This window comes from Parageobacillus caldoxylosilyticus NBRC 107762 (genome assembly GCF_000632715.1).
Classification (GTDB): Bacteria; Bacillota; Bacilli; order Bacillales; family Anoxybacillaceae; genus Saccharococcus; species Saccharococcus caldoxylosilyticus.
The window spans coordinates 1-56212 of record NZ_BAWO01000031.1 but is presented as its reverse complement, the minus strand read 5'-3'; the positions used below and the strand labels follow the sequence as shown (position 1 = coordinate 56212).

The window sequence follows — 56212 nt, the reverse complement described above, 5'->3', positions numbered from 1 at the left end:
GGTGGAAACAGTGAAAGAAGCGGGCATTTCTCCATGTTCGGGCGTCATTATCGGCATGAAAGAAACAAAACAAGATGTGGTGAATATGGCGCGGAGCTTGCGTCTTCTTGATGCCGATTCGATCCCGGTCAACTTTTTGCATGCGGTTGATGGGACGCCTCTTGAAGGAACGAATGAATTGGATCCGCGTTACTGCCTGAAAGTGCTGGCCTTGTTCCGCTACATGAACCCGGCGAAAGAAATCCGCATCGCCGGCGGGCGCGAAGTCAATTTGCGTTCGCTGCAGCCGCTCGGCTTATATGCGGCCAATTCGATTTTTGTCGGCGATTATTTGACAACGGCCGGTCAAGAGAAATCGGCTGATTACCAAATGCTTGAAGATCTCGGCTTTGAAATTGATTTTTCTGCAGAAGAGCAAACGATTTGCTCCTAAGTTTACCGATGCTGCCTCCTGTTTGGAGACAGCGTTTTTTTATGCATGAATAGGAATAAGCAGCAGACAATAAAAGATAAAAACGATAATCGGGAGTGAAACAACATGTATGAATGCATTATTATCGGGGGCGGAATTGCCGGATTGCAGGCGGCGATCCAGCTTGGCCGCTACCATCACCGCGTTTTGGTGATTGATGCCAATAACGGTCGTTCCACCCTTTGCCGCGCGTACCATAACGTGCTCGGCTGGCCGGACGGGGTAAGCGGGGAAAAGCTGCGAGCGATTGGAAGAAAACAAGCGGAACAATTCGGGGTGCATTTTGCCGACGATGAGGTGATTGCCGCCGAGAAAAAAGGCAACGTATTTGTTCTGTTTGGCAAAAGCGGGAATACGTATGAAAGTGAGCGCCTGCTGTTTGCAACAGGGGTAAAAGACCGGATTCCGCCCATTCCAAATCTAATTCCATGTTTAGGGACAAGCATTTACGTATGCCCGGACTGCGACGGATATGAAGTCACCAATAAAAAAGTGATCGTGCTTGGCGCGGGCACTGCCGGGGCCAATATGGCCATAACGCTGTTATATTGGACAAACGACATTATTTATATTAATCATGACGGCGAAGAACTATCAGCAACGTGGCAGAAACAGCTACAAGCGAAAGGCATTCGTTACTTTCGCGAGCCGATTGCGTCCGTGCTCATTAAGGAAGGACCGGAGTTTTCCGGCGTCCGTCTGCAAAATGGCAACGAAATTTTCGCGGAACGCGGCTTTATTGCCTTTGGCCATAACAAAGTTAATACGGATTTAGCGAAACAGCTTGGCGTAGAGCGATTAGAAAATAAACACATTCCGACTAATCCGCGCACGAAACAAACCAATGTCCCCAATATTTGGGCGGCAGGCGACATCGGCGTTCATTCCGAGCAAGTAACGATCGCCATGGGAGAAGGCGCACAGGCGGCAATATGGATTCATAAAAGTATTGTAGAACAGCGGTGATGGTAAAAAGGCGATGAAAACGCCTTCTTTTTTGATAATTTTTTTCATGAAACTGCTTTCTAGTGCGTACTATTTCAATACAAAGAAGAGCCAGAAGCGGAAAGGAGTGGCATCCTAATTTTTTCTAGACAAAATGCTTCACAAAATGAAAAAAAATCATTAAAATGGCAACAAAGAAAACGGAAGAGGATGGTGAAAGATGGCAAAATCATTTTATCGCTATTTATTGAAATTCCGTGACGGCAAAAGTGAAGACCCGTTTGTGCGATTTGCCAACGGAGCATATTATGATCATAGTTTTCCGAAATCATCGGCAGATTATAATGAAATTAGCCAGTATTTGGAGCTAAACGGTGATTATTTAGACAGCATGATCGTATTTGATGAGCTTTGGGAACAATTTTTACAGGAGGCATAATTGGGCATTGCTTCCGCTCCCCTTTTTCGAAAGCGCTATCAATATGTTTTTCCACGGTCGCGGAGGTGTCCACTCATTGGTATATGCATATAATATACTATCACAGCTTTAGGTGGGGGGGGGATATGAATGAGTGGCCCAAAGCGCCCAAAATTTTCGGTCGGAGATATTGTTGTAAACACGCTGTATGGAACAGTTGGCACGATCACGGATATTCAACAAAGCGATGATACATTTTTATATGAAATTAACCATAGCCGCAGCTTATTTATGGAACATATGCTGGTATTGCTATCTGACTTTACCGGCGATTTATGGATTACCGAAGAAATAGAAGTGGAGCTGCCGTTTTTCCTGGGAGAAATTGTCCGCGTTCGCGACTACGGAGACCATTTATTTAAAGTGGTTGGAGTGCGCACAGAAATTTACCGCTATCATGGGGAGGGATGGGAAGAAACGATTTATGAATTAAAACGGTTAATTGACGGCTGGGAAATTGAGGTCCATATGGATGATATGATCCCGCTAGCAGATGATGAAGAAACATCTATTATTCTCATACAAAATATTGTCCAATCCGCACCAATGAAAGCATATGCTCTCCTTTCTCCTGCGGAAGGGGAGGCGAAGTTGCCATCGATTGATGAGCTGCTTGATATGTATAACGATTACAAATTCCTATACGAATGGTTTCGCGATGAACGGTATAAACAGATGATGGAAACAGTTGTAGAACGTTTACAAATGATGGCTAATTACCATAATAGAAATTGAAATAAAATAAACAGAAAGTAAGGAATTCCGGCAACCATCACGATGACTGCCAAACTGTTTACAACTGTTTCCATTATTTTATCTGCTACTGACTGCTTGTCCATATTCCATTCCCCCGTGATCGTTTTTGTTACTACATATATGGCCAAATCGGGAGAAATAGTACATCAATGAGGAAATTCTTTTGACATAAAACGGTATAATGATACATACAACATTACAAAGGGGGCGAGATGTCGTGAAGGAAATCGAAGTGGTCATTGATACGGAGGAAATTGCTGAATTTTTTTTTCATGAATTGATCCGCCGCGGTTTTGTGCCGACGAAGACGGAATTGGAGGAGCTGGCCGATATTACGTTTGATTATTTGCTGGAAAAATGCATTATTGACGAGGAGCTGGACATAGAAGACGACGAGTAATGCCACTCGTCGTTTTTTATTGGACAGTGATCGCTGCTGTTCGCAGCATCTTCACGTTATGCATATAATCAGCGGTTATATCTTTATGTTTGACGACAGGAATGGTTTCCATCATTTGAATAATTGCTTCTTTATCGGTAAACCAGTCGTGGTGGTCGGAAAACGGATGGCAAATATCCGGCCAAACCTCTTCTAAACGCGGGCTGTAAATGCGGGACGAATCCGTTGCTTGTGCGGAAAACCATTGCGGCCAAAAGTCGGCCCGCGAGCCGGTATGGGCCATTTCGCGGGCAAATTGATATGCCCGCTGTGTGAGCCGTTTTTCGAAAAACAATATACTGTAAAGCGTTTTACCGATGTGAATGCGGTGATGGACATCGGCAAAATCGCGAACAGTTGTGCCGGCAAGACGAATGCGGCGTCCCGCTTTATACGGAATAAGCACATCGTTAAAACCAAGCCATTGCTCGACAATAAACGGCATAGTTGAAAGCACGTGCGTCTGGAAAAATGGATTTTCGATGACTCGCTTTTGAATATAATGCTGTTCATTAATAATTAATGCTACGGTGATGACCGGTGCATCTTTTGTTTCCCAAAAATATTCCCAAAACGGCTTCATAAACGATGATACAGCAAAACAAGGAAGCAAATGGAATAGCGGTTTTTTCTTTTGCTTGCTTTGTTCATACAGCAAAAGCTGCGGATAGGCATCATGAAAAATAAGCGCATTTGCTCTTTCATAAAATAAAAAGAGTGGGTTGATCAGATTTTCGGGAAGAAGGCGGGGAATGACGTTTCCACGCAAATCGGTCATATTCCATCCGCCATTTCGCGAAACGATATGTGCCAAAAATGCCCAATGCACTTCAGGATGAGCCTGAAAAAAATCAAAATAGGCCGCCGTCCGCGTAATATTATTGCGATTATATTTTGCTGTTTTTTGGCGAATGGCACTGACGATTTGCTGCTCTTCATCGGTTAGACTTATCGAAGGAGTCGGATTTTCCCAGCAGCGGGCAAGGTCGAGTAAAAGATGTGAAGAGACGATCGGGATATGATGGCGGTATAAGAAAGAACGATAGATGTATTGAATTGGATGGATCATTTGCAGGAACGTGCGAATTTGGATAATACGGTCCCCCTCCTTTGCTAGTACATCTTGTATTTTCATTTTTTCCGTTTGATAGTCGTTTATTCGGGAGATGGCCAATTCCATGCCTCTAGCAAATCGCAGGGGTAACTGCTATTTAACTGGACATATCGGCTTTTTGATGTAACAGTAAAATAATGGATAATGAACATTCATGATGCTATTCGACAAAACAACAGCAATTTTGATAAAGGAATCGACATGGCTAATCACAAATATTATGGAATAAATACTAACATTTGCCAGACAAAAGGAGAGAGGGACTATGGTACGTTTATTGATGAAAAAAATGCTTCATGTCCATCACACTTATGATGTCACCATATTTCAGACGCCGCATTTTGGCCAGAAAAAAGGATATCGGCAAGTATATAGGATGACGGTGAAAGCATCGAGCCATCGTGAAGCATTATCCTACCTTTATCGCATGTTTAACGTAGCAGATTTAATACCAAAAGATTATCACGCCCGTTTTATGAGTACGGGAGATATTGTACTCATTGATGAAGGAATAAAGGGACAGGTGTATTACAGACTATGTCCGGAAGGGTGGAAAAAAATCAATCGCCTTCATCTTCATTAATAAAAAATTCGAAAGATTCTGTGTAAAGAGGGATAGATATGGTATAATGAAGAAAAAAGTCGAATAGTTTGTGCGGATTTTGGAAACGGATAATAAACGAAAGGGGGGCGATCATTTGGAACGCAACAAGAAGGAGCACGACTTACCAACCATAGCGCCGGGAATTGATGATGACGAGGAACTGAACGAAAAAGCGACGAAAGAAGAAATTGCCCGCGGGGAGTATACAAAAGTGGTGACACTGTCTTTTGATGAAGTGGATCCATCAACATGAAAACCCTTGTTATTACACAAGGGTTTCCATTTATGATTTTAGCATGATGAAGCCTTATTATGATTCTGGGTTGTCATGATGCCCTGGCCCGTTTTTCCGTCCCCCTGCGGCAGAGTATTCTTTCGCATGTGCCGCATCCTCTGCGATTAATGCTTCCTTCGGAATATGGTTGTTCTTTTTTTGGCCGTTAATACGATTGCGATGTTTTTTGCCCATAAACAGATCCCTCCTTGTTTACAAAAGTATATAGCTACGAAAGCCCGCAACTTGAGTGATCGGGATGAAGTAGAAATACGGTTTTGAATGGAGCCAACAGGCCGCTAAACACCAGCGAGTTTTTGTTCATGCTCCTTTTCACGGAGCAAGCGTGAGTGCCTGCGCGCAGGTGTAGAAAAAACTCTTTCGTACGTCAGAACCTGCCGGCTTTAGTCATGCAGAGGTTTAGTACTCTCACTGTTAGTTTGTACAGCAAAAAGCGGTTCATTGATGGGAAATCCTTGCAGTAAAGCGTGAGGGGGAAGGGGGAAACGAAGATGGCCGCACTTTTTATTTCCATGCTGTTTTGTGCAAGTTCGATTGCTGTTTTGCTATTGGTAAAGGAACAAATAGAAAGAATGTTTTTTCGCTGGAAAGACGTTCCTTTCCTGCATGTGATCAATGTCCTTGTTGCCGGGTTTATTGTCGCCGTTTCTTATTATAAATTAAGCGATATAGAACTTCATTTGTCTACGATGGCATCTGCCAAGCAGTTTTTGTACGTGTTTATCGGAGCTTTGGAACTTGTCTTTCCCATCTATCTGCTCGGCTGCTGGCTTTTTCGAAAACGGAAGAGGCGGGAAAAAAAGTATACGCGCAGCAAAGATAAAAAAGTATTGTATATTAACGAGAAATATTTAGCGCGCCGCCGCGACAGTCATGATTATCATTCAAAAACGTCCTAAAAAAGGGAGAAAAGCTCTCCCTTTTTAAAACTTTGTTTTTTCTTTTTTCGACGTGGACGGCTGATTGTTGGAGCGGGAAGACGGATTTGTTTTGTTTGCGTATTCGACGGCTTGTTCGAGCTTCTTTTTCATTCGTATGTCCCTCCTTGTTCACATGAAGGTGATCGCTGGTGAAACCAAAATGGGGAAGGCGCATACACAGTATGCCCATCACAATTATTTTTTACGTATAATACTTACTGCCATTTTCAACAAATATGTGGTATGATAAGAAAGGTATAAAACGCGGCGCTGAAAAGACGAATAGGAGGTATATACATTGAGCATACATATTGAGGCAAAACATGGGGAAATTGCCGATAAAATTTTGCTTCCAGGCGACCCGCTTCGCGCGCAATATATCGCGGAAACATTTTTAGAGGGAGCGACATGCTACAACCGTGTGCGCGGCATGCTTGGGTTTACCGGTACATATAAAGGACACCGGATTTCTGTACAAGGGACGGGAATGGGAGTTCCTTCTATTTCCATTTATGTCAATGAGCTGATTCAAAGCTATGATGTACAAACATTGATCCGCGTCGGAACGTGCGGGGCGATTCAAAAAGATGTGAACGTTCGTGATGTCATTTTAGCAATGAGTGCATCTACGGATTCGAATATGAACCGCTTAATTTTCCGTGGACGCGATTATGCGCCGACAGCGAATTTTGCGCTGCTGCGTACGGCGTATGAAGTCGGTGTCGAAAAAGGGCTTGCCTTAAAGGTGGGCAATGTGTTTACCGCCGATATGTTTTATAATGACGAGCCGAATTGGGAGACGTGGGCGCGCTACGGCGTGTTGGCGGTCGAAATGGAAACAGCGGCACTATACACGTTAGCGGCAAAATTCGGCCGTAAAGCGCTCTCGGTATTAACGGTCAGTGACCACATTTTGACAGGGGAAGAAACGACAGCAAAAGAACGACAAACGACATTTAATGAAATGATTGAAGTGGCGCTAGAAACAGCGATTCGCGCCGAAGCGTGAATCGCCTAAAGGTGTCGTCCTTTGCTTATGTGCCGCATCCGCTTTGTCGTTGCGGCAATTTCCTTGCGAAAGGGAAGGACGGCTTTTGCCGCATTAATTATTAGTTAATTATGGAAGAAAAGGTGAAATAATGAAACAGCTATGTCAAGCAATAATCGTTTTGTCACTTGTTTTTTTCAGCGGGTGCAGCCAGCTGAATGGTGCGTCCAGCGAACAGGAAAAAAAATTGCCGAATGCAGGAGAAAATGATGCAGCCCATCCGCAAAGCAAGGATAATAGCAAAAAGGAAACAGCGGAAAACATAGAGGCACCGCAGACGGGCGGAAAAAAAGGCGCGCCGAAGACAGGGGAAACAACCGAACCGGAACTGTGGCTGGAAGCGAAATATTGGAATATTGTTGAAGTGCATAATGGCATGAAAGTCATTATGAATCCAGACAATATACTGGTGCTTGTCAATAAGGAACAGTCGCTTCCCTCTACGTATAAGCCGAATGATTTAGTCGTGCCGCGCGTGCCGTTTTCTTTTGCAGAAAAGAATGTGGATAAACGATATATGCGGGCGGAAGCGGCAGCCGCATTGGAAGCGTTATTTGCCGCGGCCCGTAAAGAGGGAATCGATCTGGTAGCCGCATCCGGATATCGTTCTTATGTGCGGCAACAAGCCATCTTTACGGAAGAAGTCAAAGAAAAAGGAAGAGAAAAAGCCGTTCAAGCTGTTGCGCTGCCGGGACAAAGCGAGCATCAGACCGGATTGGCAATGGATATTACAAGTCCGTCGGTTGACTATGCGTTGACAACAGCGTTTGGAGAAACGAAGGAAGGAAAATGGGTGGCTGAACATGCCCATGAATATGGTTTTATTATCCGCTATCCAAAAGGAAAAGAAGCGGTCACCGGATACCAGTATGAACCTTGGCACCTTCGTTATGTCGGCAAAAAAGCAGCGAAAGTCATATTTGAAAGAAACATAACGTTGGAAGAATATTTCAAAATAGTCAAGAAAATATAAAAGTGGATTGCTTCTTTAGAAGTAATCCACTTTTTTACATATAAGAAAAATTTATCACCAGAACAAACCGATTAAGGCAATGGCAACGATGGCAGCGAGGGCGATTCCAAAGCCCCACCCCCATCCCCATCCCCAGCCTGCGAAGGCGTAGCCAAATCCGCCAAGGTTGCGTGGGCCGACCGGTGCAATATAAACATGGGTTGGGGTGACACGGGTGATCCGTCCTACATGGACGTTTCCAAATTTATCATGGATCCGTACCACTTGACCGCGGTAGCGGCAACAAACATGGTACCAATGCGGCGACATTTATCTCCCTCCTTTGTAAATGCTACAATTGCATTGTACGTGAAGGAAGATGGACACGTCTGTACCAATGACTATTTCTGGCAAGAAAATACACAATAACCTAGTCGATCGCCATATTGTTTTGTCATTTGCTGGTGGGTTTCTATCATTTTTAATATTGGCAAGGACATATTGGCCGTAATGAGAAATGGGGTTTGCGCGGCAGAGGGATGACTAGCCGACGAGTACGTTATGCCAATATGCTGGAAACTTTTTTTCTGCAATTCGTTTTCCCACTCTTGACTGGTAAGCAAATGGCGAAAACCGTAAAATGCGGCGATTTTTTGCTTTTCTTTATCGGTTAATTGCAAATGGCACGCTTCAATGGCGGCGAGGACCCCGTTTTGCTTTAGCACCCGATAAATTTCTGCTAATGCCCGAGGAATAGAAACAAATGCCAAAACGGATTCGCATAATACGATATCAAATTGCCCGTCGGCAAACGGAAGAGCTTCAACGGAAGCGCGGCGAAGGTGGACGGGATGTGTTAGGCTGGAAAAACGGTCTTTCGCTTTTGCCAGCATAATAGGGTGAATGTCAATCGCCGTTACGTCTGCGCCGTATTGTTCAGCAATATAGGCGGCAGTTTGTCCAGTTCCGCAGCCAACATCGAGAAGGGCAGTATGGCAGTCAATTTTTAGTTTACGTAATATATTTTTTGTTAAATCAAATCCGCCGGGGTGGGCGCCGTCGACTCCCATCTCTGCCAACATATCGAGATAAGTTGTCAATCTATATTCTCCTTTCCCACTATTTGTTTGGTTGATTGGTTTATCATACGCAGTTGTGTAGCAATTTGCTTTTATTCAAAAAAGTTATCCAAATGGGAAAAAATTTGCCTGTCTCTATACTCCTTCCGTTAGTCAACTTTTTTGCTGTAGACTCACACGCTTTTTTGCTGGTACACTGATAAATGCAGAAAGGACGACTAGGTTGGTGAAGTGTGTGGAAAGAAAAGGGAAGGCAGAAGCAGGGGCTTTCATTAGCATCGTTGCTTACGTCGCTTTAGCCGCTAGCAAGCTGTTTGTCGGTTATATCGCCCATTCCGATGGGGTAAAAGCGGATGGTTGGAATAATTTGAGCGACGTTATTGCTTCGGTTGCCGTTTATATCGGCATGAAAATTGCAAAAAAACCGCGCGATCACAATCACCCATACGGTCATTCACGAGCGGAAAATATTTCTTCTTTAATTGCAGCGTTTATGATGATGTCCATCGGCATCGATGTCATGGTGGAAGGGGTATCGGCGCTGCTCCGGCCGGAAAAGAGGGGAAATGCGCCGGAATTGTCTGCTGCGTTCGTCGCCGTTGCCTCTGCTTTTGTAATGTTATTTGTCTATTCTTTTAATATGCGGCTGGCGAAGCGAACCAACAGCCAGGCGCTTACCGCCGTTGCAAAAGACAACTTGTCCGATGCGCTTGTCAGCATCGGAACGGTCATCGGCATCGCTGGTGTACAAATCAAGCTTCTATGGCTGGATCCGCTTGTTGCGGTGATCATCGGCGGAATTATTTGCAAAACGGCCTGGGAAGTATTTATGGAAACATCCCATACGTTAACCGATGGGTTTGATGAACAAACGTTAACGGCATACAAGCATGAAATTGCCGCTATTGATGGAGTAAAGGATGTTGCGGATATAAAAGCGAGGATGTTAGGGAATGACATTGTTCTTGAAGTAACGATCCATGTTGATCCGTATTTGACTGTTGTCAAAAGCCATGAAATCGCCGACGAGGTGGAGCGATTAATGAAAAAACGCTATAACATTGAGGCGACACATGTCCATATTGAACCGGAGAAGACCCCTTAACCGCCTTCTTTCCAAGCGGTTAAGGTTTTTTTTATATGAAAATGCAAACACTATAATATGCAAACTTTATGAAAGAAAGGAATTTGACGATGGCATACCATCCTACACAGACACTGGAAATAGAGGGGCAATATCGTCATCATGCCCCTATTGGAAACGGTGCGTGTTGGCTGCATTTTACGAAAGCTTCGAAAATGGATTTAGAGAGGCTGTTAGACGCGCTTTCCGTTCATCCGCTAGCAAAACAGCGGCTGTTGTTCGGAACGGATATTCCCATGGTAGACGAATATGGGCAGCATTTATTTCTGGCGCTTTTTGTCATTCGTCCTGAGCTGCAGACGGCAAAAATTCACTTGCTTGCGACAGAACGGTATGTCATTAGTTATATGGAAGAAGATGATCCGCTGGTAGAAAAAGTAAAGGAACGGCTGCTTCACCACCGTGAACATGCCATACATCCTGGATATGTAATATACCATTTTTTAGATATCACTGCTATCCGTTTTTTGCAAGTCATTGATGATATTGCCGACCGCATTCAGGTATTGGAAAAACAAGTATTTAAAACGCCGTTTGCCAATGAAATCGGGCGTAGTATTTACCGATGGAAAATTCGCATTCATGAGTTGCGTCAAGTGGCTGAAGCCCAAGAAGAGATGATGAAAACGATCCAGCATACAACGCTTCCATATATCAATGCCGAAACGAACCCTTATATGCAAGATGTCGCTGGCCGTTTTGCCCGCATTACGGCGGCATTGGATACGTTTAAAGAGTCGTTGTCTGGCATTTTTGATTTGCAGCTTTCGTTGAAATCCGATCATATGAACGTCATTATGAAAACATTAACGTTAGTGAGCGTGATTTTTATGCCGATGACGTTTATCGCCGGGGTGTACGGCATGAATTTTGAGGTAATGCCGGAACTAAAATGGAAATACGGCTATGGTTTTGCACTTTTATTGATGGCGGCAACGGCTGCTTTGATTGCGCTTTATTTTAAGAAAAAAGGCTGGTGGGGGGAGACCGGTACAAAAGAAAAATAAAGATGGACAGTGTTTCTGCCCATCTTTTTTTCGTGAAATTGGGCGATAGCCCGCCCGAGGGAGTGGGCGGATGCATATAATGGCGGTGAACAGACGAAGGGGGTGCCCGCCGTGAGCGGCATATTCGACAGCGGTTATACGATTATTGTCGTACTGTTTATTTTGTTAATTATTGTTGGTTGTGCATGTATCATTCATTATTGAGGAAAGGGGAGAGGACGATGTGGTACTATGACGGATGCGTGCCGCATTACTATGGCTACGGATACGGAGGACATCGCTATGGCTACGGTTTTTCCTTTGCATTAATCGTCGTGCTGTTTATTTTGCTGATCATCGTGTTAGCGGCAATTAGATAATTAGGAAAAACGCCTGCTCCTTTTACAGGCGTTTTTTCTTGGAAGGAAACAGAAAATGGGGTTATAATGAAACGGAAGCAATAAAAGTAAAAGGAGATAGAGCAAGTGAGCCAATCGCACGAAGAAAAAATTGGAATCATCTATACGGCGTTTTCGTATTTGTTATGGGGCATACTGCCGTTGTATTGGAAGCTGTTGGAAGTCCGCCCGGCGTTGGAAATTTTAGCGCACCGCATCATCTGGTCGTTTCTGTTTATGATTGGACTGCTGTGGGCCACCCGGCAGCTGAAAGCGTGGCGCCATCAGCTGTCTGCCATTTGCAGGCAGCCAAAATTAGTGGGGGGAATCAGCGCGGCTGCCATTTTAATCAGCGCAAACTGGTTTATATACATATGGGCGGTCAATCATGGCCATATTGTCGAGACAAGTTTAGGATATTATATTAACCCGCTCGTGAGTGTTGTATTGGGGATGATCGTGTTAAAAGAGCGGCTTAACGTATGGCAATGGATTTCTTTTGCGCTCGCCTGCCTTGGAGTCTGTATCATGACCTTTCAATACGGTACATTCCCATGGGTTGCGCTGTCGCTTGCCTTTTCGTTCGGATTTTATGGACTGGTAAAAAAACTGGCAAGCTTCGATGCTGCCGTTGGTTTGACGCTCGAGACGATGGCGGTGACACCAATTTCCTTTGTCTATCTTCTGCTTCTGTATAACGATGCCCCTTCTTTGCTGTCATCGGTGACCATTTGGCAGGGGGTATTGCTGCTTGGGGCCGGTCCGGCAACCGCGATCCCGCTTTTATATTTTGCAAAAGGAGCAAGACGAATTTCCATGACCATGCTAGGGTTTTTGCAATATATTGCCCCGACGATCAGCTTGCTGCTTGGCGTGTTTTTGTTTCATGAGGCGTTTACGAAAACGCACATGTATGCGTTTAGCTGCATTTGGGGGGCGCTTATTATTTTTTCTTTCGCTAAAACAAAGCGAATGCAATGGTTGCATGACAAATGGATGAAACGGAATTCCCTTGAAGTGTAAAAACGGATTGGAAGAACCAGTCCGTTTTTTTTGTTTTCCCGGCGGCCCGGCAAATACCTATTTTTATGAAAACATCTAACCATTTACCCGTTAGTTGAATAGTCTACTAGTACAAAAGTGAAGGAGGTGCTTTCAAGTGGGTGCAGCTTACGGTGGCGGATTTGCGTTAGTTGTTGTCTTGTTCATCTTGTTGATTATTGTTGGATGTGCGTGTATTGGTGGCTGGGTGTACTAACAACCAGTGATTTTGTAAAAGGAGGTGAAGAATGATGCCATTTGGCTTATACGGCTTTGGCGGCCCTTGGGGCGGCTTCGGCTGTGGCGGCTATGGCTATGGCGGCTTCGGCTATGGTCGTGGTTCTAGTTTCGTGCTGATCGTTGTCTTGTTCATCTTGCTCATCATTGTCGGAGCAACATGGTGCTAATGACTAACTAGCCACATCACATGGACAAATGGGAAGAGGCTGGGGTACAGCATCTTCCCAATATTTTTTAGAAAGCAGAAAAGTGAAGTTGGAGAAACTTAGGCTTTTTCCGTTTCATGCATTTTTTCAGGAGCGCGAACCGGAAAAAGAAAAATCGATCGCGAAATATTGAAATATATAAAAAACAGTATTAATAAATAATGGAAGGCTGACAGCTTGGATGCATGTCAGCCTTGTTCGTTTCTGCATCCGTAGCGGCGCTGGATAGAAAGAAGGCGGAAAAAGAGAAATATCGCGCCAGCAGCAAGTCCTGAAATCAGCCCAATCCAGTAGCCAAAAGCTCCTAGAGTAGTAAAGTTGGCGAGCGTGTAACCGAGCGGAAGCCCAATGCCCCAGTAGGCGACGAAGGCGGCCCAAAATGTGGCATTCACATCTTTGTAGCCGCGAAGCGCTCCTTGGATGGGAGCGGCGACCGCATCGGAAAACTGGAAGAAAATCGCATACAATAAAAATTGTGCCGTCAGCGCTAAAACATCAGGCTCATTCGTATAAATACGGGCGATATCGGCGCGGAAAAAATAAAGCAAAAGCGATGTTACGACTGCTGTCGCTACCGCCATGCCGATGCCAAGATAGCTGTATTGCTTCGCATCTTGATAGCGATTCGCCCCGACCTCGAAGCCGACGGCAATGGTCAAAGCGGTTGAAATGCTGAGCGGAATCATATATAGCAGCGAAGCAAAATTCATAGCGCTTTGATAGGCGGCGATCGTCGTCGTGCTGAATTCGCTCATCAGCAACGTAACGGCGGCAAAAATGCTCGTTTCAAAGAAAATCGCAAAACCAATCGGCACGCCAATTTTCAAAAGCTCTTTCCACGCAGCGAAAGAGAGAGGATAAAAACGCGTAAACAAGCGGTAGCGGGCAAAACGCTGAAACTTTCGGACAATAATAACGGCGATAAAAAAGCAATACCAGTAGGTAATGGCGGTTGCATAGCCGGTACCGACGCCGCCGAGCTTTGGAAATCCGCATTGGCCGTAAATAAGCAAGTAGTTGAACAAAATATTGATTGGCAGCGCCGTTAAAGTGATAAACATCGTCATTTTTGTCTGTCCGAGCGCATCGATAAAGCAGCGCAAAACATAGTAAAGTAAGAGCGGGATGATGCCAACAGAAAGGGCCATTAAATAGTGAAAAGCGACGCGCTGCACCTTGTTGTCTAGATTCATATGGTTCAGAATCGGATGCAAAAGGATGGCGCCTATGGCAATGATAAAAAGTGCGATCACACCCGCTAAATACATCGCTTGGATAACCGCATGGGGAATTTGTTCATGCCGCTTCGCTCCAAGATGCTGGGAAACGATGGGGGTTAGCGCCAGCAAAATGCCGCTCGTTCCGGTAAACACCGGAACCCATAAGCTGGATCCAATCGCGACTCCCGCCAAATCTTTGGAACTGGCATGACCTGACATAGTGACATCGGCAAAATTCATTGCATATTGGCCGACTTGGGTGATGAATACGGGAAGAAAAATATGTAGCAATTGAACGATTTTCTCTCTATACGTCATCGTTTGCTGCATCGCCAACAGCCTCTTTTCTATAAAAAAGATTGCACTATTAATATAGAATAATAGAAAAGAAAGGAAGAAACAAGAATGAAATCTCTTGCTTTGCAATATGATTTATTACTAAACATTGTTCTAAATACAAAGTATAAAAAAGAAACTACTTTTAAATAAAAGTACAAGCAAAAAAGCTGCCCCGTTTATTATACGGACAGCTTTTTATCGTCAATGGGAAGCTCAATAAAAAAACATGTGCCTTTGTCGCCGCTTTGCACTTTCATCGTTCCTTTGTGAAGTTCGATGATTTTTCGCGATAGCGAAAGCCCAAGGCCGGTGCCTGTTTCTTTTGTCGAGAAAAACGGATCAAAAATATGATCAATCACTGTCGGAGGTATGCCCGGCCCGTCATCGCAAAATTGAATTTGCACCATGTTGTTCGATCGTTTGCTAGAAATAGTGACATTCATCGTCTTTTTTACTTTAGCCTCGACCGAATTGCGGAATAAATTTAAAAACACTTGCAGCAGCTGATTTTTATCACCGTTTATTTCACACCGATCTAGCTGGTCATCTAAATCAAAATAAACATTTACATTATTTAACAAAGCTTCACTCTGCAACAGCATTCCGACGTCTTTGCGAATAAATTGGTTGAGTTTAATTTTTTCCATTTTTATATCCGCAGGCTTTGCGGTGCTTAAGAAGTCAGTAATAATGTTGTTGGCGCGATCCAGCTCGGGAATAAGCAGACGATCGATAAGCGAAATAATTCGATCTGGAAGATCGTTTTTCAAAAATTGCAAATAACCGCGAACAGTCGTCAGTGGATTGCGAATTTCGTGGGCAATCCCAGCGGCGATGCGGCCGGCGACGGCAAGCTTTTCGGTTTCCTTCATCATGTTTAACGATTGGAACATGCTAATGACCCGTTTGATCGAACCGTCGTCATTATAAATAATGCGCGTATTAATGATGCCGTAAAAGCGGTCTAATACTTCCTGATTATAGATCGGTTCCTTTTTTTCAATGGACTGCAGCGTCACAATCAGCTCATCGGGCAGCTGCAATAATTCGCGGATATGTTTTCCAATAATCGCGTCGCGGTCCACCCCGGTATCGTTGGCCGCTTGCAAGTTGCAAAGCGTAATGATGCCGTTGCCATCGACAAACACAATATGATGAGGAACAAGGTCAAGAATCGGCGTTAAAAATGTTTCGATTTTCTCAAACGGTATGTCTCGATAAAAATCGATGTCCCATTGTAATTCTGCCTCTTTTGCCGGAGATGCAGGAATCGGCTTCATGATTGGCGCTGCTTTTTCGCGGCTTTTTTCTAATTTTATTCCTGTTTTGTAATCGGTGAAAACAAATGGAAATGGAATTTTTTTAATAAAATTTTGATAACATTGTATTTGTTGTTCTAATTCTGCTATTCGCTGTTTCAGGTTTTCGTAGGATAAATCATCCATCATCCCAAACTCCTTAATTGAACATCCGTTAGTTATTGTACAAAAATACACTTATTTTGGCTATCATTGAAGGCACAATCTTTTCGTATTGGCGGTGATGACGGAGGCGAACGTTTCGCCTGCTTTTGTTTTCATTCCAGTATCCGATAGCTGGAGGGCAAATCGGTGGAAACCGCTACTACCCCGTAACTTCTGCTTCCCGCCATGTTTTTATATTTCTTCAATATGTCTATACTAGTCAAGATGAAAGTGAGCGTCAATCACAGGCGCTCACCTTTTTGATATCGTCTTGCAATAAACGGAGAAACTTCTGCATCTCTTCTTCGGAAGGAAAAACGGCTTGCGCCTGCCGCTCGTTTCCGCCACCTTTTCCGCTTGATAATGACAGCATTTCTTTGAGCCACTTTCCGATGTGCAGAGAAAGGGAAGGCGCTTTAACGATTACGATGCGCTGCTCTAATGCTGTAGCCAGCACCGCTGTTTTTTCATAGCGGTTGGCAATCATGTTGGCAATGGTTTGTATGTCCTTTAAGGTATATTGTTTATAAACGCGCATGACGACTTGTTCTTGCTTTGCCTGTTGAGCGGCGTTTTCCGCCTCTATGGCAAATAGGATCTCTTTATATTGTTCAAGCTGCTTTTGCAACTCTTTCTTTTCCGCTTCCCATTTGCCGAGAACGTCAAGCAGCATATCCCGATTCGTCCCCAGTTGCTGAGAAACAGCGGTCGCGATGCGATGGGACAGCTGATAATCGGTAAGCGCACGTTTGCCGCAAACAAACGAGAGACGAGTCATTCCACGGTGGCGTTCCGCTTTCAACAGCTTAATCATGCCGATTTCCCCCGTCCGCGATACATGCGTGCCGCAGCAGGCGGAAACATCAATCCCTTTTATTTCGACAACGCGGATATTTCCTTCGATCTTAGGAAGCTTGCGAAACGGAAGCTGGCGTGCTTCTTCTTTTGTGACGTAATAGGTTTCGACAGGGATGTTGGCGTAAATCAATTCATTGGCGCGATTTTCGATGGCCGTAAGCGCCTCTTCCGATAAAGACGGGACATTTAAATCAATCGTTACGACTTCACTGCCCATATGGAATCCGACGGTATGAGCGTCAAACAGTTCGATGCACACGGCAGACAATAAATGCTGGCCGCTATGCTGCTGGGTATGGTCGAGACGGCGCGCCATATCAATCTGACAACGAACAGTTGATGCAGCAGGGAGGGAAGGAAGACGATGATATACTTCTTCATTTTTTTCGAACACTTCAAGCACAGGGATACCGGCGATCACTCCGTTGTCGCACGGCTGCCCGCCGCCTTCGGGATAGAAGGCCGTTTCTGACAATGTGATAATGTATGTATCTCCGTCTTTTTTTGCGCTTGTGATCGTTGTTGTCCATTCGCTAGTTGTTGGGGAAGTGTAATACCATTTTTCCGTCAATCTGTTTCATCCTTTCCCGTATTGTTTGTTTTTATATAAGCAAATTTTGAATAAATCTGACGGTTTTTGCAAGGTTGTGATATGAATTTTTTCCGTCCCTATTCGGTTTAGAGGGGAGGCTTGTGAGTAAATTTAGAAATTAGGTTATGAAAGAGTGAAAAACTACGCCAATCGAAATATTGTGATAAAATTTCAGTTGCGTGTAGTGAAAAAATATTTTATCATTCAACATTATACAAAAATAGTATGAATATTTATAATTTTTATTAAAATATTTTCTAAATAAACAATTTAAAAAGGGGAAAGATTTCCCCTAAGATAATGTACGGCGCATCTCATTTGATTGTTTGGAAAATAGGTAGTAAAGAACGAGTGCGCAAATAGATAAGCCAATGCCAAAAAGATAAGGAAGTTCGATCATTTTCGTAAACATCCAACCGGCAACTACCGGGCCGACAATGCGCCCGAGTGAGTCAAAGGAAGAGAGAAGCCCGGTGGCGCGCCCTTGGCCGCTTGGCGCGTGTTTCGTGACAAGCGCCGATACACAAGGGCGGATGACGCCGTTGCCGACGCCAAATACCGATAAAAAGACGGCAGCGGTCAGAAAATTACGAACAAGTAAAATCAAGGCAAATCCGATGGCAGATACGATAATGCCGCCTTGAATGACGCGGCCTTCACCGAATTTGCGAATCAATTTGCCGATAAGTCCCCCTTGGACAACAGCACTCGCAAGGCCCATAATCATAAAAATGTACCCTAGCTGTGCAGAATATAATCCGGCGCGTTTGGCGGCAAAGTAAGCGAAGGTCGCTTCCAGCCCGGCGAGCGAAAACGTAATGAACCATTGCAGCAAATATAAAAACAAGAGAGGTCCTTTGAGCATATGCCACATTGGTTCTTTCGTTTTTGAACCAGACGATTGTTTTTCTTTTGATAATGATTCTTTTAAAAACAGCAGGACAAAACAGGCGGTGATGGCGGAAAGACAGCCTGAAATAAAGAAAGGGGTATGTAAATTCATTTTTGAAAAAATGCCGCCAATTGCCGGGCCGAAAATAAACCCAAGTCCCGTAGCCGCGCCGATCGCTCCCATCGCTTTTCCGCGTTCCTGCGACGTGGTGACGTCGGCCGCATAAGCCATTGCCGTAGGCATCGTAGCTGCTGACAGTATTCCGCCGATAATGCGGGCGATAAACAGCATGGCAAGCGTTTTAGCGATAGCAAACAAAAAGAAAGAAAGAGATAGACCGGCGATGCCGATGAATAAAATCGGCTTGCGTCCGTAGCGGTCCGACATCTGCCCCCAAAACGGGGCAAACAACAATTGCATTAGGGAGTAAATCGCCATAAGCAGCCCTAACTGTGTCGGAGTCGCCCCGATGTCTTCGGCTAAAAAGGGGAGTACAGGGATGATAATTCCAAATCCTGACATCACTAAAAACATGATAGCAAATAAAAGGGGAAGAAATCGATTCTTTTCCATATTATTCCCTCCGGAAGTTCGTTCCTTTTCTATCATAATGAAGTTCGGAAAGATTTGCAAAATATATATGCACTAGGAGGAAACATATGCGAAACATTCTTTCACTACATCCAATCAGCTTACATATTATCATCGGCACGCTGTTTGCAAAGACAGCGACGTTTATGACGATTCCGTTTTTGTCGATTTATTTAACCAAGGTGAAAGGAATCAGTCCTGTGGAGGCTGGGGCCATTATTGGGATTAGCGCCTTTGTTAGTTTATTTTATACGCTTTTCACTTAATGAAGGGAAAAAAGCGCTATATGCAGTATAGTTTGTAGCACTGCTCATTTTTCTTATATAATGATTAGTGTGATAGCTGAAATGAAAATAGTTAGGTGATGAAAACGATGCTAACGTTAAATGATGTGCTAGAAGCAAGAGAGAAAATGAAAGGAGTTGTTCATCAAACCCCGCTCGAGCATTCGCAAACGTTTAGCAATTTATCCGGCAATAATGTATATATGAAATTGGAAAACTTGCAAAAAACCGGTTCGTTTAAAGTGCGAGGCTCGTTTAATAAAATTATGTCGTTAACAGAAGAAGAACGAAAACGTGGGGTGATTGCCGCATCGGCAGGAAACCATGCCCAAGGGGTCGCCTACTCCAGCGGCATGATCGGCATCCCGTGCACGATTGTCATGCCGAAAGGGGCGCCGTTAAGCAAGGTCGAAGCGACAAAAGGATACGGCGCAGAAGTGATTTTGCATGGCGATGTGTTTGACGAATCGCTTGAGTATGCGCTTGAACTGCAGCGGCAGCGCGGTATGACGTTTGTCCATCCGTTTGACGATTTGGCAGTGATGGCAGGGCAAGGAACGATCGGCTTGGAAATTCTCGAGCAGCTTCCGGATATTGATGTTGTCCTGTGCCCGGTTGGTGGCGGCGGTCTGCTTTCAGGATTGGCGTTTACATTAAAACAGTTAAAACCGTCGATCCAAGTGTATGGCGTCGAATCAGCGGCCTGTCCGGGAATGACGGCGGCCCTTCGCCATAAAAAGCCGGTGGTGATTGCCTCCTCGGATACGATTGCTGATGGGATTGCGGTGAAGAAGCCAGGAAATATCACGTACCAATATATTGAGAAATACGTAGATGGCGTCGTTTGCGTCGAAGAAGCGGAAATTTCGCGGACAATGTTATATTTGCTGGAGCGGAACAAGCTGTTAGTCGAGGGGTCGGCGGCGTGTCCGCTGGCAGCGCTGTTGTATCAAAAGCTTCCATTTACCGGAAAAAAAGTCGTCGTCATATTAAGCGGAGGCAATGTCGATGTTACCCTTATTTCGCGCATTATTGAACGTGGTCTTGTCGAATCCGGAAGGTTTGTCACGTTTACGACCGTCATTTCCGACAAACCGGGCCAGCTCAATAAATTATTGCGCATTATTGCCGAATTAGAAGCAAACGTCATGTCCATTCACCATCAGCGCATTGGGGCAAAAGTATTGCCGGGACAGGCGGAAATTCATTTTTCGCTCGAAACAAAAAATCAAGATCATATTCATCAAATTCACCAAGTGTTGTTAAAAGAAGGATATGACGTCGAGTTTTTTCAATAACACCGCCTCAAGGATGGCGTAGTCACGCCATCCCTTATTGTTTTCAGTGAACGTTCGGCATATCTCGTAGTTTGGTTTGTCCGATTCCATCATGCGCCATTTTCGCTTTTAGGCTTTCGAGAATGTAAAGCCCCATCATCCCCATTAATTCCTCATCGGTCATTTCTTCAATGAGCTGCATCAAATCGTTGCGATCGAGCTCTTCCAAAATCGACATCGTCATCGCTTCCGCATCTTCTTCATCACCTGTGAGTCGGTTTTTATAGTATTCGTATAGCTCGTCGACAAATTTCATTCATTTTTCCTCCATCTGTTTCGTTTATCATCAGTTTACATAAATTTATGTATATGATGTTTGTCTGCTTTTAGTTAAATATAGCTCGAATCCATGAAAGATCGTAAATGCAAGACGAAGGGAAAACATTATGCTTATTTTTACAATAATTCAAAGGCAGGCAGCATTTACAAACATCTTGGTTTTCGCGATATCGGTACATGAACGATGTATCGCTAGAAAAGGGTGGGCCTACTTTGACTTGGGAAGTAGGCCCACCTTTCATGATTATTGCCCGTCCGCTCCGTTTGGCGTGACGCGGCGAATATGTTGGTCGCCTTGTTCTCTCATTGCTTTTGCCTTGCCGTTAACAAGTTGTTTTTGGTCGACCAATGATGATGGAGTTTGTTTTTTGTTTGCCATATTGGTCACCTCATTTGCGAAGATTTTGCACGCTGAATAAACATTTCCGCATCTTCAATGAGCCCGCATGTGCCGCATTGGACGCGGTAGCTTGGGCCGCGATACGGAAGATGGAACGGTTCTAACGCCTCGTTCGTATATTCTTGTTCAATTTCGCCTGTTTGTGGGTTGAGCTTTACTGCTCGCGGATGTTGCTCGATTAAATGGAAACGGGTTCGATTTGTTTTGCAGTTCGGACATAACATCGGTTCCAAAAGAAGCCACCTCCATCTTTATGTTTTGGAAAAACCGTCATGATTATGTATAAAATTGTAGAAACCGCCTATATGTCATAGAGGAATCGCATACAAATATAGCGAACAATAGTATTTATAGAGAAAATCAGGAGGGAGAGGGGCAAGGTGCAAAGAGCGATTACATTGACTCATCGTGGCATGACGCTGCGCGGGATGGAACATATCCCGGAAAAAGCGCTGGATGAAAAGATCCCTGCCGTTATTTTGTTTCACGGATTTACCGGTACGAAGATAGAACCGCACCGTTTGTTTTTAAAAATATCACGTGCACTTGAGAAGAAAGGAATCGCCAGCTTCCGCTTCGACTTTTTAGGCAGCGGGGAAAGCGACGGCGACTTTGAAGAGATGACCGTATCTAAAGAAATAGAGGAAGCGCATGCGATTGTCGACTTTGTCAAACGCGATGCGCGCATTAATCCATCGCGCATTTGTTTGCTCGGCCTCAGCATGGGCGGGCTTGTTGCCAGTGTCGTTGCCGGCGAAAGACCGAACGATGTCGCCAAATTAATTCTTATGGCGCCGGCAGGAAACATGTACGAGCTGATCGCGGAGACGATTCGGCAAGGAAATATCGATGCGACCGCTCCTTATTTTGATCACGGGGGAAACTTAGTTGGACGCGCGTTTTTAGAGGATTTACAAACGATCAACGTATTTGAGCGGGCCAAGCCGTACGACGGCCCTGTGCTGCTTATTCATGGGACGAAGGATGATGTCGTACCGTACCGCGTCAGCCATCTGTATAAGCAGTTATGTTACGGCAGCCGCGCCACTATCCATTTGATTGAAGGAGCCAACCATACGTTTGACGGTCATCGTTGGGAAACAGAAGTGATTGAGACGATTCTCGAGTTTGTTTCATAAGGGGGACGAGACGTTGGGGAAGTTTGGCACGTTCAAGCATGAAAAAGACGTGCCGCGCAGCGAAGCAATTAATAACGTATGAGGGATGAAGAAAAAATTCCTCCGCTGAAAACGGAGGAATTTTTAAAGAGCTTGAAAAAAAGCATTCCAGTATTTCGCTTGACTGATAGCTCGTTTGTCGTGCAAAACGTCTCCAGGAGCGTTTCCTTCTCCGATCACATAGCCGATGTATTCCAGACCGATAAATTGGAAGATGTACTGAAACTGTTGAATGAGCGGAAGACCTTTTATATACGGATCGTCACCGCCGCAAATCACGACAAAGCCTTTTTTCTTTTTCATTTCTTCTTTAAAAGAAAATCGTGTATCCCGTAAACTTTGTGACCAGCGATCGATAAATTGTTTCATATGCCCGCTCATTCCATACCAATAGATGGGAGTCGCAAAAACAAGAACATCATGTTGGCGAACGAGCTCCATCATTTGATCATAATCATCGTCAACTTTCGTAAACCCTGCCGGATCGTGGCGTTTGTCAACAATCGGCTGAATATGAAAGTCTCTAAGATGAACGTGGGTACAAGAGATTCCTTCCAACATCATGTTTGTAAGCTGTTCCGTATTTCCGTTTTCTCTTGAACTGCCATTTAACACTAATATTTTTGCCATCGTATCGTTCCTTTCTTTTTCGTTACATGATTGATGATAAACGATAGTTGACAATTCCGGCAACCATTCCGTATTTTATAATTAAACAAAAAATATTTTATTTTTCAGAAAATAGTGGTAATATAAAAGCAAAGGAGATTTTTCATGGCAGAAAAACCGCTAAAAGACCGAATTATTGACACTGCTCTTCGCCTCTTTGAAAAATATGGGTATCACGGCGTGACCGTTGACCGCATTGTGACGGAAAGCGATACGTCAAAAGGCGGCTTTTACCATAACTTTAAGTCAAAAGACGAGCTGCTTTATCACATTCATGACGTATTTATTACGTATGTCTTGAATAAGGCGCAGGAAGCGTATGAAAACTACAAAACCCCGACAGAGCGCTTATATGCCATTATCCAGTCATTTGTTAAAGTGTTTCATTTATATAAGCCTCATATTACTGTTTTTTATCAGGAAAGCACATATTTAAAGCCGGAATACTCGGAAAAGATCAACCGAAAACGTGATGAATTCAAACAAGTCATTTTTCGCGTCATCCGCGAGGGGATCGAAGCAGGGGAATTCCGTCCCGAACTATCTGTTGAAATTACTGGCATGTCGATTATCGGCATGGTCAACTGGACGTATAAATGGTATAACCCAGAAGGCCCGCTTACGATCGAGCAAATCGCGAAATATTTTGCTGATTTTATTTTGCATGCCGTGCTGAGGGAAGAAATGAAGGAAAAACCGTCCATTTCTCGATTTTTGCTTCCGTCTTTGTTTCATTCGTTTTCGAAGGAGAAATAATGTGTGTGTTTGTAAAGAAACCAACTAGTCGGTCTAAATAGAAACAGAGGCAGTTGTCATCTGTTTCTATTGTTAACGATTAAAACCGACTAGTCGGTTTTAAGATAAATGATAAATCTAATGGGGGAGAGAGAATGAATTTCGAATTAACAAAAGAGCAGCAGATGATTAAAGAGATGGTTCGTGACTTTGCCGAGAAGGAAATTGCGCCATACGCGGCGAAATGGGATGAAGAAGCGTATTTTCCTGTTGAAGTGTTTAAAAAGATGGGCGAATTAGGGCTTTTAGGCATCCCGTTTCCAGAAAAGTATGGCGGTTCGGGCGGAGATACGATTTCCTATGCCATCGCTGTCGAAGAAATCGGCCGTGCTTGCGGCGGCACCGGATTAAGCTATGCTGCTGCCGTTTCCTTAGGCGCAAGCCCGATTTATTATTTCGGCACGGAAGAACAAAAGCAAAAGTGGCTTGTTCCGATGGCGAAAGGAGAAACGTTGGGAGCGTTTGGCTTGACCGAACCAAACGCTGGATCTGATGCAGGCGGCACACGCACTACAGCGGTATTGGATGGAGATGAATATGTGATTAACGGCGAAAAGTGCTGGATTACCAATGCCCAATATTCCAGACAGGTGATTGTCACGGCGGTAACGGGAAAAGATGAACGCGGCAAAAATATTATTTCCGCCATTATCGTTCCAACGGATACGCCAGGGTTTACGATTCGCTCGAACTACGACAAAATGGGCGTCCGCGCTTCCAATACGTGTGAGCTTGTGTTTGAAAACGTCCGCGTGCCGAAAGAAAACGTACTTGGCGATCCGAAAAAAGGGTTTAAACAGTTTTTATACACGCTTGATGGCGGCCGCATTTCCATTGCTGCATTGGCGGTTGGCATTGCCCAAGCGGCATTTGAGAAAGCGCTTCAATACGCAAAAGAGCGTGTCCAATTTGGTCAGACTATTTCAAAATTTCAAGCGATCCAGTTTAAGCTTGCCGATATGGCGATGGAAATTGAACTCGCCCGCAATATGGTGTATAAAGCGGCATGGCTCAAGGATCAAGGCAAACCGTTCACAAAAGAAGCATCGTTCGCGAAACTGTTTGCTTCGGAAATGGGCTTTCGCGTTTGCAACCAGGCGATTCAAATTCACGGCGGCTATGGCTATATGAAAGAGTATGAAGTCGAGCGCCATTTGCGCGACATTAAACTAATGGAAATCGGGGAAGGCACGTCCGAAATTCAACGTCTGGTCATCGCTCGTCAACTTGGATGCTAAATACCGGGAAATGCGCATATAGCTAGAAATGAATCTGGACAAAGGGGAGGAGACGGTTTATGTTGACGGTCACGGTGGGGAAGCTGCTGGAGGAAAAAGCGAGGTTGCATCCGGATCATGAGGCGGTTGTGTATGCAGACCGCGGCCTACGGATGACGTATAGGCAATTTAATGACTATTGCCGTCTAGTGGCGCGCGGGTTGATGCGGCTTGGCATTGAAAAAGGGGAAAATGTGTCGATTTGGGCAACCAATGTGCCGGAATGGATCGCTTGTCAATTTGCGACCGGAAAAATGGGAGCAGTGCTTGTTACTGTCAATACAAACTACCGCGCCGCAGAATTAGAGTATTTATTAAAACAATCCGATTCGACGACGCTCTTTTTAATCGAACAATATCGCGGTTCTTCTTACGTGGATATTGTTTACGAGATTGTTCCGGAGCTGCGCACATGCGAGCCTGGAAAGCTTCAGTCCAAGCGTTTGCCAAAATTGAAAAATGTCGTGTTCATTGGGGAGAAACGCTATCCGGGGATGTTTACATGGAACGACATTCTTGCGATGGCGCATGATGTGCCGGAAGAACAACTTGATGAACGGATGAACTCGCTCGATCCGCATGATGTCATCAACATGCAGTACACTTCGGGAACGACGGGATTCCCGAAAGGCGTGATGCTCACCCACTACAATATTGTCAACAATGCCTATAATGTTGCGCAGTGCATGAAGCTCACCAAAAGTGACCGCCTCTGCATCCCAGTGCCGTTCTTCCATTGCTTCGGCTGCGTGATGAGCACGTTGGCATGCGCTACGGTCGGGGCAACGATGGTGCCGGTGCAGGAATTTAACCCGAAACAAGTGCTGCAAACCGTGCAAGCGGAAAGATGCACGGCCTTGCATGGGGTGCCGACGATGTTTATTGCCGAATTAAACGATCCTGATTTTGAAAAATATGATTTATCAACGCTTCGCAAGGGAATTATGGCCGGCTCTCCTTGCCCGATTGAAGTGATGAAAGCGGTCATCGAGAAAATGGGAATAAAAGAGATTACGATTGCTTATGGTCAGACAGAATCATCGCCGGTGATCACACAGACAAGAACGGATGACCCGATTCACTTGCGCGTGGAAACGGTCGGTCGTGCGCTGCCAAATGTCGAAGTGAAAATCGTCGAGCCTGGGACAAATAAAGAAGTGCCGCCAGGTGTGCAAGGGGAATTATGCACGCGCGGTTACCATGTGATGAAAGGCTATTACAACAATCCAGATGCAACGAAAGAAGTGATTGATGAAGATGGATGGCTGCATACCGGCGATTTAGCGGTGATGGATGAAAACGGATATTGCCGGATCACAGGACGTTTAAAAGACATGATTATTCGCGGCGGCGAAAATATTTACCCGCGTGAAATTGAAGAATTTTTATACAAACATCCAAAAATTTTGGATGTTCAAGTCGTCGGCGTGCCGGATGAAAAATATGGAGAAGAAGTGATGGCGTGGATTATTTTGAAAGAAGGACAGACGGCAACTGCAGAAGAAATTCGCGAGTTTTGCCGCGGGAAAATCTCGCGCCATAAAATCCCGCGCTATATCGAATTCATCGACTCGTATCCGATGACAGCCTCCGGAAAAATACAGAAATTTAAATTGCGCGAAATGGCGAAACAGCGTCTCAGATTGACGAACTAAAACAATTGTCTGGCGAAGCGGCGCGTTATTTCGCCGTCCCGCTTCGCAATAAAACGAAACTAACTAAGGAGACAAAGGGTGATGGGATGTTTGCAAAAATATTGATCGCCAACCGCGGGGAGATTGCGGTAAGGGTGATTCGCACGTGCAAAAAGTTAGGGATTCAAACGGTGGCGATCTATTCGGAAGCGGATGCTGACTCGCTTCACGTCAAGCTGGCGGATGAGGCACATTTGATCGGAAAGCCACGCGTAAGCGAAAGCTATTTAAATATCGAGAAAATTATTGAAGTGGCGAAAGCGACAAAAGCGGAAGCCATCCATCCGGGCTACGGATTGTTATCGGAAAATCCGCAATTCGCCCGCCGCTGCGAAGAAGAAGGCATCGTCTTTATCGGGCCGAAAGCGGATGTGATCGCAAAAATGGGAAGCAAAATTGAAGCGAGAAAAACGATGGAAACGGCCGGAGTGCCGATCGTACCCGGCATCGCCTTTCCGCTTCAAGATGTCGAGGAAGCGGTAAAAACCGCTGAAGCGATCGGCTATCCGATTATGTTAAAGGCTTCGGCGGGAGGCGGCGGCATCGGCATGCAAATCGTGCGCGATGAAGACGAGCTGCGCAAAGCGTTTGCCGGCAATCAAAAGCGGGCCGCTTCATTCTTCGGCGACGGGGCGATGTATTTAGAGAAATATATCGCCAATCCACGTCATATTGAGATTCAGCTTCTCGCCGACAAACATGGGAACTGCATTTATTTGTGGGAGCGGGAATGTTCGATTCAGCGCCGCCACCAAAAAGTCGTCGAAGAGGCACCATCGCCGTTTTTAGATGAAAAAACGCGGCGGAAAATGGGGGAAGCCGCTGTCAAGGCTGCCAAACATATCGGCTATACGAACGCCGGAACGATTGAATTTTTAGTCGATGAACAGAAAAACTTTTATTTTCTTGAAATGAATACGAGACTGCAAGTGGAACACCCGGTTACCGAAGAAATTACCGGACTCGATTTAGTTGAAGAACAGCTGCGCGTCGCCGCCGGTGAGCCGCTTCGCTATCGGCAGGAACATATCCGCCGCGACGGCCATGCGATCGAAGTGCGCATCTATGCGGAAGATCCGAAAACATTTTTACCGTCGCCAGGAAAAATCACGGTCTTCGGGCTGCCGCAAGGGGAATACGTGCGCAATGAAACGGCGGTGCAAAGCGGCATGACGGTCACGCCGTTTTACGATCCCATGATTGCCAAACTCATTACGAAAGGCAACGACCGCCAAGAAGCGATCAAACGCATGCTTGCAGCGCTAGAAAATTATCAAATTGAAGGAATTAAAACAAACATTCCAATGCTAAAAGAGGTGCTTTCCCACCCTGCGTTCCAAGCAGGAGATACAACCACTAACTTCGTCGAAAAACATTTGCAAACCACAACGACAAAATAGAAGAAATGGAGGAAGAAAACGATGAGTCAAGTAGTCGCATCAATGGCAGGAAGTGTGTGGAAAATTGTTGTAGCGGTAGGGGACCAAGTTGAAGAAGGGCAAGATGTGATCATTTTAGAGTCCATGAAAATGGAAATCCCGATTGCGGCGGAGTCTTCGGGAGTTGTCAAACAAATCAATGTACAAGAAGGGGACTTTGTGAACGAGGGCGACGTGCTGCTCGAATTAGAATAAGAGGTGAGAGAAATGGGCAAATGGCCAACACATGTCACCATCAAAGAAGTCGGCCCGCGCGACGGACTGCAGAATGAAAAAGCACAAATCGCCACCGAAGATAAAATTGCCTGGATTAATCAACTGTCGAAAACAGGTTTAACGTATATTGAGATTACTTCTTTTGTCCACCCAAAATGGATTCCGCAGCTTGCCGATGCGTTGGAAGTAGCGACGGGAATTGAACGGGTGCCAGGCGTGACGTACGCCGCGCTCGTTCCGAACCAAAAAGGATTGGAAAAAGCGCTGGCCACGCAGGTAGATGAAGTTGCCGTCTTTATGTCCGCGAGTGAAACGCATAACCGTAAAAACATCAACAAATCGATCGCGGAAACGTTTCCGGTGTTAGAAGAAGTGGTGAAAATGGCCAAACAAGAAGGAAAAGCGGTGCGCGGCTATGTATCGACGGTATTCGGCTGCCCATATGAAGGAAACGTTTCGATCGAACAAGTGATTCGCGTTTCAGAACGATTGTTTGCTATGGGAATTGATGAGCTTTCGTTAGGAGATACGATTGGAATCGCCACGCCGAAGCAAGTGCAAGAAGTGCTGGAAGCTGTCTTGCAACGCTTTCCAAAGGAAAAGCTGGCCATGCATTTTCATGACACGAGGGGGACGGCTTTAGCGAATATTCTCGTTTCGTTGGAAATGGGGATTACAACATTTGACAGTTCGCTTGGCGGATTAGGAGGCTGCCCGTACGCGCCAGGCGCGTCGGGGAATGTGGCGACAGACGATTTAGTCTATATGCTTCATGGCATGGATATTGCTACAGGCATCGATGTCAAACAGCTGACAGAAGCGGCGCTGTTTATTCGCGATAAAATCGGGCGTCCGCTTTCTAGCCGGTACTTACAAACCATTGCTCGGTAATCAAAGGGGGAATACGATGTCATCATTCGTTTCATACGAGTTGCAGGAAAATGGTATTGCAATAGTGACGTTAAATAGACCGGAAGCGGCGAACGCGCTGTCGTCCTCGCTCTTAAACGAGCTGTCCGAGCTTCTTGGCGATCTTGCTTTCCGGAAGGACATTCGCGTTGTCATTGTGACCGGGGCGGGGGAAAAAGTCTTTTGCGCCGGAGCCGATTTAAAAGAACGCGCCGGCATGAATGAAACGGAAGTACGGAAAACGGTCGCTCTCATTCGCGAGACGATCAACCAGGTAGAACAGCTGCCGCAGCCCGTCATCGCTGTCCTAAATGGCTCGGCGTTTGGAGGCGGTCTGGAGCTTGCTCTTGCCTGCGATATTCGCGTGGCAGTAGACACGGCGCAACTGGGGCTTACGGAAACGTCTTTAGGAATTATTCCTGGCGCAGGGGGAACGCAGCGGCTTCCGCGTCTCATCGGAAAAGGAAAGGCGAAAGAATTGATTTTTACCGCGAAGCGCATTACCGCCCAAGAAGCGGCACAAATCGGCCTTGTCGAATACGTGGTGCCGCGAGCGCAATTAATGGAGAAAGCGCTCGAAATTGCTGGGCAAATCGCCGCCAACGCGCCAATCGCCGTAAGGCAGGCGAAACTTGCGGTGAACCGCGGCTTGGATGTCGATTTGGCGACCGGGTTGCGTCTCGAGCAAATGGCATATGAAGTGACCATTCCAACAAAGGACCGTCTTGAAGGATTGCAGGCGTTTAAAGAAAAAAGAAAACCGGTCTACAAAGGGGAATAGGAGGAAGACAGCATGGGAATGAACGATGTTGCGAAAAAACAAAATGCAGTGCTGACAGAGCAATTGCAGGAGCGAATCCGACAAATTGAACAAGGCGGAGCGCCAAAATACCACGAAAAAAACGCGGTGCAAGGAAAGATGTTTGTCCGCGACCGCTTAAAATTGCTATTGGATAACGGGCTCGAATTTGAAGATGCACTATTTGCCAACTGTCTTGCCGATGGGCTTCCAGCCGACGGTGTTGTGACCGGGGTAGGAAAAATCAACGGACAGACTGTTTGCGTGATGGCCAATGATTCGACGGTGAAAGCGGGCTCCTGGGGAGCGCGGACGGTGGAAAAAATCATCCGCATTCAAGAAACGGCGGAAAAGCTGCGTTGCCCGATTCTTTATTTAGTCGACTCGGCCGGTGCACGCATCACGGACCAAATTGAAATGTTTCCAGGTCGGCGTGGTGCAGGAAGAATTTTTTATAACCAAGTGAAATTATCAGGAAAAGTGCCGCAAGTCTGTCTCCTGTTTGGGCCGTCTGCGGCCGGGGGCGCGTATATTCCGGCGTTTTGCGATATTGTCATTATGGTTGAAGGGAATGCGTCAATGTATTTAGGATCCCCGCGCATGGCGGAGATGGTGATTGGGGAAAAAGTGACGCTCGAAGAGATGGGCGGCGCCCGCATGCATTGTACCGTTTCCGGCTGCGGCGATGTGCTTGTGAAAACGGAGGAAGAGGCGATCGCCTATGCCCGCCGCTATTTATCCTACTTTCCGGCTAATTACAGCGAAAAGCCGCCAGTTACGGAAGCCAAGCCGCCAAAAGCCTTCGAAAAAACGATTGAAGATATTCTTCCGGCGAACCAAAACGCCCCATTTAACATGTACGATTTGATTGAGCGCGTGATCGACGAAGGGTCATTTTGCGAAATTAAGAAGTTATTTGCGCCAGAGATTATTACCGGACTGGCGCGCTTAAACGGCCAACCGATCGGTATTATCGCCAATCAGCCGCGCGTCAAAGGAGGGGTGCTGTTCCACGATTCTGCCGACAAAGCGGCCAAATTTATCACTCTTTGCGATGCGTTTAACATTCCGCTTCTCTTTTTAGCCGACATACCAGGTTTTATGATTGGTACGAAAGTCGAGCGCGCGGGCATTATCCGTCACGGAGCGAAAATGATCTCGGCGATGTCGGAAGCAACCGTGCCAAAAATCTCGATCATCGTGCGCAAAGCGTACGGCGCTGGGCTGTATGCGATGGCGGGACCGGCGTTTGAGCCGGATTGTTGCTTGGCGTTTCCAAACGCGCAAATCGCCGTCATGGGGCCGGAAGCAGCAGTCAATGCAGTGTATGCGAATAAAATTGCCGAATTGCCGGAGGAAGAGCGCGCAGCCTTTGTCGAGCAAAAACGAGAAGAATATCGGCGCGATATCGATATCTACCGGCTTGCATCGGAAATGGTCGTAGACGGCATTATTGCTCCAAACCAGTTGCGCGATGAGCTGATCCGCCGTTTTGACGCCTATATGTCCAAATATATGACGTTTTCGGAAAGAAAGCATGGCGTCTATCCGGTATAATGAAAGAATAGGCGGAACAAAAAGCATTAAACCTGTCACAATAAATTATTATATCTGTTTATATAAGTTGCTAAAAATGAGTATGTCAACCACTTGAAAAAAGAAGAAAGATTATGTATGATAATAATCACCAAAAAACGACTGCTGCGTTGTACGTTGAAGAATGAAGTTTCAACCGATGGCAATAGAAAGGGAGTTCTATATCGAAACGGGAATGTCATGCCTCCCTACGCGCTAGGTTAGAGGACGACAGGAACGTTTCTGCGAACACCCACCTGGTAGAGTGTGGTTGAGAAACTGCATTCCACCAACGGCAAACGCGGCGTCATGCACATGAAAAAAGCCGATCTCTTGCATAGAGGTCGGCTTTTTTCATGTACGTTTTTCCCTAAGCCCAAAACATATAAGAAAAATCGATGTTATAGATGTGATGGGTAAAAAGGTGATTTATCGCACTTGCTCACGCTCATGGATTTGCCAAATTGTTCGGATGGGATCCAAAGAAGATGTACAACCAAAAGAAAAATCCTCTGACGGAAAATTGTATCGCGTGCAAGTCGAAGCGTTCGCGGAGCGCGGGAATGGGGAACGGCTTGCAGAAGAACTCAAGAAAAAAGGATATCCGACAATCATTGTCTAACAATAAAAAAGACCTTCTCATTGAGTACATGGTGGTTTGCTCAGAATATAGAATTGAAATATCCGGGATACTCACGTTGCGAGTCTCCTGATGAAGTTACTAGTTAGAATTATAGTTGTTCATAGATCGCCGTCTCAAACTTAGCAAGTAGTTCCAAGACAGGGTCGTCCGCGAAAGGGAGAATCTGGGTAAGAAGTACACCGGTCACGCGTTTAACTGGGTCAATCCAGTAGTACGTGTTCCCGAGTCCCGCCCACGCTAGGCTTCCCGCACTTCTTCCAGTTGGTGCATCTTCAGTCGTAATCATATGGCCTAATCCCCACTTTTTGACCATGCTTGGAAAAAATTCAACATCGTTGGTAACGGAAGGGATTGCGCTTCTCATTGTGAGCACATTAAGATCACCAATTTGATTAATTCCCATTTCTTTCACTGTTTCCGATTTAAGAATGCGAACCCCTTTGAAAGTGCCACCATGTAGCAACATTTGAAGGAATTTTAAATAATCTTCGGCTGTAGAGTAGAGACCGCCCCCACCCATGAAGAACTCAGGTTCTTGCGGAACTTCAAAATCGATGCGGTTAAGCACACCGTTGTTATCACGCTGATGCATCGCGGCCATGCGCGAGCGAGCCTCGGGGTGTATGATAAAATCTGTGTCGTCCATGCCAAGTGGGATGAATATGTGGTCTTTTAGATAATCGCGTAGAGACTGACCGCTTACTGCTTCAACGGCCTTTCCTACCCAGTCGATGTTGATGCCGTATTCCCAACGGTCGCCAGGATCAAAGACTAGTGGAGTTTTGAGAGAGGCGTTTTTACATTCAATAATTCCTGGAATCTTTTCGTACTCCATGTAGCGAACCATATCAGCATTCCACATATCATAAGTGAATCCAGCGGTATGTGTGAGGAGATGACGAAGAGTAATGGGTTTCTTTGGCGCTCTAAGTTTAGGATGACCGTTACTGTCGAATCCTTCAAGCACTTGAATCGAGTCCAACTCGAGTAGCACACGATTTAACGGTTCGTCTAACTGGAGTTTCCCCTTCTCTACCAGTTGCATTGCCGCTACGGACGTTATTGCTTTTGACATGGAAGCAATCCAGAAGACGGTGTCCAGGGTCATTGGAGTGTCGCTGTCTATGCTTCGTTTACCAAACGCGCCTTGGTATACCAATCCATTATCATTTGCCGCGACCGCAACTACACCCGGCACTTTTCCTTCTGACACAGCTCTTTGCAGTATTTGGTCAATGTGCTGAGCCTTCATAGCAATACCTCCTAAATTTTGCAACATTCATTAAGTAAGCCCACTGCTATTGTATGATAATTCGGAATAATTATAACATTATTGTTTATGATTATGTACCTGTTTGTTGGCCTTGAAGTTTCTAATTTTTTCTCTATAGCCCTTTTCGAAAGGATTGTTGTTTTCTTATGCCAAATGATTGTAGTCATATGGAAAATAATGTATATTGATATTAAAGAAATGGAGTGATACGCTTGAAATTCATGCATGTACGTTTGTTGGTAAAAAACTACAAGGTTCAAAAACGGATTTTTTAGGAACATTATGATCTGATGAAATTTTCTTGTAAAAAATTTTAAACAACATCCTGTATTGTAACATTGTTGTAAAAAATGTTAACTATGATCTTTTTCTTAAACTTTGTCAATCTTTATTTCACAAGTAATATATAGGAATTCTCGCTAGTAATTCCAAAAAAGAATTAAATACCCATGAAAGATGTTTTTTTACAATGCTAGTTTTTTTCAGGGATAGACATTGATTTTTTTATGAAAAAAATCTTTTCTTGCAGAATAAATGGTAAATTAATCCAATTACCATATTTATCTAAAAATATTACAAAAAATCCGTGTTATTATGTAGGTGCAAGCAAGGGGTGAGTTGGAGGAGGAGAAACAATGAACAAAAAATTCGTATTTTCACTTGCTGCATCTTTAGCGATTGTAGGAGCATCTTTTACAGCAAATACAGTAAAAACGGAAGCAGCTGGGCCTGCTCCATGTCCAGCTATCAAAAGCTATGAAGTTAAATATAATGTCTATCCATCTAGCATTCAAGATATTGAAAAATGGTTGCAGTTTATTTTAAATCAAACAGGAAATGCAGAAATGACAAAACTGGTACAGCAAAAACCAGTCACAACAACTGTCCAAAAACCGTCAGCGAATGTACAAGCTCCTGTAAGCAAGCCAGCAACGCAGGCACCTGCACCAAGTCAAAGCCAAAAAGCAACGAATGAAGCAGGATTAAAAGCTTATGAACAACAAGTAGTAGACTTAACGAACAAAGAACGGGCGAAATATGGCTTGCCGCCTTTAAAGGTCGATTTAGCGTTAAGCAAAGTGGCCCGTGAAAAGTCAAGAGACATGGCAGTAAACCATTATTTCTCCCATTACAGCCCGACATATGGCTCTCCATTTGAAATGATGAGAAAATTCGGCATTTCTTATACAGCTGCTGGAGAAAATATTGCAAAAGGCCAACGGACTCCGCAAGAAGTAGTGGCAGCCTGGATGAATAGCGAAGGCCATCGGGCAAATATTTTGAACAAAAACTACACTCATATCGGAGTAGGTTTTGAAGAAAACGGGTACATCTGGACGCAACAATTTATAAGAAAATAAGGATCAATATTTCTGCACCACACCACTAAGACAGGCTTTAGTGGTGTGGTTTTTTATTAAATACGTTTCTTGACAACAGAAGACTATTTGCATCAGAACCAACTTGCCGACTTTGTCGACAAGCTGAAAAGACTGATTTATTTTCTGTGGCCTAAACATCAACAATGAAATTGAATAGAGCTGATATATCAACATTTTGATTTTTGTATATTGCCATGTTATAATCATAATTCGCATAGAAATAATTCGTATTGAAACTATTTCTATTACATATAGTGAGGAGGGGGGATGTATGGAGGGCATTGGCAAAGAAATTATGTATTCGGTGTTCCGAATGCAAAAGGCGTTATACCGTCTTGTCCGCGAAGATGCGGCCCGGGTAGGAATTACAGAAGTGCAGCTAATGATTCTTTATACGTTGTTAAAAAAAGAAAATATCCGGCTGAACGATTTGGCGGAAAAATTAAATTTAAGCAACAGCAATGTCAGCGGTACGGTCGACCGCCTTGTCAGCGCTGGGTTGGTAGCGCGGGAGACTTCAAAACAAGATCGGCGCGCTGTCGTATTAAGTTTAACAGATAGAGGAAGACAGGCGATTCAAGAAGCGTTTAACCATGAATCCGTTTTGAGGAAACGATTAAAAAGAATCGAGGAAACCTTTAAGGAGGAAGAGATTTTACAATATTTATCCATCCAGCAAAAAATGAAAGACATTTTATTAGGGGAGGAGTAAAAACATGAACGTAAAACGCTTAATTATATTAAATATTATTGTTCTTATTTTGCTGGTGGGCGGCGGTTTTGCTGCTTATTATTATGTCAATGAAGCAACCAATTATATTAAAACGGACAACGCTCGTATCGACGGCCAAGCGATTACGATTGCTGCGCCATTTTCCGGAAAACTGACTTCCTGGTCCGGAAGCGTTGGAAAAACATTTAACAGCGGCGATAAAATTGGTGAAGTATCCGACGGCGAGCATAATATTCCGGTAACCGTTCCACATCATATGACGATCGCCCAGCAAAACGCTCTGGAAAATTCGTTTGTCGCGGCCGGCATGGCGTTGGCGCGCGGCTATGATTTGGATGATTTATGGGTAACGGCCAATATTGAAGAAACGGATATTGAAGATGTCAAAGTAGGCCAAGATGTCGATATTTACGTGGACGCATACCCGGATCGCAAGTTTAGCGGAAAAGTAGAGAAACTTGGATATGCGACCGCCAACACATTCAGCCTGCTTCCAAGTTCGAATGCGACCGGAAACTATACGAAAGTGACGCAAGTAATTCCAGTGACGATTTCCATTGACAATTACAACGGGGCGGGGCTAGTACCAGGAATGAACGTCACCGTTCGCATTCATAAGTAGGTGATGACCTATGTCAACATTTTTAACTGGCTATATTATCTTTTCCGTCCTTGTTCTGGTTGTACTGAATATTGCGCTAAGAAGACAAAAAAAAGATCCCGTCCCGTCTAGTCTGGAACGAGCAGAGATGGCACATGCACATGGCATGGCGGCAGATAGAGACGAAAAGCCGTTGAAAACGGCAGCGGCATCAGGACAACAAACAGGATTGGAAAATATTGGGGATAGCCGCACCAAAGTAGTAGTCACGATCATGCTTGGAGCGTTTGTCGCGATTTTGAACCAAACGCTTATTAATGTTGCGCTGCCGCATATGATGCATGATTTCAATGTGGAAACGTCAACGATTCAATGGCTTGTGACAGGGTACATGCTTGTTAACGGCGTGCTGATTCCGATCAGCCCGTTTTTAATTGCGAAATTCCCAACGAAGAAGCTGTTTTTAGCCGGAATGTTGTTTTTTGCTGCTGGAGCTTTTATTTGTTCCATCTCCCCATCGTTCGCCATCATGCTGACAGGACGCCTAATCCAAGCGGTAGGGGCGGGAATTATTATGCAGTTGATGATGGTCATTATGCTGACTATTTTCCCGCCGGAAAAACGCGGGGTAGCGATGGGAACTGTCGGGATTGCCATGATGTTTGCGCCGGCTGTCGGTCCGACATTATCGGGATGGATCGTGGAACATTACACGTGGCGCCTTTTATTCTATGTTGTATTGCCGATTGCGATTATAGATATTGTGCTTGCGTTTCTTTGGTTAAAAAATACACCGAAAACAGGAAATCCGCTTTTGGACTGGCGCGGCGCGATTTATTCGACCATCGGCTTTGGCGGCTTACTTTACGGATTCAGCGAAGCGGGAAGCAACGGCTGGAGACAGATGAGTGTAGTAGTGTCCATTATCCTTGGTGTTATATTCTTGATTTTATTTACATGGCGTTCGTTAATGGTGGAAAATCCAATTTTAAATTTCCGTGTGTTTAAATATAATGTATTTACTTTGTCCACCATCATCGGCTGCGTCATTAACATGGCTCTGTTTGCCGCGATGGTCCTGCTTCCGGTCTATTTGCAAGACTTGCGCGGATTTACGCCGGTTGACGCCGGTTTGCTGCTCTTGCCTGGTGCGATTGTGATGGCCATCATGTCGCCGATTTCCGGCTGGATTTTTGACCGCATTGGCGCGCGCATGCTCGCGATTGTCGGTTTAATCATTACGGTCGCGACAACATGGGAATTCAGCAAGCTGACGATGGATACACCATACAGCCATATTTTGGCAATTTATATTTTCCGCATGTTCGGTATGTCGATGTTGTCGATGCCGATTATGACGGAAGGATTAAATGCATTGCCGCGCCATTTATACAGCCATGGAACGGCAATGGCCAACACGCTACGGCAAGTCGCCGCTTCGCTCGGCACGGCATTTCTCGTTACCGTCATGTCTAACCGTACGAAGTTTCATGCGGAAAATTATCGCAATGAGATGACGGAAAATAATCCGTTCTTCATGGATATTGTCGCGCAGTTAAAACATGTGATTCCTAGCGATGAAGCGATCGCGCAGCTTTTATATGGCATCGTGCAGCAGCATTCCGCTGTCGAGGGAATTAACGACGCATTTTTTGTCGCCACCGGACTTGCTGTGTTGGCGCTCATTTTAGCGTTCTTCTTAAAAGGGAAAAAGAAAAATGCTCCATCAGCTTGATGGAATGCTGGCGCAAACGGCCGCATCTCGGCCGTTTGCGCCATTTTTTCTGATGGACAATGTACGGAAAAAGGAGTGTTGCTTCGAATGGTATAAAAGTGATGGAGTAGGGGGGGATTTCGTTGGAACAACAAAGCCGATGGCAAGCAAGAAAAAACAAACGGAAAAGGCATTGGCTGCTTACTGGAGTTGTGTTCGCGGTTTTTATCGTCGGCGTCTATTTAACGATGCAATGGTATATCGCGACAAGAGATATAAGCGCGTTGCAAAAACCGCTGCCGGCTCCGACCATCATTTATGACCAAAATGGCCGCGTCGCCAGCAAAATTTCCTCATCGAAGATGGAGGAGGTACCGATCGAACGAATTCCTAATCATTTTCTTGAAGCGGTGGTGGCGACCGAAGACCGTCGTTTTTATCAACACCATGGCATTGATTATTATGGAATGCTGCGAGCGCTTTTTCGCGACATAAAAGCAGGCGGATGGACCGAAGGCGGAAGCACCATTACCCAACAGCTTGCCAAAAACGTGTTTTTAACGAACGAAAAAACGTTGTGGCGAAAATGGCAGGAATGGTTTATTGCCAAAAAAATCGAGCGCACGTATTCCAAACAACAAATTTTGGAGATGTATGTAAACCGCGTATATTTCGGTGAGGGGGCGTGGGGGGTGCAAAGCGCTGCGAAAACGTACTTTGGCAAAGACGTTTCCAAATTAACCGTCAGCGAAGCGGCGCTGCTTGCCGGGCTGATTAAAGCCCCGTCCGCCTTGTCGCCGGCCAGTCATTATGGGAAGGCAATTGCCAGAAGAAACGTTGTACTTCAGCTGATGAAGGAACAAGGCTATATTGATGAGCAGACATTTTTGCACGCCAAGAATGAAAAAATGGTGATTCAAAAAGAAAAAAAACCAGACCCATACAAAGGTAAATATCCGTATTATGTGGATCAGCTGATCGAAGAGGCGATCGCGCGCTACCATGTCACACAAAGTGAAGTGCTGTCCGGGGGGCTTCATATTTATACGGAGTTGAACCCGCGCATGCAAGAGGCGTTAGAAACCGTGTATCAAAACGACGCTTTGTTTCCGCAGGGAACGGACGATCAGCTTGTCCAAAGCGGTGCGGTGCTTCTAGATCCGAAAACAGGCGGGATCAAGGCGTTAATTGGGGGGCGCGGCGAGCATGTATTCCGCGGGTTTAACCGGGCGACGCAACTACAACGCCAGCCGGGGTCAACAATGAAGCCGCTTGCCGTGTATACGCCTGCGTTAGAACAAGGATATCATATATTTGACGAATTAAAAGATGAGCCGGTCGAATTTAACGGTTACCGCCCGGAAAACTATGACCATACATACCGCGGAAGTGTCACGATGTATGAGGCGGTCATTGATTCGCTGAACGTTCCTGCTGTATGGCTTTTGGATCAAATCGGATTGGAAAAAGGAATCGATGCGTTGCGACGGTTTGGGATTCCTTTGGACGAAAAAGATCATTATTTAGGAGTCGCATTAGGCGGAATGCGGCAGGGCGTATCCCCATTGCAAATGGCTGAAGCGTATTCCGTGTTTCCGAATGATGGCGTGCGAACAGACGCGCACATTATTACAAAAATAGTCGACAAAAACGGCAACGAGATAGCGAAATGGAAACCACATGATGTGCGCGTCACATCAAAAGAAGTGGCACAAAAAATAACGTTTATGCTCGAAGGGGTCGTAAAAGAAGGAACAGGGAAACGCGCACGCATTCCTGGAAGAGCGTTAGCGGGAAAAACAGGTTCAACCCAAGTTCCAGTAGACGGAGTAAATGGGGTAAAAGATCAATGGATGGTTGGCTATACTCCACAGCTTGTCGGAGCTGTCTGGCTTGGATATGATCGTACCGATAAACGCCATTATTTACAAACGACAAGTAGCCAGACCGTCGCTGTTATTTTCCGTGAAATCATGGAAAAAGCGCTCGAAGGCACACCGGCGCAATCATTTGCCTACCCGGCTTTAAAGAAAGAACAGAAACAATGGCAACAATGGCATAAACAAAAGAAAGAAGAAGAAAAACAGAAAAAAGAAGAGAAACGAAAACATGAACACGGCCCGAAAGAAAAAAGAGAGAAGGAAAAACGACGACATCACTGGCATGACAAACATGAAAAGAAACAAAAAGAAAAAGGAAAAGGAAAAGGCCATAAACATGATAACGATGAAGAAGATGATTAAAAACGGATTGGCAATGACGCCAATCCGTTTTTTAGTTCTGTTTTTTTGTTTTTCGCCGTATATATAGGACAAGCAACAGAAAAAGGGGGATGCTTATGGCTTATTTCGGTTCCAAAGGTTGGCTCGTTCAACAGTTGAAAGAGGCAGGAGTTCGCTATCATCCTGTGGAAAGAAAAAAAGTGGAAACATACAAAACTGCCATTTTGTATGGACTGTACAAAAAATATGTACAGAAAATCCGTTAACCGAACGCTGCCATCGCGTTCGGTTTGTTTTTTGCAGCGAAATAGGTGATGATAAAAAGAAAGGAGGGATTATAGTAATGAAAAAAATTTTTGTCGTCGAAGAACAGGAAACGATTGACGAATGTCTCAAGCGCATAAAAGCAGAAGGATATCGCCCCATTCGCCGCATAGAACGGCCGATTTTCCGTGAAGTGCAGAAAAACGGGGAAACGGTCATTGAACCGTGTGGCAGAATCATCGAGTTTGAAGCTGTCTTAAACAAATAAACGAGAATACCAAATAGGCATTCTCGTTTATTGTTGCAAATCGCGCGTTTTTTTCGCTTCGTCATGATTTCCGGTCGGATTGCCGCTTGATGCTTCGTATCCGACCCGATATACGTAGTTTTTTGGCGCGTTGATCACGTTATCCATGTTGTATTGCTTGACATCTTGTTGGAATTGACGCTCGCTCGGGCGTTTTTCCATCGTGTCTCCTCCCTTATTTTGAAAAACTTTCATCCATAGCATGCCCAACAGTACTTCCATTCATCAAAAACTGTGAATGGCCATTCTTTTGATATTGCAGCCGAATCGAAATATCGCTAAAATGGGAGTAGTAATGATGACAGAAAAAGGGGAGTCGAACATGATTCATCAAACTTGGTTAAAACGCCCAACGTTAAAAAAAGTGAAATGTGTACATACAAACGCGGAAAAATACATCGTTGATCATGTGCTAACACCAGGAAAAACGTATGAAGTGAAAAACGAAACGGAAGAATTTTATTTTATTATTGATAACACCGGAAAAATTGGCGGGTTTTATAAAGATTATTTTGAGGAAGTGCGTGAGGAGAAGTAATACTTCCTCTTTTTTACAAGCTACGGTTTAGGAAAAGGTTCAACCCAACATGTGAAATAGTTATTCATATAGGTAAAATGATCATTGTACGATGGAAGCTGGCCCATCCGCTTCTTACAAACCAATGGAGGCTGTCTCCGTTTCTTACGGAAGACAGCCTTTTCGCCTATTGAGAAACGAGCGGTTTTTCTTTTGGTAACCACCTCGTGAGTACCCCAAGCAGCGGAAGGAAGCTGCACCATATCACAATGATGCAAATCAGCATTATTTAGGAGAGAGGTCCACGATACATCAGTATTTCAATTTTTCTTTCCCAAATGTATTAATGGAGATTTTTACTTTAATCTTTTTTAAACTTTCGTCTGTTAATGGAATCTCTCCGTTTTTGGAAAACTTCTTCCAATCTTCTGGCTTTTGGCGATACATGGCTTCAGAGAGGTTAAGGGTATCAATATCATATTTTAGCCCTAGCTTGTAGAGACTTCTTATTTCATCTTCCACCGTTTTTTGCGCCAAACGAACTAATTGTTTTTCCGTTAATTTTTCCCTTAACTCAATCACACTTCCTTTGGCGGTTACCTCTATGTTAAATACAGGAGTATATCCTTTGCGCTGATAGGAAATTTTTGACTTAGGTTTAAGAACAACGATTGATGCAACGACTTTGTTTCCTTTTTTTACATAAATAGGGGTTCTTTTTATTTGTTTTTCAAGCCATCTGATTCCTAGCAACTTAGAGCGATCAAAACATTTTTGAAGTTCATCATCGTGTATAAAGCACATTCCTTTTAAATTTAACATCGGTTTTTCTTTTTTTCCCTCCTTCCAATGGCGCGTAGTAATGCTGAGATAAGGAAGTCGCACTGTTTTGGAATCTTCACGCATATCAGCTTCAAAGCGATTTAAGCGAATCAGCTGAATAAATGAACTTTGATTGAAAATTTCACTAGGATTGGCTAATAAAGAATAGTATGGCGATGTATGCAAAAGTGGTGCTGCCCCAAAAAAAAGTTTTGTTATCGGCTCATCTGTCACATAAACCCATAGTGTATGCCTAATTTCGTTATATCGGTCTAAAACGTCTAAGACGTCTTCTAGCACTACTTTCTTCAGCGCTCTTTTTGTAAACACGATACTTTTCACATGCGCCCATGATACCATTCGCTGAATAGAAGGATACAGATTATCGGTTGCGATATTAAACGTTTCGCCTTCTACTTTTCCAACGGCAATGCCGGATTTTTCAAGGGCACCTCCAGACTCGACTTTCGCTAATCCGGTAAAGCTAGTGAAGGCCACATAAACGATAAACCGATTATCCTTATAATCAATACCGATTGCACCGACATAAAAAAGATGATCAATATTTTGCGATCCCCAGCATCCTGTTAACAAGAATATAGAAATCATAAAGGGAAAGGCGGTTTTGAAATTCAATTCGCTTCCCCCCTTGGTGTATCGTCCTGCGGTTTTACCAAACCTGCTCTCTTTTTGAATTTTTTCCAACCATTCGGAATTAAGGTTTTGAAAATATCCATGGTTGGAGGAGAGAGAGGCATAAGATACGGAATTCCAAATATTTTTAAATTCGCCACATATGTTAAAAGTATAAATAAAGAAACGATAAACCCAAATAACCCTAATACAGAAGAAGCGATTAAGACAATAAAACGCAATAGCGCCACGGTTCCTGACAAATTTTGATTCACTAATGTAAACGAAGCGACCACGGCAATGGCCGCAACAACAAGGCTTCCCGGTGTGAATAAGCCAGCGCTGATAGCCGCTTGCCCAATAATCAATCCGCCGACAATCGATAATGTTTGGCCAACCGCTAACGGTAAGCGCATACCCGCTTCTTTAACAATTTCGAACAGCCCCACCATGATAAACATTTCCAGTGGAACAGGCAATGGCACTCCTTGCCTGGAAAGCACAACCGTTCCTAAGAGAGTGAATGGTATTTCTCCTGGATGAAACGATAATAAGGCGGTCCAAAATCCAGGTAAGTAAATAGCCAATGAGATTCCCATGAAGCGAAGGATTCTCTGAAAAATGACAAAGATAGGGTTTGTAGCGTTATCTTCCGATGTATTCAGTAAAAACAATAAGTTTCCCGGACCAATAATGACGGTAGGAGCACCGTCTAACAGGATGATAAATCTTCCATTCAATAAACTATTCACAGCAAAATCCGGCCGTCCTGTGTAGGCAAATAACGGAAACAGAGAGAATCGTTTGTCGCCAAGCAACTCTTCCAACTGATTGGTACTCGTCAGGGAATCAATATTTAGCTGTAAAATTCTTTTTTTCACTTCATGAATCATTTCACGATTCGCGATGTCCTCTATGTACATTAATCCCACTTTTGTTTGGCTTCTTGTTCCGACGATAAATTGTTCATAACAGAGCTTATGGGATTTAATTCGCTTGCGGATAAGCGCGACGTTTTTCGAAATTTCCTCAATAAAACCGTCTTTCGGGCCGCGGATCGACACTTCCGTGTTCGGTTCTTCCGGGTCGCGGTTGGGCGGATTGGCAAGCGTAAGGGAATATAAAACATCCGCTTCTTGAAAGTAGACTAATAAATCACCGTTAAAGAGAAGATAGTCTAGATCATCCACCAGCACTTCTTTTCCAAGCAGCTCCATTGGCATCAGTTTGTTTGCTTCAATTTCCTCCACCGACTGGCAAGGATATTTACGGCACATTTCACGAAACATTGGAAATATGACCTGTTTCATCAGCTGAGTGTCACACAGCTCCTCGCAATAGACAAACACTAGGGTAAGCGTGCCGCTTGCGGTTTTTGCTGGTTGAATCGTCGAGGTAAGAATCGCGACATCTTTACAGTTCGAATAATGATCCCGCAACGTTTGCTCGGAAACAATGAGCGTTTCCTGTCCGCTATGATCATTTGGATTATTTCTGACTTGCGGCGCTCTTGAAGGAATCTGCATGATTAAGCTCTCCTCTTTTTGAAATATGAAATGAGTGCCAATATCCCAATAAGCAAAGAGAGAGATAGAATGGATAGTAGCGAAAACGGTAAAACAAATCGATATAGAAAATCTAAAAATTCGTCGTCGCTAATGGGAAGCAATGATAATAAAAAAATAGTGATATAAATAACGATCAAAATCCATAATCGTGCTTTTTTATCCGTTACGTGAAATAGCTCTGGGATGAGCGCAGTAGCCAGGGAAATTCGGATAAATGCTCCAGACATCCACTGATAAACCGCAAGAAAATCAAGATATTCAATGTACGTTCCAAAGCTGATCAATCCCCATTCTTCAAAGGCCGGGTAACGTAAATCCGCTGCTTGTTTCGGTCCAAATTCAATAATCGCGCCAATCGTTGGACCAATGCCTAAGCTTGCGGCGAGAACACTAATGATTAACAGCGATTTAAAAGAAAAGCGAGCTGGAAGATAATGTTGCATGAATAAAATAAGAAAAATTTCCACATTTCCGGCACCGGCATAGATCATCCCTTTTAAAACAGGGGTAAAGCCATTTTCCATAATTGGCTTTAACAATGAATAATCTTTATGCGGCGTAGTTGTGATCGCAACTAACATCCCAAAAATAACGACAAACGGTAAAAGAATGACCGCCGTCTTTGCAATGGATGGTATGCCATAATATGCGTTATAAAAGCACATCACTGTTAAGATTAACAAAATGGCCCAATCAGGTGTACGCGTTAAGAAGGTAGTGGTAATAAATGTAACCGTGTCGTTGACTGTAACATAGCCGATAACCAGTAATAATAGGCTTCCAAGAATAGCCACGAAATATGCAATGACACTTTTAAATTCTGTTTTTAACCATAAGAATAAATGCATTTGATTGGATTGCTTCATGACAAAATATAAAAGCGGAAGCCATAACGGCAATGCAGCAAAGGCCATGGTTGCCGAAATCCACGCATCACGACCGGCTGCGTCTAATAGCAACGGGAGCACAATGACATGATTTATTAGCCCGATGAATAACATAAACACACAAATCAGTTGAACGGTACTTAACGGAGTATGATTCACAGCGGACACCTTTCTTCGGGTGAATTACTAACTATGTTGCTATTTTTTCCATAAGCAGCAATGCCTATTCTTTTTCGCAACATACATAATAATTAGGAAAATATGAATGTATATTTCACGATAATTTGATACAATGAAACAAAATGAAATGATTATAGAGAAAAGGATGAGAAACGATGAGAATGTATTTCGATTTATTGGAAAACGATCAACCTGCGGCTCGCTTCTAAGACGGGGGAAGCAGCTAATAATCGCGCCTCGTCTTAGGGAGGACGGCTTTTCAATCCCGATGAAGACGGAGGGTTGTTTCAATGAAAAATACATTTTTCGGCGCCTTCTATTTATCGCTGGCAGCCAGCATTTGGGGCGGAATGTACGTTGTCAGCAAATATGTCCTCGATTTCGTTCCGCCGTTTACGTTAGTGTGGCTTCGTTATGCCATCGCGTTCGTTGTTTTATTTGGGATATTAAAAGTCCATCAATATAAAACAAAAGCGAGGCTATCCCTTCGAAAACAAGATTGGCTTTTGCTAGGTTGGATTGGTTTTATTGGCTATTTTGTTTCGATATCGTTGCAATTTGTCGGCACCAAATTATCCGATGCGCATACAGGGGCGTTGATCACGTCGGCAACTCCGGCGTTTATTGTCTTGTTTGCAAGATTGGTCTTACATGAGTGGATCACCTTGAGAAAAGCTTTTGCTCTTTTGCTGGCTACCATCGGGGTTGTCATCGTCATCGGTTTGGACAACAGCGGGGGGACATCATTTTGGGGGAATATGATGTTAGTTGGGGCGGCGCTGACATGGGCGCTTTTATCTGTGTACGTGAAAGTGGCTTCCACCCGCTTTTCGGCCTTGACGATCACAACCTATGCCATTTTGTTTGCTTTATTATTCACTACCCCGGTTATGATTTGGGAGTTATATGAACAACCCGTTTCTTTTCCTAGCATGATCGTCGTATTTGGGGTTCTTTATCTTGGGATTATTTCGACCGCGGGGGCGTTTTTTCTCTGGAATAAAGGAATGGAAATGATGGATGCCGGGATTGGCTCGTTATTTTTCTTTTTTCAGCCGCTCGTCGGCGCTGTTTTTGGCTTTTTGTTTTTACATGAACAAATTGCAGCTTCGTTTTATGTAGGCGGGTTGCTGATTATCATAGGGGTGTTTATTGCCGTTAAGCATCCTATCCATCAACATCAGTCAAAAGAAGGGGAGAATTATGGCCACACAAGTCTCTAGTCGCATCAAAGGACTAATGATGGTCATCACCGGTGCAGCGCTTTGGGGATTATCAGGAACAGCGGCGCAAGTGTTATTTCAGGAAAAGCAAATAACCGCAGAATGGCTTGTCGTGGTGCGAATGATGCTGGCGGGAAGCGCGTTGCTATTGTTTGCGGCATGCAAACGAATGGCGATATTTTCGATCTGGACCGACGCCAAAAGCATCGTAAACTTACTATTGTTTGGGTTTTTCGGCATGCTTGGAGTGCAATATACGTATTTTGCATCGATCGCCACGGGCAATGCCGCTACGGCGACATTATTGCAATATTTAGCTCCTGTCTATATTGTGTTATACGCCATGGTTGTCCAAAAGCATCGTCCATCGAAAGAGGCGGTGTTTGCTATTGTATTGGCTCTTTTAGGGACTTTTCTATTAATTACAAACGGTTCAACCGGGGAATTAAAAGTGCCATTGATATCTGTTGGTTGGGGAATTCTTTCTGGTGTTGCCTTAGCTTTTTATACATTATCTTCGGCACAGATGCTGAAACAGTGGCACTCCACCATCGTTGTCGGTTGGGGAATGGTCATCGGAGGGGGAGTCATGTGTTTTGTTGTTCCTCCTTTTCCGCTGCCGTTGGTCCGCTGGGATGCACAGACGTGGCTGCTTATCTTGTTTGTCGTTGTATTTGGCACTTTATTCGCATTTTTATTATTTGTCGAAAGCATTCGCTACTTATCGCCGACGGAATCGAGCTTGCTATCTAGCGTAGAGCCGCTATCAGCCGTAATAGCCTCGATTGCTTTTTTACATGTCCCGTTCGGTCTGTTTCAAGCCATTGGAGCCGTTTGCATTATGGTGACGGTTCTCTTGTTATCTCAGAAAAAAGAGAGACATCCCTCGCACTCGACATCTACATAAGAAAGGGATGTGGGCTAGCTCCACATCCCTTTCTTTCTGACAGGATCAGTTCGCAGCCTTAGGAAACGTAATCGTTAATGTGGTTCCTTTATTTACCTCGCTTTGAATATGCAGCGCTCCCTGCATCGTTTGAATCATCTTTACCGCTATCATTGTTCCAAGACCGGTTCCCTTTTCTTTTGTACTAAAGTATGGCTCGCCAAAACGGCCTACTTGTTCCGTTGTCATTCCCACGCCGGTGTCTTTAATCGTAATGATGACATGATTTCCATGCACGCGGGATGAAATCGTCAATGTCCCTCCGTTTGGCATGGCTTCGATGCTGTTTTTTATCAAATTTAAAAAACACTGTTGAAAGTACTGAATGTTTCCGACAATCGCAGCGGGTTGCAGCTCTTCAACAATTTCAATCGAGCTCATATGAGCCATTGGCACCAGCATCTGAACGACCTTTCGCAACTGGGCATCTACCATGAGACGTTCTACCTTGTTCGATGCTGGTTTGGCAAAGGTTAAATAATCGTTAATAATCGCTTCCGCTCGATTAATTTCGTCTAAAGCAATTTGAATGTAGCGATCTTTTGTATCTTGTGAAAGAGAAGGGGTTTTTAATAATTGAATAAATCCTTTGACAACGGTTAATGGATTGCGAACTTCGTGTGAAATACTGGCCGCAAGCTGACTAACCACTTCCATTTTCTCGACTTTAACCAGTTTGGAGCGCATCATAATTGCTTCTTTTAATGTTTCCATAATATACACGACAAATAGCATCCCAATGGGAGGAAGTACAATGAAATAAACAATATAAGTGTCCGTTACTGGAAAATGGGCGATGATGATGGCGAGAAACGTGGTGAGAATCGCCAGAAAAAAGGTTAACCAGACCGACATAGAGAGTTTGTTTCGGCGTTTTAATGTCTTAAATGTCGGCGAAATGAGAGCTGTGACCACAAACATGGTCATATACACAATCGCAGTAATATACTCAAATCCGTAAATCAGAGAGCGAGCAGCCAACAAAATCAGAAGCAAAATAAAGCCGACGATTCCGCCGCCATATAGTGCGCCTACAAGAAATGGAATTTGTCGTAAGTCATGGATGCAACGTTCATCAATGTAAATAGGAAATTTCATGCATAAAATGATCGAAAACCCCATGCAAATGGCAAGGAGGGCATTTCTGTATGATGGCCGCTTTTTAAATATCTCCCCGTGATCATAAATAAAATAAAAAACAAATACGCTCACTAAAATATAAAACAAATTGTTTAATACATGTTGATTTATATAAGAACCCATAAATATCTCCCATCCACGAAAATTCGACCCTATTATTATAATTATACGGAAAGAATGGGATGGAAAAATAGCTTTTTTATAAGGGAATAAACAATTGTTGAAAAAAGGAGTTGCGTTCTTGGCTTCAGGCGGCAAAAACTTTGCCGTGACATAATTTAGCATGTTGTTGTTCATAATGAAACTAACGAATCATAATCAGGATGGTGGCAATGAATGAAATGGGTGCATTTAACAGTAGAGCTTGTGACAGGATTTGTGCTTTTATTTCTCGTTGTGAAAGTGGCCGGCAAAAAACTGATCCATCAAATAAGCCCATTTACATTTATTTCGGCGCTCGTATTAGGAGAGCTGTTAGGAAACGCTCTATATGACGATCATGTCCATCTTTGGTATATTATCTATTCGATATCGCTATGGGGAGCGCTATTATTGCTTGTCGAATACATGAGCCAAAAATGGCTCCCGTTTCGCCGTCTTAGTGAAGGAAAACCGACAGCATTAATCCGAAATGGGATCATTGACTATGAAGCATTGAAGAAAAGCCGGATGACGCTCAATCAACTGCAAAGTTTGCTTCGTCAAAACGAAACGTTTTCATTGCGGGAAGTCGCTTTTTGCTATTTAGAGGCAAACGGAACAATCAGCGTCTTGAAAAAAGCAAAATATCAAAAAACGATACGTGAAGATTTTCAATTGCCGCCTCATCCCGTTCATGTTCCGGTTACGCTCATCCGCGAGGGACAGCCGCTTATCGATGAACTGCACGCAATTGGCAAAGATGAGCAATGGCTAAACGAACAATTGCGTGCTCACGGAGTGTCATCGTATCAGGACGTCATCATTGCCGAATGGCTGGAAGGGGACGGCCTGTTTGTGCAGACGTATTCGTAATGTAAGGAATATCATTTCCTTATGTTACGTTTTTTTTATTTATGGAAAATACTTGCTATTTAACTGTTATAAGTGTACTATTATTAATAGTACAGTTGATACAGATGATGAAAGGAGGGGGGGAGATGTTTGAGTTAGACGTTCGCAGCCGCCAACCGATTTATGAACAGCTTGTCGAAAAAATGAAAGAAATGATCATCCGCGAAATATGGAAGCCGCATGAGCAGCTGCCATCCGTACGGATGATGGCGAAACAATTAACGATTAATCCAAACACGATTCAAAAAGCGTATCGGGAATTAGAGCACCAAGGGTTTATTTATTCGATTCCAGGAAAGGGAAACTTTGTTTCTCCGCAGGCGAAAACAGCAAGCCAAGAAAAAATCGCAGCCATTCGCCACGATATTGTCCGTCTGGCTGCCGAGGCGTTTTTTTTAGGAGTGACAAAAGAAGAAGTGCTGCAATGGATCGAACAAGCGGAACAAGGGGAGAGAGGGGGAAAAACAGATGATTCATTTGACGAACGTAACGAAAACGTTTGACCGCTTTCAAGCGATTCGCGGAGTCAGCATGACGGTGCAAAAAGGAAGAATTTACGGCCTGCTCGGCTCCAATGGCGCGGGGAAAACGACATTGTTAAAGATGATGGCTGGGATTATCCGTCCCGATCATGGCACAGTGCTCATTGATGGGGAAGAGGTATGGGAAAATCCAAAAATAAAGCGGCGAATCATGTTTTTGCCGGATCATGTATATTTCTTCCCGCAAACAACGATCGAGCAAATGGCCGCGTTTTACGAAAGTATTTATCCATCTTTTCATCGGGAGCGGTTTACAAGATTACAAGAAATATTTTTGCTTGACCCGCGCAAAAAAATCCACCAGTTTTCGAAAGGAATGCAGCGTCAAGCCGCATTTTGGCTCGCCTTTTCGACGATGCCGGACGTGCTCGTCATGGATGAACCGCTTGATGGACTCGATGCGGTCGTCAGGCAAAAAGTGAAAAACATTATCGTCCAAGAGGTCGCCGAGCGCGAAATGACGGTCGTTATTTCTTCGCATAACTTGCGGGAAATGGAAGATCTTTGCGACTGCATCGGCATTTTGCATGAGGGAGAAATGCTGTTTGAAAAAGAGCTGGATGCGATGAAAACCGATATCCATAAAATTCAAGTCGCGTTTCGCAACGGAATTCCAAAGCAATTTGCCGAGCAGCTTAATATCGTTTACAAAGAGCAGCGCGGCAGCGTCCTTCTCCTTATTGTGCGCGGCGAAAAGCAGGAAATCGTTTCCTATATTAAGCCGTTTCAGCCGCTCATTTTCGATATCCTGCCGCTTACGCTCGAAGAAATTTTCATTTACGAAATGGGGGATGTCGGCTATGCCATCGAAAATATTATCGTTTAACCGTGGGCTTTTTGTGCAAAATCTTCGCAGCGTAGGCTGGATTGGCATCGTGCATTTCTTGCTGTGGTTCGCCGCCATTCCGCTGCAATTATTGATGGCTTACTCCCAGCAGAAAGACGGCGGCATTTATCCCGAATGGGAAAGTTTATACAGCATTTCCGCGCCGTTTCAATCGATGATTGTTTTTACGCTGCCGGTGTTATTAGCCGCATTCTTATTTCGTTACATGCAAGGCAAACCATCATCTGATTTTATGCATAGTTTACCTGTACAGAGAGCGGAACTGTTTTGCCAGCAAGTCGTGTTTGGAGTGATGCTCATTGTCATTCCAATCGTGCTTATTTCATTGCTTACCGTCGTTTGCCGCTATGGATTAAGTCTTTCCGTGCCGCTAACGATCAGTGACATCATCCGCTGGATGTGGGAAACGGCTATCATGGAACTGTTTGTTTTTGCCGCTGGCGTGTTTGTCGGAATGATGACAGGCATGTCGACGCTGCAAGTCGTATTTACGTATATTTTGTTTTTATTCCCGGCAGGCATCACGATTTTATTATTAGCCAATACCTCGTTTTTATTGATTGGATTCCCGGCCGGTTATTATTTATCAAAAAATCTGGAGACAATTGTGCCGTTTTTCCGCTATTTAAATCTTGAAGCAGAACCGTTGGCAGCGGGCGAATCGCTTATTTATCTGCTTTTTATTATGTTGTTCCTTATTTTCGCGATTTGGCTGTACCAAAAACGGCATAGCGAGGCGGCGACGCAGGCATTGGCGTTTCCGGTGCTCCGTCCGATCTTTAAGTACGGCGTCGCGTTTTGTACGATGCTCGTCGGCGGTTTTTATTTTGGCGTTACGCAAAATCAGTTTTCCTGGATTGTATTCGGATATGTCACCTTCTCATTTATCGGCTTTTTCATTGCCGAAATGATTATCGAAAAAACGTGGCGGGTTTTCCATAAGTGGAAAGGGTACACTTATTTTGCCGCGGCGATGGTGGTCATCGGCATTTTGGTTCATCTTGATATAACCGGATATGAAAAACGGCTGCCAGTGTTAGAGGATATCCGCCAAGTCTATTTCGGCAGTTCCGTCTATGATTTTGTTGAAAATGGCGAACGTTCGTATGTGCCGTTTGAACAAGAAAACCAGTTTTTAAAGGAAAAAGAAAATATTCGAGCCGTCTACGCATTTCACCAACAGCTAGTCAAAGATCAACCAAGATCGTTTCCGTCTGAGGCGCAGCGACAAGTGGTCATCGGTTATGTGTTCAAGAACGGCAAGCGGATGATCCGCCAGTATGGTGTGCCTAGCGAACCGTATTTTTCCTATTATCAACCAATTTTAGAATCGAAAGAGTATAAGAAAAACTATTATTTATTGCTGCGCGATCAAGGATATTCGCCGATTCGCCAAGTCGCCTTCCGCCACCCAGAGACGAGCGAGAAAACGTTGACGATCATCGAGCCGCAGCAAATTGATTCATTTATCGAAGCGTTAAAAGCCGACTTAATGGAAGAGCCGGCAAGCGCGATGCTGGATAGCAGCAAAGTATGGCAGGGGGATATCGAGCTTTTACAAAGTGACGGCGATACCATTCTTCTTGCGTGGAAAGAAACGTATACGCATGTAGAAAAGTGGCTCAAAGATCATCATCTGCTCACAAAAGCCCGAGGGAATGCGGAATGATAAAAGGGAATCGCAATGATTCCCTTTTTTGATTGAAAGATATTCAAATTATTGTTTGAATGAATTGACACGTTTGTTGATGAAGGAATATACTATATTCAAACGAATATTTGAATGAAGGTGACAAGATGGCGAACGATGTATGTGAAGTATTTTCCATTAACGCGGAAAAAGTCGATGCCGTCCGGCAGCGCATCAATGAAATCAGCGGGGTGGAACAGCTGTTTAAAGCACTCGCTGATGCGACGCGCTTAAAAATCACGTATGCGCTAATGCTTGAAAAAGAGCTATGCGTCTGTGATGTCGCGACGATTATCGGCTGCACGGTCGCAACCGCTTCCCACCATTTGCGTTTGCTTCGCGATATGGGAATCGCCAAGCACCGCAAAGAGGGGAAACTCGTGTTTTATTCGCTGAAAGACGACCATGTCGAACAGCTTGTGGCACTGGCGCTTGTCCACGCCAAAGAGGGGGAAGAAAACGATGGAAAATAAACATGTGTACCGCCTTCAAGGCCTTTCCTGCGCTAACTGTGCGGCACGGTTTGAGAAAAATGTGAAGTCGATTGCGACGGTCAAAGATGCTGAAGTCAATTTCGGCGCGGCGAAACTAACGGTGATTGGCGAAGCGTCGATCGCAGAGCTGGAAAAAGCGGGAGCGTTTGACGGAATTACCGTCATTCCGGAAACGGAGCGGAAAGAACAGAAAGCAGCGCCGTTTTGGAAAAAGAAAACAAACGTGCTTGCCGCCGTTTCCGCGTTGTTTCTTCTCAGCGGCTTTGTCGCGGCGCATGCGGTTGGCGAAACGAGCCTTGCCGCGATTTTATTGTTTGCAACAAGCATCCTGGTCGGCGGCTATCATTTATTAAAAACCGGAATCAACAATCTTGTTCGCCTACAATTTGATATGAAAACATTGATGACGATCGCCATCATCGGCGCGGCGTGCATCGGAGAATGGAAAGAAGGGGCGGTCGTTGTCTTCCTATTTGCGATTAGCGAAGCGCTCGAGAGATATTCCATGGATACGGCACGCCGTTCGATTCAGCGGCTAATGGATATCGCCCCGAAAAAAGCGCTCGTGCTCCGCGACGGCAAAGAGTATGAAGTGGATGTCAAAGAGGTGATGGTCGGCGATACGATTCTTGTGAAACCCGGACAAAAAATCGCGATGGACGGCGTGGTCATTCGCGGGGAATCGTCGGTCAACGAAGCGGCGATTACTGGTGAAGCGATGCCGGTTGCAAAAACGAGCGGCGATGAAGTATATGCCGGGACGTTAAACGCCGAAGGGGCGCTTGAGGTGCGCGTTACAAAGCGCGTCGAAGATTCCACCATTGCCAAAATCATTCATCTTGTCGAAGAAGCGCAGGCCGAGCGGGCGCCAACGCAGCAATTTGTCGACCGTTTTGCCCGCTATTACACGCCGGCGATTATGCTGATTGCCTTGCTCGTTGCCATCGTCCCGCCTTTATGGTTCGATGAACAGTGGCTGACATGGATTTATCGCGGATTGACAATTCTTGTTGTTGGCTGCCCGTGCGCACTTGTCATTAGTACGCCGGTCGCGATCGTTACGGCGATCGGACAGGCGGCGCGGCAAGGGGTGTTGATCAAAGGAGGAGCCTATTTAGAAGAGGTCGGAAAACTTAAGGCGATGGCGTTTGATAAAACGGGGACGTTAACAACGGGAACGCCGGAAGTAACGGGAGTTTATCCAGTAAGCCATATCAATGAAAAACAATTGCTGCAAATTGCCGCTGCGATCGAGAAACAATCAGAACATCCGCTTGCTTCGGCAGTGTTGAGCAAAGCGGAACAATGGCAGCTGTCGGTTGATGGCATGGAGATTAGGGAGTTTCGGGCAATGGCCGGCAAAGGAGCCGCAGCCCGTGTCAATGGAACGATGTATTATATTGGGAAACCTTCACTATTTTCGCATTTATCGTTAAGCGAAACGATTCATACGAAAATCGAAACGTTGCAAAAACAAGGAAATACAGTGATGCTAGTGGGCGATGAAACAAGCGTGCTGGGAATGATCGCTGTTTCCGATCAGCTGCGCCCTAGCGCCGGCAAGGTGCTGCAGGCGCTTAAAAAACTAGGAATCTCGCAAACCGTGATGCTCACAGGGGACAATGCAACAACCGCCCATACGTTTGCTGCGGATCTTCCGCTTGCCGATGTGCGCGCTGAGCTATTGCCAGAGGAAAAACTAGCCGCTATTCACGGATTGCAAAAACAATTCGATCGTATTGCGATGGTTGGTGACGGCGTCAATGATGCCCCGGCGTTGGCGGCGGCCAATATTGGCATCGCAATGGGAAATACCGGAACGGATGTGGCGCTGGAGACTGCAGATATTGTGTTAATGGGGGATGATTTGGAAAAACTTCCGTATGTGATCCGCCTAAGCCGGAAAACGCTGCGCATGATTCAACAAAACGTGGCCATTGCCCTATTCTTAAAATTATTGGCGCTCTTGCTCATTATTCCGGGATGGCTTGCCTTATGGATGGCCATTTTTGCCGATATGGGAGCAACCTTGCTTGTCTTGCTGAATTCACTAAGGCTGCTTCAGTTTGGAAGAAAAAGAAATAGCGAAGCGAAAGGAGGCTGATGCGAAAAGGGTTTCGCATCAGCCTTTCTCTTTTTTCTGTCCGTAGCCATCTTTTCATATGAAAAGGACTGACAATGGGTGGAGCGCCAAATGGACTCAAACAGTTCTATGACAGGGACGCAACACCATGAAAAAGCGCGTATTTTCAACCTGTTTGCGTTAGCATCATGATGGGGAGGGTGGATTTTCACGCATGGGGGAGGAGTAAAATTGCTCATGGTTGTTTTTGGTATTTTTTATGCTTCAAGATTTCTGCGAATAAATCAATGATCCATAGCAGCACAAATATGAAAAAAATCATCATCTCAGCACCTTTCATCACTCGAAACGGAAAAAGGATATTGTAAATGGATTGATAAAAGGAGTAACCAAGCAGTCTGTCCATTCCCATAGCGATGCCGGCTAGCGAGATGATCATAATTAGTTTGATGATCAATAATTTCATCGTACCACCTGCCGTTAAAATGATGTTTATTGTTTTTGTCCTAATTGTAAAACCGATGA

64 protein-coding genes, 1 other RNA gene and 1 pseudogene (1 of these 66 cut by a window edge) are annotated in these 56212 nt (G+C 44.6%); 46 read left to right on the top strand and 20 right to left on the bottom strand.

Annotation, left to right across the window (positions count from 1 at the left end; genetic code table 11):
* The 4 genes from bioB to GCA01S_RS09900 form a co-directional block, all read left to right on the top strand.
* A protein-coding gene (gene bioB / locus GCA01S_RS09915) for a biotin synthase BioB (protein ID WP_042409532.1) crosses the window boundary here: on the top strand, window positions 1-433 show its final stretch. 566 nt of this gene lie to the left of the window's left edge; 433 of the gene's 999 nt are visible here — the last part of the coding sequence; its start codon lies off the left edge, out of view; its stop codon occupies window positions 431-433.
* Between the two features lie 105 nt (window positions 434-538).
* Window positions 539-1438 (top strand): NAD(P)/FAD-dependent oxidoreductase, encoded by a 900-nt coding sequence (locus GCA01S_RS09910; RefSeq protein ID WP_017437404.1) that lies wholly within the window; start codon window positions 539-541, stop codon window positions 1436-1438.
* A 199-nt stretch (window positions 1439-1637) separates the two neighbouring features.
* Window positions 1638-1856, top strand: a complete 219-nt coding sequence (locus GCA01S_RS09905) for a YozE family protein (RefSeq protein ID WP_017437405.1) — start codon at window positions 1638-1640, stop codon at window positions 1854-1856.
* Between the two features lie 129 nt (window positions 1857-1985).
* Window positions 1986-2630 (top strand): hypothetical protein, encoded by a 645-nt coding sequence (locus tag GCA01S_RS09900; RefSeq protein ID WP_017437406.1) that lies wholly within the window; start codon window positions 1986-1988, stop codon window positions 2628-2630.
* Here GCA01S_RS09900 and GCA01S_RS20930 read toward each other — a convergent pair.
* The gene (locus GCA01S_RS20930; RefSeq protein ID WP_017437407.1) at window positions 2612-2734 is read right to left on the bottom strand and encodes a hypothetical protein; all 123 of its coding nucleotides are present in this window, start codon (window positions 2732-2734) and stop codon (window positions 2612-2614) included. The genes GCA01S_RS09900 and GCA01S_RS20930 overlap by 19 nt on opposite strands.
* A gap of 134 nt (window positions 2735-2868) precedes the next feature.
* Between GCA01S_RS20930 and GCA01S_RS09895 the strand changes: the two genes are divergently transcribed.
* Entirely contained in the window at window positions 2869-3051 is a 183-nt protein-coding gene (locus tag GCA01S_RS09895; RefSeq protein ID WP_017437408.1) for a YozD family protein, read from the top strand.
* Between the two features lie 16 nt (window positions 3052-3067).
* Here the strand turns inward: GCA01S_RS09895 and GCA01S_RS09890 are convergent, their stop codons facing one another.
* Window positions 3068-4183: a DUF2515 domain-containing protein gene (locus GCA01S_RS09890; protein WP_081804185.1), complete on the bottom strand. Its 1116-nt coding sequence runs from the start codon at window positions 4181-4183 to the stop codon at window positions 3068-3070.
* 286 nt (window positions 4184-4469) lie between these two features.
* Here GCA01S_RS09890 and GCA01S_RS09885 point away from each other — a divergent pair, with 286 nt between their 5' ends.
* A complete protein-coding gene (locus GCA01S_RS09885) occupies window positions 4470-4787 on the top strand; it encodes a YodL domain-containing protein (RefSeq protein WP_042409528.1) in 318 nt (105 codons plus the stop codon).
* Window positions 4788-4902: 115 nt separating this feature from the next.
* A complete protein-coding gene (locus GCA01S_RS20540; RefSeq protein WP_017437411.1) occupies window positions 4903-5061 on the top strand; it encodes a hypothetical protein in 159 nt (52 codons plus the stop codon).
* A 57-nt stretch (window positions 5062-5118) separates the two neighbouring features.
* Here the strand turns inward: GCA01S_RS20540 and GCA01S_RS20535 are convergent, their stop codons facing one another.
* Window positions 5119-5277 (bottom strand): hypothetical protein, encoded by a 159-nt coding sequence (locus GCA01S_RS20535; protein WP_017437412.1) that lies wholly within the window; start codon window positions 5275-5277, stop codon window positions 5119-5121.
* A gap of 317 nt (window positions 5278-5594) precedes the next feature.
* Here GCA01S_RS20535 and GCA01S_RS09880 point away from each other — a divergent pair, with 317 nt between their 5' ends.
* From GCA01S_RS09880 to GCA01S_RS09870, 3 genes are all read left to right on the top strand, one after another.
* Window positions 5595-6002, top strand: coding sequence for a hypothetical protein (locus tag GCA01S_RS09880; RefSeq protein ID WP_042409525.1), 408 nt, complete (start codon window positions 5595-5597; stop codon window positions 6000-6002).
* Window positions 6003-6321: 319 nt separating this feature from the next.
* Window positions 6322-7032 (top strand): purine-nucleoside phosphorylase, encoded by a 711-nt coding sequence (gene deoD / locus GCA01S_RS09875; RefSeq protein ID WP_017437415.1) that lies wholly within the window; start codon window positions 6322-6324, stop codon window positions 7030-7032.
* 130 nt (window positions 7033-7162) lie between these two features.
* A complete protein-coding gene (locus GCA01S_RS09870) occupies window positions 7163-8044 on the top strand; it encodes a D-Ala-D-Ala carboxypeptidase VanY (protein WP_042409522.1) in 882 nt (293 codons plus the stop codon).
* A 54-nt stretch (window positions 8045-8098) separates the two neighbouring features.
* On the opposite strand, the gene GCA01S_RS09865 is transcribed toward GCA01S_RS09870, so the two are convergent.
* Both GCA01S_RS09865 and GCA01S_RS09860 read right to left on the bottom strand, forming a co-directional pair.
* Window positions 8099-8353, bottom strand: coding sequence for a hypothetical protein (locus GCA01S_RS09865; RefSeq protein WP_042409520.1), 255 nt, complete (start codon window positions 8351-8353; stop codon window positions 8099-8101).
* 71 nt (window positions 8354-8424) lie between these two features.
* Window positions 8425-9123: a class I SAM-dependent methyltransferase gene (locus tag GCA01S_RS09860; RefSeq protein WP_042409517.1), complete on the bottom strand. Its 699-nt coding sequence runs from the start codon at window positions 9121-9123 to the stop codon at window positions 8425-8427.
* A 202-nt stretch (window positions 9124-9325) separates the two neighbouring features.
* Here GCA01S_RS09860 and GCA01S_RS09855 point away from each other — a divergent pair, with 202 nt between their 5' ends.
* The 7 genes from GCA01S_RS09855 to GCA01S_RS09840 all read left to right on the top strand — a co-directional run bounded on the left by GCA01S_RS09855 (window position 9326) and on the right by GCA01S_RS09840 (window position 13078).
* Window positions 9326-10207: a cation diffusion facilitator family transporter gene (locus GCA01S_RS09855; RefSeq protein WP_042409514.1), complete on the top strand. Its 882-nt coding sequence runs from the start codon at window positions 9326-9328 to the stop codon at window positions 10205-10207.
* 89 nt (window positions 10208-10296) lie between these two features.
* Entirely contained in the window at window positions 10297-11253 is a 957-nt protein-coding gene (locus GCA01S_RS09850) for a magnesium transporter CorA family protein (RefSeq protein ID WP_042409511.1), read from the top strand.
* A gap of 111 nt (window positions 11254-11364) precedes the next feature.
* Window positions 11365-11457, top strand: coding sequence for a YjcZ family sporulation protein (locus GCA01S_RS19325; RefSeq protein WP_017437421.1), 93 nt, complete (start codon window positions 11365-11367; stop codon window positions 11455-11457).
* Between the two features lie 17 nt (window positions 11458-11474).
* Window positions 11475-11612 (top strand): YjcZ family sporulation protein, encoded by a 138-nt coding sequence (locus tag GCA01S_RS19320; protein ID WP_017437422.1) that lies wholly within the window; start codon window positions 11475-11477, stop codon window positions 11610-11612.
* A gap of 105 nt (window positions 11613-11717) precedes the next feature.
* Window positions 11718-12653, top strand: coding sequence for an EamA family transporter RarD (gene rarD, locus GCA01S_RS09845; RefSeq protein WP_042409508.1), 936 nt, complete (start codon window positions 11718-11720; stop codon window positions 12651-12653).
* Between the two features lie 136 nt (window positions 12654-12789).
* On the top strand, window positions 12790-12888 hold the full coding sequence (locus GCA01S_RS19315; RefSeq protein WP_017437424.1) for a YjcZ family sporulation protein: 99 nt from the start codon (window positions 12790-12792) through the stop codon (window positions 12886-12888).
* Window positions 12889-12922: 34 nt separating this feature from the next.
* Window positions 12923-13078, top strand: a complete 156-nt coding sequence (locus GCA01S_RS09840; RefSeq protein WP_042409582.1) for a YjcZ family sporulation protein — start codon at window positions 12923-12925, stop codon at window positions 13076-13078.
* A 227-nt stretch (window positions 13079-13305) separates the two neighbouring features.
* On the opposite strand, the gene GCA01S_RS09835 is transcribed toward GCA01S_RS09840, so the two are convergent.
* The 4 genes from GCA01S_RS09835 to GCA01S_RS09820 all read right to left on the bottom strand — a co-directional run bounded on the left by GCA01S_RS09835 (window position 13306) and on the right by GCA01S_RS09820 (window position 19054).
* Window positions 13306-14667 carry an MATE family efflux transporter gene (locus tag GCA01S_RS09835; protein WP_042409505.1) on the bottom strand — a complete coding sequence of 454 codons (1362 nt, stop codon included), beginning with the start codon at window positions 14665-14667 and terminating at the stop codon, window positions 13306-13308.
* A gap of 188 nt (window positions 14668-14855) precedes the next feature.
* The gene (locus GCA01S_RS09830; RefSeq protein WP_017437427.1) at window positions 14856-16121 is read right to left on the bottom strand and encodes a two-component system sensor histidine kinase NtrB; all 1266 of its coding nucleotides are present in this window, start codon (window positions 16119-16121) and stop codon (window positions 14856-14858) included.
* Window positions 16122-16377: 256 nt separating this feature from the next.
* Window positions 16378-17568: an alanyl-tRNA editing protein gene (locus GCA01S_RS09825; RefSeq protein ID WP_017437428.1), complete on the bottom strand. Its 1191-nt coding sequence runs from the start codon at window positions 17566-17568 to the stop codon at window positions 16378-16380.
* A 313-nt stretch (window positions 17569-17881) separates the two neighbouring features.
* Window positions 17882-19054, bottom strand: coding sequence for an MFS transporter (locus GCA01S_RS09820; RefSeq protein WP_017437429.1), 1173 nt, complete (start codon window positions 19052-19054; stop codon window positions 17882-17884).
* An 86-nt stretch (window positions 19055-19140) separates the two neighbouring features.
* Here GCA01S_RS09820 and GCA01S_RS09815 point away from each other — a divergent pair.
* Window positions 19141-19320, top strand: a pseudogene (locus tag GCA01S_RS09815) (MDR family MFS transporter); the annotation flags it as partial.
* A 125-nt stretch (window positions 19321-19445) separates the two neighbouring features.
* The gene (gene ilvA, locus GCA01S_RS09810) at window positions 19446-20654 is read left to right on the top strand and encodes a threonine ammonia-lyase (RefSeq protein ID WP_042409501.1); all 1209 of its coding nucleotides are present in this window, start codon (window positions 19446-19448) and stop codon (window positions 20652-20654) included.
* A 43-nt stretch (window positions 20655-20697) separates the two neighbouring features.
* Here the strand turns inward: ilvA and GCA01S_RS09805 are convergent, their stop codons facing one another.
* The 3 genes from GCA01S_RS09805 to GCA01S_RS09800 all read right to left on the bottom strand — a co-directional run bounded on the left by GCA01S_RS09805 (window position 20698) and on the right by GCA01S_RS09800 (window position 21605).
* A complete protein-coding gene (locus GCA01S_RS09805) occupies window positions 20698-20949 on the bottom strand; it encodes a DUF6154 family protein (RefSeq protein ID WP_017437432.1) in 252 nt (83 codons plus the stop codon).
* A 267-nt stretch (window positions 20950-21216) separates the two neighbouring features.
* Window positions 21217-21351, bottom strand: a complete 135-nt coding sequence (locus GCA01S_RS20925) for a hypothetical protein (RefSeq protein WP_017437433.1) — start codon at window positions 21349-21351, stop codon at window positions 21217-21219.
* 5 nt (window positions 21352-21356) lie between these two features.
* On the bottom strand, window positions 21357-21605 hold the full coding sequence (locus GCA01S_RS09800) for a hypothetical protein (protein ID WP_017437434.1): 249 nt from the start codon (window positions 21603-21605) through the stop codon (window positions 21357-21359).
* A gap of 147 nt (window positions 21606-21752) precedes the next feature.
* On the opposite strand from GCA01S_RS09800, the gene GCA01S_RS09795 reads away from it, so the two are divergent.
* Window positions 21753-22511, top strand: a complete 759-nt coding sequence (locus tag GCA01S_RS09795) for an alpha/beta hydrolase (protein WP_042409498.1) — start codon at window positions 21753-21755, stop codon at window positions 22509-22511.
* 123 nt (window positions 22512-22634) lie between these two features.
* Here the strand turns inward: GCA01S_RS09795 and GCA01S_RS09790 are convergent, their stop codons facing one another.
* A complete protein-coding gene (locus GCA01S_RS09790; RefSeq protein ID WP_017437436.1) occupies window positions 22635-23180 on the bottom strand; it encodes a flavodoxin family protein in 546 nt (181 codons plus the stop codon).
* A gap of 144 nt (window positions 23181-23324) precedes the next feature.
* On the opposite strand from GCA01S_RS09790, the gene GCA01S_RS09785 reads away from it, so the two are divergent.
* The 10 genes from GCA01S_RS09785 (at window position 23325) to GCA01S_RS21450 (ending at window position 32545) form a co-directional block, all read left to right on the top strand.
* Complete coding sequence (locus tag GCA01S_RS09785) at window positions 23325-23975, top strand: TetR/AcrR family transcriptional regulator (protein ID WP_017437437.1); 651 nt, start codon at window positions 23325-23327, stop codon at window positions 23973-23975.
* Between the two features lie 134 nt (window positions 23976-24109).
* Window positions 24110-25252, top strand: a complete 1143-nt coding sequence (locus GCA01S_RS09780) for an acyl-CoA dehydrogenase (protein WP_017437438.1) — start codon at window positions 24110-24112, stop codon at window positions 25250-25252.
* 59 nt (window positions 25253-25311) lie between these two features.
* Entirely contained in the window at window positions 25312-26946 is a 1635-nt protein-coding gene (locus GCA01S_RS09775; RefSeq protein WP_017437439.1) for an AMP-binding protein, read from the top strand.
* An 86-nt stretch (window positions 26947-27032) separates the two neighbouring features.
* Complete coding sequence (gene accC, locus GCA01S_RS09770; RefSeq protein WP_042409494.1) at window positions 27033-28385, top strand: acetyl-CoA carboxylase biotin carboxylase subunit; 1353 nt, start codon at window positions 27033-27035, stop codon at window positions 28383-28385.
* Window positions 28386-28406: 21 nt separating this feature from the next.
* A complete protein-coding gene (locus GCA01S_RS20920) occupies window positions 28407-28619 on the top strand; it encodes an acetyl-CoA carboxylase biotin carboxyl carrier protein subunit (protein WP_017437441.1) in 213 nt (70 codons plus the stop codon).
* A gap of 12 nt (window positions 28620-28631) precedes the next feature.
* Window positions 28632-29531, top strand: coding sequence for a hydroxymethylglutaryl-CoA lyase (locus tag GCA01S_RS09760; RefSeq protein WP_042409491.1), 900 nt, complete (start codon window positions 28632-28634; stop codon window positions 29529-29531).
* A gap of 16 nt (window positions 29532-29547) precedes the next feature.
* Window positions 29548-30330, top strand: coding sequence for an enoyl-CoA hydratase (locus GCA01S_RS09755; RefSeq protein WP_042409489.1), 783 nt, complete (start codon window positions 29548-29550; stop codon window positions 30328-30330).
* A gap of 12 nt (window positions 30331-30342) precedes the next feature.
* Entirely contained in the window at window positions 30343-31905 is a 1563-nt protein-coding gene (locus GCA01S_RS09750) for an acyl-CoA carboxylase subunit beta (protein WP_042409487.1), read from the top strand.
* A 138-nt stretch (window positions 31906-32043) separates the two neighbouring features.
* Window positions 32044-32234, top strand: a non-coding RNA gene (gene ssrS / locus GCA01S_RS19310) — 6S RNA.
* Window positions 32235-32347: 113 nt separating this feature from the next.
* Complete coding sequence (locus tag GCA01S_RS21450) at window positions 32348-32545, top strand: SPOR domain-containing protein (RefSeq protein WP_375781789.1); 198 nt, start codon at window positions 32348-32350, stop codon at window positions 32543-32545.
* 109 nt (window positions 32546-32654) lie between these two features.
* Here the strand turns inward: GCA01S_RS21450 and GCA01S_RS09745 are convergent, their stop codons facing one another.
* Window positions 32655-33818 carry a serine hydrolase domain-containing protein gene (locus GCA01S_RS09745; RefSeq protein WP_042409485.1) on the bottom strand — a complete coding sequence of 388 codons (1164 nt, stop codon included), beginning with the start codon at window positions 33816-33818 and terminating at the stop codon, window positions 32655-32657.
* 656 nt (window positions 33819-34474) lie between these two features.
* On the opposite strand from GCA01S_RS09745, the gene GCA01S_RS09740 reads away from it, so the two are divergent.
* The 7 genes from GCA01S_RS09740 (at window position 34475) to GCA01S_RS09715 (ending at window position 41023) form a co-directional block, all read left to right on the top strand.
* A complete protein-coding gene (locus GCA01S_RS09740) occupies window positions 34475-35200 on the top strand; it encodes a CAP domain-containing protein (RefSeq protein WP_017437446.1) in 726 nt (241 codons plus the stop codon).
* A gap of 292 nt (window positions 35201-35492) precedes the next feature.
* Entirely contained in the window at window positions 35493-35933 is a 441-nt protein-coding gene (locus GCA01S_RS09735) for a MarR family winged helix-turn-helix transcriptional regulator (protein WP_017437447.1), read from the top strand.
* A gap of 4 nt (window positions 35934-35937) precedes the next feature.
* Window positions 35938-36576 carry an HlyD family secretion protein gene (locus tag GCA01S_RS09730; RefSeq protein ID WP_042409481.1) on the top strand — a complete coding sequence of 213 codons (639 nt, stop codon included), beginning with the start codon at window positions 35938-35940 and terminating at the stop codon, window positions 36574-36576.
* A gap of 10 nt (window positions 36577-36586) precedes the next feature.
* Entirely contained in the window at window positions 36587-38290 is a 1704-nt protein-coding gene (locus tag GCA01S_RS09725; protein ID WP_042409478.1) for a DHA2 family efflux MFS transporter permease subunit, read from the top strand.
* A 122-nt stretch (window positions 38291-38412) separates the two neighbouring features.
* On the top strand, window positions 38413-40512 hold the full coding sequence (locus tag GCA01S_RS09720; protein ID WP_042409475.1) for a transglycosylase domain-containing protein: 2100 nt from the start codon (window positions 38413-38415) through the stop codon (window positions 40510-40512).
* A 95-nt stretch (window positions 40513-40607) separates the two neighbouring features.
* Complete coding sequence (locus GCA01S_RS19300; protein WP_017437452.1) at window positions 40608-40757, top strand: DUF2639 domain-containing protein; 150 nt, start codon at window positions 40608-40610, stop codon at window positions 40755-40757.
* Window positions 40758-40834: 77 nt separating this feature from the next.
* Entirely contained in the window at window positions 40835-41023 is a 189-nt protein-coding gene (locus tag GCA01S_RS09715; RefSeq protein WP_042409473.1) for an NETI motif-containing protein, read from the top strand.
* A 27-nt stretch (window positions 41024-41050) separates the two neighbouring features.
* Here the strand turns inward: GCA01S_RS09715 and GCA01S_RS20530 are convergent, their stop codons facing one another.
* Entirely contained in the window at window positions 41051-41224 is a 174-nt protein-coding gene (locus GCA01S_RS20530; protein WP_169735606.1) for a hypothetical protein, read from the bottom strand.
* A gap of 160 nt (window positions 41225-41384) precedes the next feature.
* Between GCA01S_RS20530 and GCA01S_RS09710 the strand changes: the two genes are divergently transcribed.
* On the top strand, window positions 41385-41600 hold the full coding sequence (locus GCA01S_RS09710; protein ID WP_026078661.1) for a DUF6501 family protein: 216 nt from the start codon (window positions 41385-41387) through the stop codon (window positions 41598-41600).
* A gap of 291 nt (window positions 41601-41891) precedes the next feature.
* Here GCA01S_RS09710 and GCA01S_RS09705 read toward each other — a convergent pair whose 3' ends face one another.
* Genes GCA01S_RS09705 through GCA01S_RS09695 form a run of 3 tightly spaced genes read right to left on the bottom strand, consistent with a single transcriptional unit; the run spans window position 41892 to window position 45648 of the window.
* Complete coding sequence (locus GCA01S_RS09705; protein ID WP_155835562.1) at window positions 41892-43037, bottom strand: Ger(x)C family spore germination protein; 1146 nt, start codon at window positions 43035-43037, stop codon at window positions 41892-41894.
* Window positions 43034-44560: a spore germination protein gene (locus GCA01S_RS09700; RefSeq protein ID WP_042409470.1), complete on the bottom strand. Its 1527-nt coding sequence runs from the start codon at window positions 44558-44560 to the stop codon at window positions 43034-43036. Before GCA01S_RS09700 ends, GCA01S_RS09705 begins: the two co-directional genes overlap by 4 nt.
* A gap of 2 nt (window positions 44561-44562) precedes the next feature.
* Window positions 44563-45648: a GerAB/ArcD/ProY family transporter gene (locus tag GCA01S_RS09695; RefSeq protein WP_042409466.1), complete on the bottom strand. Its 1086-nt coding sequence runs from the start codon at window positions 45646-45648 to the stop codon at window positions 44563-44565.
* 311 nt (window positions 45649-45959) lie between these two features.
* Here GCA01S_RS09695 and GCA01S_RS09690 point away from each other — a divergent pair, with 311 nt between their 5' ends.
* On the top strand, window positions 45960-46892 hold the full coding sequence (locus tag GCA01S_RS09690) for a DMT family transporter (RefSeq protein ID WP_042409465.1): 933 nt from the start codon (window positions 45960-45962) through the stop codon (window positions 46890-46892).
* A complete protein-coding gene (locus GCA01S_RS09685; RefSeq protein ID WP_042409462.1) occupies window positions 46873-47799 on the top strand; it encodes a DMT family transporter in 927 nt (308 codons plus the stop codon). The genes GCA01S_RS09690 and GCA01S_RS09685 overlap by 20 nt, the downstream gene beginning before the upstream one ends.
* 45 nt (window positions 47800-47844) lie before the next feature.
* On the opposite strand, the gene GCA01S_RS09680 is transcribed toward GCA01S_RS09685, so the two are convergent.
* Window positions 47845-49101, bottom strand: coding sequence for an ATP-binding protein (locus GCA01S_RS09680; RefSeq protein ID WP_042409460.1), 1257 nt, complete (start codon window positions 49099-49101; stop codon window positions 47845-47847).
* A gap of 213 nt (window positions 49102-49314) precedes the next feature.
* Here GCA01S_RS09680 and GCA01S_RS09675 point away from each other — a divergent pair, with 213 nt between their 5' ends.
* From GCA01S_RS09675 to GCA01S_RS09650, 6 genes are all read left to right on the top strand, one after another.
* The gene (locus GCA01S_RS09675; protein ID WP_042409456.1) at window positions 49315-49992 is read left to right on the top strand and encodes a DUF421 domain-containing protein; all 678 of its coding nucleotides are present in this window, start codon (window positions 49315-49317) and stop codon (window positions 49990-49992) included.
* 125 nt (window positions 49993-50117) lie between these two features.
* A complete protein-coding gene (locus GCA01S_RS09670) occupies window positions 50118-50534 on the top strand; it encodes a GntR family transcriptional regulator (RefSeq protein WP_042409453.1) in 417 nt (138 codons plus the stop codon).
* A complete protein-coding gene (locus GCA01S_RS09665) occupies window positions 50500-51399 on the top strand; it encodes an ABC transporter ATP-binding protein (protein ID WP_042409450.1) in 900 nt (299 codons plus the stop codon). Before GCA01S_RS09670 ends, GCA01S_RS09665 begins: the two co-directional genes overlap by 35 nt.
* On the top strand, window positions 51374-53089 hold the full coding sequence (locus GCA01S_RS09660; protein WP_042409448.1) for an ABC-2 transporter permease: 1716 nt from the start codon (window positions 51374-51376) through the stop codon (window positions 53087-53089). Before GCA01S_RS09665 ends, GCA01S_RS09660 begins: the two co-directional genes overlap by 26 nt.
* Before the next feature lie 128 nt (window positions 53090-53217).
* Window positions 53218-53583: an ArsR/SmtB family transcription factor gene (locus GCA01S_RS09655; protein WP_042409446.1), complete on the top strand. Its 366-nt coding sequence runs from the start codon at window positions 53218-53220 to the stop codon at window positions 53581-53583.
* Entirely contained in the window at window positions 53573-55708 is a 2136-nt protein-coding gene (locus GCA01S_RS09650) for a heavy metal translocating P-type ATPase (RefSeq protein ID WP_042409442.1), read from the top strand. Before GCA01S_RS09655 ends, GCA01S_RS09650 begins: the two co-directional genes overlap by 11 nt.
* Before the next feature lie 214 nt (window positions 55709-55922).
* Here the strand turns inward: GCA01S_RS09650 and GCA01S_RS09645 are convergent.
* Window positions 55923-56212: hypothetical protein (locus GCA01S_RS09645; protein WP_052510032.1), on the bottom strand; the 290-nt coding region annotated here is incomplete at its 5' end.

What these genes read in the sequence shown, in the direction of transcription:
- GCA01S_RS09910 (WP_017437404.1), top strand. Translation starts at nt 539, where the DNA reads ATGTATGAATGCATTATTATCGGGGGCGGAATTGCCGGATTGCAGGCG.
- GCA01S_RS09905 (WP_017437405.1), top strand. Translation starts at nt 1,638, where the DNA reads ATGGCAAAATCATTTTATCGCTATTTATTGAAATTCCGTGACGGCAAA.
- GCA01S_RS09900 (WP_017437406.1), top strand. Translation starts at nt 1,986, where the DNA reads ATGAGTGGCCCAAAGCGCCCAAAATTTTCGGTCGGAGATATTGTTGTA.
- GCA01S_RS20930 (WP_017437407.1), bottom strand. Translation starts at nt 2,734, where the DNA reads ATGGACAAGCAGTCAGTAGCAGATAAAATAATGGAAACAGTTGTAAAC.
- GCA01S_RS09885 (WP_042409528.1), top strand. Translation starts at nt 4,470, where the DNA reads ATGGTACGTTTATTGATGAAAAAAATGCTTCATGTCCATCACACTTAT.
- GCA01S_RS20535 (WP_017437412.1), bottom strand. Translation starts at nt 5,277, where the DNA reads ATGGGCAAAAAACATCGCAATCGTATTAACGGCCAAAAAAAGAACAAC.
- GCA01S_RS09880 (WP_042409525.1), top strand. Translation starts at nt 5,595, where the DNA reads ATGGCCGCACTTTTTATTTCCATGCTGTTTTGTGCAAGTTCGATTGCT.
- GCA01S_RS09870 (WP_042409522.1), top strand. Translation starts at nt 7,163, where the DNA reads ATGAAACAGCTATGTCAAGCAATAATCGTTTTGTCACTTGTTTTTTTC.
- GCA01S_RS09865 (WP_042409520.1), bottom strand. Translation starts at nt 8,353, where the DNA reads ATGTCGCCGCATTGGTACCATGTTTGTTGCCGCTACCGCGGTCAAGTG.
- GCA01S_RS09850 (WP_042409511.1), top strand. Translation starts at nt 10,297, where the DNA reads ATGGCATACCATCCTACACAGACACTGGAAATAGAGGGGCAATATCGT.
- GCA01S_RS19320 (WP_017437422.1), top strand. Translation starts at nt 11,475, where the DNA reads ATGTGGTACTATGACGGATGCGTGCCGCATTACTATGGCTACGGATAC.
- GCA01S_RS09840 (WP_042409582.1), top strand. Translation starts at nt 12,923, where the DNA reads ATGCCATTTGGCTTATACGGCTTTGGCGGCCCTTGGGGCGGCTTCGGC.
- GCA01S_RS09835 (WP_042409505.1), bottom strand. Translation starts at nt 14,667, where the DNA reads ATGCAGCAAACGATGACGTATAGAGAGAAAATCGTTCAATTGCTACAT.
- GCA01S_RS09830 (WP_017437427.1), bottom strand. Translation starts at nt 16,121, where the DNA reads ATGGATGATTTATCCTACGAAAACCTGAAACAGCGAATAGCAGAATTA.
- GCA01S_RS09820 (WP_017437429.1), bottom strand. Translation starts at nt 19,054, where the DNA reads ATGGAAAAGAATCGATTTCTTCCCCTTTTATTTGCTATCATGTTTTTA.
- ilvA (WP_042409501.1), top strand. Translation starts at nt 19,446, where the DNA reads ATGCTAACGTTAAATGATGTGCTAGAAGCAAGAGAGAAAATGAAAGGA.
- GCA01S_RS09805 (WP_017437432.1), bottom strand. Translation starts at nt 20,949, where the DNA reads ATGAAATTTGTCGACGAGCTATACGAATACTATAAAAACCGACTCACA.
- GCA01S_RS20925 (WP_017437433.1), bottom strand. Translation starts at nt 21,351, where the DNA reads ATGGCAAACAAAAAACAAACTCCATCATCATTGGTCGACCAAAAACAA.
- GCA01S_RS09790 (WP_017437436.1), bottom strand. Translation starts at nt 23,180, where the DNA reads ATGGCAAAAATATTAGTGTTAAATGGCAGTTCAAGAGAAAACGGAAAT.
- GCA01S_RS09785 (WP_017437437.1), top strand. Translation starts at nt 23,325, where the DNA reads ATGGCAGAAAAACCGCTAAAAGACCGAATTATTGACACTGCTCTTCGC.
- GCA01S_RS09780 (WP_017437438.1), top strand. Translation starts at nt 24,110, where the DNA reads ATGAATTTCGAATTAACAAAAGAGCAGCAGATGATTAAAGAGATGGTT.
- GCA01S_RS09775 (WP_017437439.1), top strand. Translation starts at nt 25,312, where the DNA reads ATGTTGACGGTCACGGTGGGGAAGCTGCTGGAGGAAAAAGCGAGGTTG.
- accC (WP_042409494.1), top strand. Translation starts at nt 27,033, where the DNA reads ATGTTTGCAAAAATATTGATCGCCAACCGCGGGGAGATTGCGGTAAGG.
- GCA01S_RS20920 (WP_017437441.1), top strand. Translation starts at nt 28,407, where the DNA reads ATGAGTCAAGTAGTCGCATCAATGGCAGGAAGTGTGTGGAAAATTGTT.
- GCA01S_RS09760 (WP_042409491.1), top strand. Translation starts at nt 28,632, where the DNA reads ATGGGCAAATGGCCAACACATGTCACCATCAAAGAAGTCGGCCCGCGC.
- GCA01S_RS09755 (WP_042409489.1), top strand. Translation starts at nt 29,548, where the DNA reads ATGTCATCATTCGTTTCATACGAGTTGCAGGAAAATGGTATTGCAATA.
- GCA01S_RS09750 (WP_042409487.1), top strand. Translation starts at nt 30,343, where the DNA reads ATGGGAATGAACGATGTTGCGAAAAAACAAAATGCAGTGCTGACAGAG.
- GCA01S_RS09745 (WP_042409485.1), bottom strand. Translation starts at nt 33,818, where the DNA reads ATGAAGGCTCAGCACATTGACCAAATACTGCAAAGAGCTGTGTCAGAA.
- GCA01S_RS09740 (WP_017437446.1), top strand. Translation starts at nt 34,475, where the DNA reads ATGAACAAAAAATTCGTATTTTCACTTGCTGCATCTTTAGCGATTGTA.
- GCA01S_RS09735 (WP_017437447.1), top strand. Translation starts at nt 35,493, where the DNA reads ATGGAGGGCATTGGCAAAGAAATTATGTATTCGGTGTTCCGAATGCAA.
- GCA01S_RS09730 (WP_042409481.1), top strand. Translation starts at nt 35,938, where the DNA reads ATGAACGTAAAACGCTTAATTATATTAAATATTATTGTTCTTATTTTG.
- GCA01S_RS09725 (WP_042409478.1), top strand. Translation starts at nt 36,587, where the DNA reads ATGTCAACATTTTTAACTGGCTATATTATCTTTTCCGTCCTTGTTCTG.
- GCA01S_RS19300 (WP_017437452.1), top strand. Translation starts at nt 40,608, where the DNA reads ATGGCTTATTTCGGTTCCAAAGGTTGGCTCGTTCAACAGTTGAAAGAG.
- GCA01S_RS09715 (WP_042409473.1), top strand. Translation starts at nt 40,835, where the DNA reads ATGAAAAAAATTTTTGTCGTCGAAGAACAGGAAACGATTGACGAATGT.
- GCA01S_RS20530 (WP_169735606.1), bottom strand. Translation starts at nt 41,224, where the DNA reads ATGGAAAAACGCCCGAGCGAGCGTCAATTCCAACAAGATGTCAAGCAA.
- GCA01S_RS09710 (WP_026078661.1), top strand. Translation starts at nt 41,385, where the DNA reads ATGATTCATCAAACTTGGTTAAAACGCCCAACGTTAAAAAAAGTGAAA.
- GCA01S_RS09700 (WP_042409470.1), bottom strand. Translation starts at nt 44,560, where the DNA reads ATGCAGATTCCTTCAAGAGCGCCGCAAGTCAGAAATAATCCAAATGAT.
- GCA01S_RS09690 (WP_042409465.1), top strand. Translation starts at nt 45,960, where the DNA reads ATGAAAAATACATTTTTCGGCGCCTTCTATTTATCGCTGGCAGCCAGC.
- GCA01S_RS09685 (WP_042409462.1), top strand. Translation starts at nt 46,873, where the DNA reads ATGGCCACACAAGTCTCTAGTCGCATCAAAGGACTAATGATGGTCATC.
- GCA01S_RS09680 (WP_042409460.1), bottom strand. Translation starts at nt 49,101, where the DNA reads ATGGGTTCTTATATAAATCAACATGTATTAAACAATTTGTTTTATATT.
- GCA01S_RS09675 (WP_042409456.1), top strand. Translation starts at nt 49,315, where the DNA reads ATGAAATGGGTGCATTTAACAGTAGAGCTTGTGACAGGATTTGTGCTT.
- GCA01S_RS09670 (WP_042409453.1), top strand. Translation starts at nt 50,118, where the DNA reads ATGTTTGAGTTAGACGTTCGCAGCCGCCAACCGATTTATGAACAGCTT.
- GCA01S_RS09665 (WP_042409450.1), top strand. Translation starts at nt 50,500, where the DNA reads ATGATTCATTTGACGAACGTAACGAAAACGTTTGACCGCTTTCAAGCG.
- GCA01S_RS09660 (WP_042409448.1), top strand. Translation starts at nt 51,374, where the DNA reads ATGCCATCGAAAATATTATCGTTTAACCGTGGGCTTTTTGTGCAAAAT.
- GCA01S_RS09655 (WP_042409446.1), top strand. Translation starts at nt 53,218, where the DNA reads ATGGCGAACGATGTATGTGAAGTATTTTCCATTAACGCGGAAAAAGTC.
- GCA01S_RS09650 (WP_042409442.1), top strand. Translation starts at nt 53,573, where the DNA reads ATGGAAAATAAACATGTGTACCGCCTTCAAGGCCTTTCCTGCGCTAAC.